General features: G+C 70.0%; 66 protein-coding genes and 1 pseudogene (1 of these 67 cut by a window edge). 18 read left to right on the forward strand and 49 right to left on the reverse strand.

The window, feature by feature from the left end:
• Positions 1-200: pseudogene (locus PD653B2_RS25035) on the forward strand (HNH endonuclease); the annotation flags it as partial.
• Between the two features lie 170 nt (positions 201-370).
• On the opposite strand, the gene rplQ reads toward PD653B2_RS25035, so the two are convergent.
• The 33 genes from rplQ to rpsJ all read right to left on the reverse strand — a co-directional run bounded on the left by rplQ (position 371) and on the right by rpsJ (position 19,454).
• Positions 371-943 (reverse strand): 50S ribosomal protein L17, encoded by a 573-nt coding sequence (gene rplQ / locus PD653B2_RS14500; RefSeq protein ID WP_085873105.1) that lies wholly within the window; start codon positions 941-943, stop codon positions 371-373.
• A 71-nt stretch (positions 944-1,014) separates the two neighbouring features.
• The gene (locus PD653B2_RS14505; RefSeq protein ID WP_085873106.1) at positions 1,015-2,031 is read right to left on the reverse strand and encodes a DNA-directed RNA polymerase subunit alpha; all 1,017 of its coding nucleotides are present in this window, start codon (positions 2,029-2,031) and stop codon (positions 1,015-1,017) included.
• Between the two features lie 120 nt (positions 2,032-2,151).
• Positions 2,152-2,760, reverse strand: a complete 609-nt coding sequence (gene rpsD / locus PD653B2_RS14510; RefSeq protein ID WP_085873107.1) for a 30S ribosomal protein S4 — start codon at positions 2,758-2,760, stop codon at positions 2,152-2,154.
• A gap of 29 nt (positions 2,761-2,789) precedes the next feature.
• Positions 2,790-3,197, reverse strand: a complete 408-nt coding sequence (gene rpsK / locus PD653B2_RS14515) for a 30S ribosomal protein S11 (RefSeq protein WP_085873108.1) — start codon at positions 3,195-3,197, stop codon at positions 2,790-2,792.
• Positions 3,198-3,295: 98 nt separating this feature from the next.
• The gene (gene rpsM / locus PD653B2_RS14520) at positions 3,296-3,670 is read right to left on the reverse strand and encodes a 30S ribosomal protein S13 (protein WP_085873109.1); all 375 of its coding nucleotides are present in this window, start codon (positions 3,668-3,670) and stop codon (positions 3,296-3,298) included.
• 168 nt (positions 3,671-3,838) lie between these two features.
• Positions 3,839-3,952, reverse strand: coding sequence for a 50S ribosomal protein L36 (gene rpmJ, locus PD653B2_RS14525; protein ID WP_011757308.1), 114 nt, complete (start codon positions 3,950-3,952; stop codon positions 3,839-3,841).
• A gap of 53 nt (positions 3,953-4,005) precedes the next feature.
• Entirely contained in the window at positions 4,006-4,227 is a 222-nt protein-coding gene (infA, locus tag PD653B2_RS14530; protein WP_011757309.1) for a translation initiation factor IF-1, read from the reverse strand.
• A gap of 288 nt (positions 4,228-4,515) precedes the next feature.
• Positions 4,516-5,562, reverse strand: a complete 1,047-nt coding sequence (locus PD653B2_RS14535; RefSeq protein ID WP_085873110.1) for an LLM class flavin-dependent oxidoreductase — start codon at positions 5,560-5,562, stop codon at positions 4,516-4,518.
• Between the two features lie 28 nt (positions 5,563-5,590).
• Entirely contained in the window at positions 5,591-6,610 is a 1,020-nt protein-coding gene (locus PD653B2_RS14540) for a TerC family protein (RefSeq protein WP_085873111.1), read from the reverse strand.
• Between the two features lie 164 nt (positions 6,611-6,774).
• The gene (gene map, locus PD653B2_RS14545) at positions 6,775-7,593 is read right to left on the reverse strand and encodes a type I methionyl aminopeptidase (protein WP_085873112.1); all 819 of its coding nucleotides are present in this window, start codon (positions 7,591-7,593) and stop codon (positions 6,775-6,777) included.
• A 48-nt stretch (positions 7,594-7,641) separates the two neighbouring features.
• The gene (locus tag PD653B2_RS14550; protein WP_085873113.1) at positions 7,642-8,217 is read right to left on the reverse strand and encodes an adenylate kinase; all 576 of its coding nucleotides are present in this window, start codon (positions 8,215-8,217) and stop codon (positions 7,642-7,644) included.
• Entirely contained in the window at positions 8,218-9,522 is a 1,305-nt protein-coding gene (gene secY / locus PD653B2_RS14555; RefSeq protein ID WP_085873114.1) for a preprotein translocase subunit SecY, read from the reverse strand.
• Between the two features lie 160 nt (positions 9,523-9,682).
• Positions 9,683-10,123, reverse strand: coding sequence for a 50S ribosomal protein L15 (gene rplO, locus PD653B2_RS14560; protein ID WP_085873115.1), 441 nt, complete (start codon positions 10,121-10,123; stop codon positions 9,683-9,685).
• Position 10,124: 1 nt separating this feature from the next.
• Positions 10,125-10,307, reverse strand: coding sequence for a 50S ribosomal protein L30 (gene rpmD, locus PD653B2_RS14565; protein ID WP_085873116.1), 183 nt, complete (start codon positions 10,305-10,307; stop codon positions 10,125-10,127).
• Positions 10,307-10,924 (reverse strand): 30S ribosomal protein S5, encoded by a 618-nt coding sequence (gene rpsE / locus PD653B2_RS14570; RefSeq protein ID WP_085873117.1) that lies wholly within the window; start codon positions 10,922-10,924, stop codon positions 10,307-10,309. Before rpsE ends, rpmD begins: the two co-directional genes overlap by 1 nt.
• A gap of 40 nt (positions 10,925-10,964) precedes the next feature.
• On the reverse strand, positions 10,965-11,348 hold the full coding sequence (gene rplR, locus PD653B2_RS14575) for a 50S ribosomal protein L18 (RefSeq protein ID WP_085873118.1): 384 nt from the start codon (positions 11,346-11,348) through the stop codon (positions 10,965-10,967).
• Position 11,349: 1 nt separating this feature from the next.
• Positions 11,350-11,889 carry a 50S ribosomal protein L6 gene (gene rplF / locus PD653B2_RS14580; RefSeq protein ID WP_085873119.1) on the reverse strand — a complete coding sequence of 180 codons (540 nt, stop codon included), beginning with the start codon at positions 11,887-11,889 and terminating at the stop codon, positions 11,350-11,352.
• A gap of 28 nt (positions 11,890-11,917) precedes the next feature.
• On the reverse strand, positions 11,918-12,325 hold the full coding sequence (rpsH, locus tag PD653B2_RS14585; RefSeq protein WP_085873120.1) for a 30S ribosomal protein S8: 408 nt from the start codon (positions 12,323-12,325) through the stop codon (positions 11,918-11,920).
• A gap of 80 nt (positions 12,326-12,405) precedes the next feature.
• Entirely contained in the window at positions 12,406-12,591 is a 186-nt protein-coding gene (locus tag PD653B2_RS14590; RefSeq protein ID WP_011757321.1) for a type Z 30S ribosomal protein S14, read from the reverse strand.
• 1 nt (position 12,592) lies between these two features.
• Positions 12,593-13,186 carry a 50S ribosomal protein L5 gene (gene rplE / locus PD653B2_RS14595; RefSeq protein ID WP_085873121.1) on the reverse strand — a complete coding sequence of 198 codons (594 nt, stop codon included), beginning with the start codon at positions 13,184-13,186 and terminating at the stop codon, positions 12,593-12,595.
• On the reverse strand, positions 13,186-13,548 hold the full coding sequence (rplX, locus tag PD653B2_RS14600; RefSeq protein ID WP_085873122.1) for a 50S ribosomal protein L24: 363 nt from the start codon (positions 13,546-13,548) through the stop codon (positions 13,186-13,188). The genes rplE and rplX overlap by 1 nt, the downstream gene beginning before the upstream one ends.
• A gap of 3 nt (positions 13,549-13,551) precedes the next feature.
• Positions 13,552-13,920, reverse strand: a complete 369-nt coding sequence (gene rplN, locus PD653B2_RS14605) for a 50S ribosomal protein L14 (RefSeq protein WP_017932847.1) — start codon at positions 13,918-13,920, stop codon at positions 13,552-13,554.
• Between the two features lie 105 nt (positions 13,921-14,025).
• A complete protein-coding gene (rpsQ, locus tag PD653B2_RS14610) occupies positions 14,026-14,295 on the reverse strand; it encodes a 30S ribosomal protein S17 (protein ID WP_085873123.1) in 270 nt (89 codons plus the stop codon).
• Positions 14,292-14,543 carry a 50S ribosomal protein L29 gene (rpmC, locus tag PD653B2_RS14615; RefSeq protein ID WP_085873124.1) on the reverse strand — a complete coding sequence of 84 codons (252 nt, stop codon included), beginning with the start codon at positions 14,541-14,543 and terminating at the stop codon, positions 14,292-14,294. Before rpmC ends, rpsQ begins: the two co-directional genes overlap by 4 nt.
• The gene (rplP, locus tag PD653B2_RS14620) at positions 14,543-14,962 is read right to left on the reverse strand and encodes a 50S ribosomal protein L16 (RefSeq protein ID WP_085873125.1); all 420 of its coding nucleotides are present in this window, start codon (positions 14,960-14,962) and stop codon (positions 14,543-14,545) included. Before rplP ends, rpmC begins: the two co-directional genes overlap by 1 nt.
• 3 nt (positions 14,963-14,965) lie before the next feature.
• On the reverse strand, positions 14,966-15,796 hold the full coding sequence (gene rpsC, locus PD653B2_RS14625; RefSeq protein ID WP_085873126.1) for a 30S ribosomal protein S3: 831 nt from the start codon (positions 15,794-15,796) through the stop codon (positions 14,966-14,968).
• Entirely contained in the window at positions 15,796-16,233 is a 438-nt protein-coding gene (gene rplV / locus PD653B2_RS14630) for a 50S ribosomal protein L22 (protein WP_085873127.1), read from the reverse strand. Before rplV ends, rpsC begins: the two co-directional genes overlap by 1 nt.
• Complete coding sequence (gene rpsS, locus PD653B2_RS14635) at positions 16,230-16,511, reverse strand: 30S ribosomal protein S19 (protein WP_028644799.1); 282 nt, start codon at positions 16,509-16,511, stop codon at positions 16,230-16,232. Before rpsS ends, rplV begins: the two co-directional genes overlap by 4 nt.
• A gap of 5 nt (positions 16,512-16,516) precedes the next feature.
• Positions 16,517-17,353, reverse strand: coding sequence for a 50S ribosomal protein L2 (gene rplB, locus PD653B2_RS14640; protein ID WP_085873128.1), 837 nt, complete (start codon positions 17,351-17,353; stop codon positions 16,517-16,519).
• Positions 17,354-17,394: 41 nt separating this feature from the next.
• Positions 17,395-17,700, reverse strand: coding sequence for a 50S ribosomal protein L23 (gene rplW, locus PD653B2_RS14645; RefSeq protein ID WP_085873129.1), 306 nt, complete (start codon positions 17,698-17,700; stop codon positions 17,395-17,397).
• Entirely contained in the window at positions 17,697-18,473 is a 777-nt protein-coding gene (rplD, locus tag PD653B2_RS14650) for a 50S ribosomal protein L4 (protein ID WP_085873130.1), read from the reverse strand. Before rplD ends, rplW begins: the two co-directional genes overlap by 4 nt.
• 2 nt (positions 18,474-18,475) lie before the next feature.
• Positions 18,476-19,135: a 50S ribosomal protein L3 gene (rplC, locus tag PD653B2_RS14655; protein WP_085873131.1), complete on the reverse strand. Its 660-nt coding sequence runs from the start codon at positions 19,133-19,135 to the stop codon at positions 18,476-18,478.
• Positions 19,136-19,145: 10 nt separating this feature from the next.
• A complete protein-coding gene (rpsJ, locus tag PD653B2_RS14660; protein ID WP_008360994.1) occupies positions 19,146-19,454 on the reverse strand; it encodes a 30S ribosomal protein S10 in 309 nt (102 codons plus the stop codon).
• A 579-nt stretch (positions 19,455-20,033) separates the two neighbouring features.
• Here rpsJ and PD653B2_RS14665 point away from each other — a divergent pair.
• From PD653B2_RS14665 to PD653B2_RS14685, 6 genes are read left to right on the forward strand one after another with little or no spacing between them, the layout of a single operon-like run.
• Complete coding sequence (locus PD653B2_RS14665) at positions 20,034-20,561, forward strand: carboxymuconolactone decarboxylase family protein (RefSeq protein ID WP_085873132.1); 528 nt, start codon at positions 20,034-20,036, stop codon at positions 20,559-20,561.
• Between the two features lie 48 nt (positions 20,562-20,609).
• Entirely contained in the window at positions 20,610-21,707 is a 1,098-nt protein-coding gene (locus PD653B2_RS25900) for a hypothetical protein (RefSeq protein WP_165763489.1), read from the forward strand.
• A complete protein-coding gene (locus PD653B2_RS25045; RefSeq protein ID WP_089503976.1) occupies positions 21,704-22,321 on the forward strand; it encodes a DUF4129 domain-containing protein in 618 nt (205 codons plus the stop codon). The genes PD653B2_RS25900 and PD653B2_RS25045 overlap by 4 nt, the downstream gene beginning before the upstream one ends.
• Positions 22,321-23,469, forward strand: a complete 1,149-nt coding sequence (locus PD653B2_RS14675; protein ID WP_085873133.1) for a DUF4350 domain-containing protein — start codon at positions 22,321-22,323, stop codon at positions 23,467-23,469. Before PD653B2_RS25045 ends, PD653B2_RS14675 begins: the two co-directional genes overlap by 1 nt.
• Entirely contained in the window at positions 23,466-24,434 is a 969-nt protein-coding gene (locus tag PD653B2_RS14680; protein ID WP_085873134.1) for an AAA family ATPase, read from the forward strand. The genes PD653B2_RS14675 and PD653B2_RS14680 overlap by 4 nt, the downstream gene beginning before the upstream one ends.
• 55 nt (positions 24,435-24,489) lie before the next feature.
• A complete protein-coding gene (locus PD653B2_RS14685) occupies positions 24,490-25,782 on the forward strand; it encodes a DUF58 domain-containing protein (protein ID WP_085873135.1) in 1,293 nt (430 codons plus the stop codon).
• A gap of 149 nt (positions 25,783-25,931) precedes the next feature.
• Here the strand turns inward: PD653B2_RS14685 and PD653B2_RS14690 are convergent, their stop codons facing one another.
• Entirely contained in the window at positions 25,932-26,927 is a 996-nt protein-coding gene (locus PD653B2_RS14690) for a stage II sporulation protein M (RefSeq protein WP_085873136.1), read from the reverse strand.
• Between the two features lie 41 nt (positions 26,928-26,968).
• Between PD653B2_RS14690 and PD653B2_RS14695 the strand changes: the two genes are divergently transcribed.
• The 5 genes from PD653B2_RS14695 to PD653B2_RS14715 all read left to right on the forward strand — a co-directional run bounded on the left by PD653B2_RS14695 (position 26,969) and on the right by PD653B2_RS14715 (position 32,281).
• The gene (locus PD653B2_RS14695; protein WP_085873137.1) at positions 26,969-27,775 is read left to right on the forward strand and encodes an RDD family protein; all 807 of its coding nucleotides are present in this window, start codon (positions 26,969-26,971) and stop codon (positions 27,773-27,775) included.
• Between the two features lie 11 nt (positions 27,776-27,786).
• Positions 27,787-28,497, forward strand: a complete 711-nt coding sequence (locus PD653B2_RS14700; RefSeq protein WP_085873138.1) for a tetratricopeptide repeat protein — start codon at positions 27,787-27,789, stop codon at positions 28,495-28,497.
• Positions 28,498-28,866: 369 nt separating this feature from the next.
• Positions 28,867-30,252 (forward strand): ABC transporter substrate-binding protein, encoded by a 1,386-nt coding sequence (locus tag PD653B2_RS14705; RefSeq protein WP_085873139.1) that lies wholly within the window; start codon positions 28,867-28,869, stop codon positions 30,250-30,252.
• A 128-nt stretch (positions 30,253-30,380) separates the two neighbouring features.
• Positions 30,381-31,343 carry a carbohydrate ABC transporter permease gene (locus PD653B2_RS14710; protein ID WP_085873140.1) on the forward strand — a complete coding sequence of 321 codons (963 nt, stop codon included), beginning with the start codon at positions 30,381-30,383 and terminating at the stop codon, positions 31,341-31,343.
• Entirely contained in the window at positions 31,340-32,281 is a 942-nt protein-coding gene (locus PD653B2_RS14715; RefSeq protein WP_085873141.1) for a carbohydrate ABC transporter permease, read from the forward strand. Before PD653B2_RS14710 ends, PD653B2_RS14715 begins: the two co-directional genes overlap by 4 nt.
• On the opposite strand, the gene PD653B2_RS14720 is transcribed toward PD653B2_RS14715, so the two are convergent.
• On the reverse strand, positions 32,278-33,663 hold the full coding sequence (locus PD653B2_RS14720; protein ID WP_085873142.1) for a GH1 family beta-glucosidase: 1,386 nt from the start codon (positions 33,661-33,663) through the stop codon (positions 32,278-32,280). The genes PD653B2_RS14715 and PD653B2_RS14720 overlap by 4 nt on opposite strands.
• Before the next feature lie 47 nt (positions 33,664-33,710).
• On the opposite strand from PD653B2_RS14720, the gene PD653B2_RS14725 reads away from it, so the two are divergent.
• Entirely contained in the window at positions 33,711-34,739 is a 1,029-nt protein-coding gene (locus PD653B2_RS14725) for a LacI family DNA-binding transcriptional regulator (RefSeq protein WP_085873143.1), read from the forward strand.
• Here PD653B2_RS14725 and trmB read toward each other — a convergent pair.
• Positions 34,711-35,445: a tRNA (guanosine(46)-N7)-methyltransferase TrmB gene (gene trmB, locus PD653B2_RS14730; protein ID WP_085873144.1), complete on the reverse strand. Its 735-nt coding sequence runs from the start codon at positions 35,443-35,445 to the stop codon at positions 34,711-34,713. The genes PD653B2_RS14725 and trmB overlap by 29 nt on opposite strands.
• A 137-nt stretch (positions 35,446-35,582) precedes the next feature.
• Between trmB and PD653B2_RS25905 the strand changes: the two genes are divergently transcribed.
• Positions 35,583-35,717 carry a hypothetical protein gene (locus PD653B2_RS25905; RefSeq protein WP_278247476.1) on the forward strand — a complete coding sequence of 45 codons (135 nt, stop codon included), beginning with the start codon at positions 35,583-35,585 and terminating at the stop codon, positions 35,715-35,717.
• The gene (locus PD653B2_RS14735; RefSeq protein ID WP_207559399.1) at positions 35,714-36,925 is read left to right on the forward strand and encodes a transaminase; all 1,212 of its coding nucleotides are present in this window, start codon (positions 35,714-35,716) and stop codon (positions 36,923-36,925) included. The genes PD653B2_RS25905 and PD653B2_RS14735 overlap by 4 nt, the downstream gene beginning before the upstream one ends.
• 72 nt (positions 36,926-36,997) lie before the next feature.
• Here PD653B2_RS14735 and tuf read toward each other — a convergent pair whose 3' ends face one another.
• From tuf to PD653B2_RS14770, 7 genes are all read right to left on the reverse strand, one after another.
• Complete coding sequence (tuf, locus tag PD653B2_RS14740; protein WP_085873145.1) at positions 36,998-38,191, reverse strand: elongation factor Tu; 1,194 nt, start codon at positions 38,189-38,191, stop codon at positions 36,998-37,000.
• A gap of 66 nt (positions 38,192-38,257) precedes the next feature.
• On the reverse strand, positions 38,258-40,369 hold the full coding sequence (gene fusA / locus PD653B2_RS14745; RefSeq protein ID WP_085873146.1) for an elongation factor G: 2,112 nt from the start codon (positions 40,367-40,369) through the stop codon (positions 38,258-38,260).
• A gap of 68 nt (positions 40,370-40,437) precedes the next feature.
• Positions 40,438-40,908 carry a 30S ribosomal protein S7 gene (gene rpsG, locus PD653B2_RS14750; protein ID WP_085873147.1) on the reverse strand — a complete coding sequence of 157 codons (471 nt, stop codon included), beginning with the start codon at positions 40,906-40,908 and terminating at the stop codon, positions 40,438-40,440.
• A 1-nt stretch (position 40,909) separates the two neighbouring features.
• Positions 40,910-41,284: a 30S ribosomal protein S12 gene (rpsL, locus tag PD653B2_RS14755; RefSeq protein ID WP_028636428.1), complete on the reverse strand. Its 375-nt coding sequence runs from the start codon at positions 41,282-41,284 to the stop codon at positions 40,910-40,912.
• Positions 41,285-41,421: 137 nt separating this feature from the next.
• Complete coding sequence (locus PD653B2_RS14760) at positions 41,422-42,795, reverse strand: MFS transporter (RefSeq protein ID WP_085873148.1); 1,374 nt, start codon at positions 42,793-42,795, stop codon at positions 41,422-41,424.
• Between the two features lie 10 nt (positions 42,796-42,805).
• Positions 42,806-43,258 carry a MarR family winged helix-turn-helix transcriptional regulator gene (locus tag PD653B2_RS14765; protein WP_242665291.1) on the reverse strand — a complete coding sequence of 151 codons (453 nt, stop codon included), beginning with the start codon at positions 43,256-43,258 and terminating at the stop codon, positions 42,806-42,808.
• Between the two features lie 272 nt (positions 43,259-43,530).
• Complete coding sequence (locus PD653B2_RS14770; RefSeq protein ID WP_207559400.1) at positions 43,531-44,949, reverse strand: NCS2 family permease; 1,419 nt, start codon at positions 44,947-44,949, stop codon at positions 43,531-43,533.
• A gap of 49 nt (positions 44,950-44,998) precedes the next feature.
• On the opposite strand from PD653B2_RS14770, the gene PD653B2_RS14775 reads away from it, so the two are divergent.
• A complete protein-coding gene (locus PD653B2_RS14775) occupies positions 44,999-45,289 on the forward strand; it encodes a DUF2530 domain-containing protein (RefSeq protein ID WP_242665292.1) in 291 nt (96 codons plus the stop codon).
• Positions 45,290-45,325: 36 nt separating this feature from the next.
• Here PD653B2_RS14775 and PD653B2_RS14780 read toward each other — a convergent pair whose 3' ends face one another.
• Positions 45,326-46,099, reverse strand: coding sequence for a DUF3027 domain-containing protein (locus tag PD653B2_RS14780; protein ID WP_207559402.1), 774 nt, complete (start codon positions 46,097-46,099; stop codon positions 45,326-45,328).
• An 87-nt stretch (positions 46,100-46,186) separates the two neighbouring features.
• Here PD653B2_RS14780 and PD653B2_RS14785 point away from each other — a divergent pair, with 87 nt between their 5' ends.
• On the forward strand, positions 46,187-47,584 hold the full coding sequence (locus PD653B2_RS14785; RefSeq protein ID WP_085873151.1) for an MFS transporter: 1,398 nt from the start codon (positions 46,187-46,189) through the stop codon (positions 47,582-47,584).
• A gap of 20 nt (positions 47,585-47,604) precedes the next feature.
• Here the strand turns inward: PD653B2_RS14785 and PD653B2_RS14790 are convergent, their stop codons facing one another.
• A complete protein-coding gene (locus PD653B2_RS14790) occupies positions 47,605-48,000 on the reverse strand; it encodes a cold-shock protein (protein WP_085873152.1) in 396 nt (131 codons plus the stop codon).
• Between the two features lie 56 nt (positions 48,001-48,056).
• Positions 48,057-49,484, reverse strand: coding sequence for an HAD family hydrolase (locus PD653B2_RS14795; protein ID WP_089503979.1), 1,428 nt, complete (start codon positions 49,482-49,484; stop codon positions 48,057-48,059).
• Between the two features lie 79 nt (positions 49,485-49,563).
• Here PD653B2_RS14795 and PD653B2_RS14800 point away from each other — a divergent pair, with 79 nt between their 5' ends.
• Positions 49,564-51,696 (forward strand): S8 family serine peptidase, encoded by a 2,133-nt coding sequence (locus PD653B2_RS14800; protein WP_085873153.1) that lies wholly within the window; start codon positions 49,564-49,566, stop codon positions 51,694-51,696.
• Here PD653B2_RS14800 and PD653B2_RS14805 read toward each other — a convergent pair.
• From PD653B2_RS14805 to PD653B2_RS14815, 3 genes are all read right to left on the reverse strand, one after another.
• On the reverse strand, positions 51,619-52,959 hold the full coding sequence (locus PD653B2_RS14805; RefSeq protein WP_085873154.1) for a hypothetical protein: 1,341 nt from the start codon (positions 52,957-52,959) through the stop codon (positions 51,619-51,621). The two genes, PD653B2_RS14800 and PD653B2_RS14805, sit on opposite strands and share 78 nt — an antisense overlap.
• A complete protein-coding gene (locus tag PD653B2_RS14810; RefSeq protein WP_242665293.1) occupies positions 52,956-53,459 on the reverse strand; it encodes a SigE family RNA polymerase sigma factor in 504 nt (167 codons plus the stop codon). The genes PD653B2_RS14805 and PD653B2_RS14810 overlap by 4 nt, the downstream gene beginning before the upstream one ends.
• 201 nt (positions 53,460-53,660) lie before the next feature.
• On the reverse strand, positions 53,661-54,535 hold the 3' portion of the coding sequence (locus tag PD653B2_RS14815; RefSeq protein WP_085873156.1) for an AMP-binding protein. Its footprint extends 745 nt past the window's final position; only the last 875 of its 1,620 coding nucleotides appear in the window; its start codon lies off the right edge, out of view — the gene reads right to left on this strand; it ends in the stop codon at positions 53,661-53,663.

Genomic DNA, 54,535 nt, shown 5'->3' on the forward strand with positions numbered 1-54,535 from the left:
GCGACGCCGACCACATCATCGGCTACGACCAGGGCGGTCCCACCTGCTCCTGCAACCTCGCCCCGCTCTGCCGCCACCACCACCGGCACAAGACCCACGGCGGCTGGACCTACCAACGCACCGCACCCCGGACCTTCCACTGGACCAGCCCCTTGGGGCACGTCTACCTCAACGACCTCACCCACCCACGACATCCCTGACCACCCGACCCCGCCGGCCACCGCCCGCGGGGCCACACCCACGCCCGCACCCGAACAACGGTCCGCAGCCCGGGTGGTCGCCGCCCGCCTGGCGCACCGTGCTCGCGCGGAAATGACAACGACCCGCCAGACAGGGGTCTGGCGGGTCGTTGGTGACGCTGGGGCCTGGATCAGGCCTTGTCCTCGTCCTCGGTGCTCTCCGCGGCGGGAGCCTCGTCAGCGACGGGCTCGGCCTCGGCGACCACGCTCTCCTCGGGCGACGCCTCGTCGACCTGCTCGAGCAGGGCCTCGTCGACCACGGTCTCGTCAGCCGGAGCCTCCTCGACCGGAGCCGGGGCGGCGGCCGGAGCAGCCGTCTTCTTGGCCTTCGGGGCCGAGGGCTTGTAGGCCTCGGTCACGAGCTCGATCACGGCCATGGGGGCGTTGTCGCCCTTGCGCGGCCCGATCTTCGTGATCCGGGTGTAGCCACCCGGACGCTCCGCGAAGGTCGGCGCGATGTCCGTGAACAGGGTGTGTACGACCGACTTGTCGCGGATGGTCTTGAGGACCTCGCGCCGGTTGTGCAGGTCGCCCTTCTTGGCCTTGGTGATCAGCTTCTCGGCGTGCGGCCGCAGGACGCGGGCCTTCGCCTCGGTGGTCGTGATCCGACCGTGCTCGAAGAGCGCGGTCGCCAGGTTGCTGATGATCAGCCGCTGGTGGGCCGGGCTACCGCCGAGGCGCTTGCCCTTCTTGGGAGTAGGCATTTCGTCTCTCTCATTTCTCCCGAGCCGTACCAGGTACTCGGGTAGACGACCTCACGGTCGGTTTTGGTGGATTAGTACTGCTCGTCCTCGACGAAGGCGTCGTCGTCGTCATCGCCGTACGCCGCGAGAGCGGCGTGCGGGTCGAAGCCGGGCGCGCTGTCCTTGAGGGACAGGCCCATCTCGACCAGCTTGGCCTTGACCTCGTCGATCGACTTCGCACCGAAGTTGCGGATGTCGAGCAGGTCCTGCTCCGAGCGGCTGATGAGCTCACCCACGGTGTGGATGCCCTCGCGCTTGAGGCAGTTGTAGGAGCGGACGGTCAGCTGCAGGTCCTCGACCGGGAGGGCGAGGTCGGCGGCCAGCTGCTCGTCGACGGGCGACGGGCCGATGTCGATGCCCTCGGCCTCGACGTTCAGCTCGCGCGCCAGGCCGAACAGCTCGACCAGGGTCTTGCCGGCCGAGGCGATCGCGTCGCGGGGACGGATCGACGGCTTGGTCTCGACGTCGATGACGAGCTTGTCGAAGTCCGTGCGCTGCTCGACACGGGTGGCCTCGACCTTGTAGGTGACCTTCATGACCGGGCTGTAGATCGAGTCGACCGGCATCCGGCCGATCTCGTTGTCCGCGCCCTTGTTCTGGACGGCGGACACGTAGCCGCGGCCACGCTCCACGACCAGCTCCATCTCCAGCTTGCCCTTGTCGGACAGCGTGGCGATCTTGAGGTCGGGGTTGTGGACCTCGACGCCGGCCGGCGGCGCGATGTCGGCGGCGGTGACGTCACCGGCACCCGACTTGCGCAGGTACATGGTGACGGGCTCGTCGTGCTCCGAGGAGACCACGAGGCCCTTGAGGTTGAGGATCATCTCCGTGACGTCTTCCTTGACGCCCTCGATGGTCGAGAACTCGTGGAGGACGGTGTCCACCTTGATGCTCGTGACCGAAGCACCGGGGATGGACGAGAGAAGGGTGCGACGCAGCGAGTTCCCGAGCGTGTAGCCGAAGCCAGGCTCGAGCGGCTCGATGACGAACCGCGAACGGAACTCGTCGACGGTCTCTTCCGACAGAGTGGGGCGCTGTGCGATGAGCACTTGTTTTTTCCTTTCCGAGCCCACCCGCTATTTGACGGGCTCGAACTGCAGAGTTGACGGAAGGTGTGGTCGGCGCCCCGGACCTCCGACGAGTCAGAGGGCAGGGACGCCGTCCGGGTGCTACTTCTTCGAGTAGTACTCGACGATGAGCTGCTCCTGGACCGGGAGGTCGATCTGGGCCCGGACCGGGAGCTGGTGGACGAGCACGCGCATCCGCGACGGGATCGCCTCGAGCCACGCCGGGACGTGGCGCTCGCCGTGGGTCTCGCGAGCCACGATGAACGGGGTCATCTCGAGCGACTTCTCGCGCACGTCGATCACGTCGTGGGCGGTGACCTGGAAGGACGGGATGTCGACCTTCTTGCCGTTCACCTTGAAGTGACCGTGCGAGACCAGCTGGCGGGCGTGGCGACGCGTGCGGGCGAAGCCGGCGCGGTAGACCACGTTGTCCAGGCGGCACTCGAGCAGCTGGAGCAGGTTGTCGCCCGTCTTGCCCGAACGGCGCGAGGCCTCGGTGTAGTAGTTGTGGAACTGCTTCTCGAGGACGCCGTAGGTGTAGCGAGCCTTCTGCTTCTCACGAAGCTGGAGGAGGTACTCGCTCTCCTTGATGCGTCCGCGGCCGTGCTGGCCGGGGGGGTACGGGCGACGCTCGAAAGCCTGGTCGCCACCAACGAGGTCGACACCGAGGCGGCGCGACTTCTTGGTCATGGGGCCGATGTAACGGGCCATCAGTCAGTCTCCTGTTCTCGCGTGTCGGGTCAGACGCGCCGGCGCTTGGGCGGGCGGCATCCGTTGTGGGGCGTGGGCGTGACGTCCTGGATGGTGCCGACCTCGAGGCCGATCGCACCCAGGGACCGGATCGCCGTCTCGCGGCCCGAACCCGGACCCTTGACGAAGACGTCGATCTTCTTCATGCCGTGCTCCATCGCCCGACGACCGGCAGCCTCGGCTGCCATCTGAGCGGCGAACGGGGTGGACTTGCGCGAGCCCTTGAAACCGACGGTGCCGGCCGAGGCCCACGAGATGACCGCCCCGGTGGGGTCGGTGATCGTGACGATCGTGTTGTTGAACGTGCTCTTGATGTGGGCTTCGCCCAGAGCGACGTTCTTCTTCTCCTTGCGGCGCACCTTCTTGGCGCCGGCCGCGGTGCGGCTCTTGGGAGGCATGCAGTTATCTCCTGAAGTAGCTGGTCTGGTTGGTGATCAGAAAGCGTTCGGTGGTCGAGTAGCAGTTCGCGAGGTACGAGCGAACGGCGTGTCGAGACCTACTTGGCCTTCTTCTTGCCGGCAACCGTGCGCTTCGGACCCTTGCGGGTGCGGGCGTTGGTCTTGGTGCGCTGACCGCGGACCGGGAGGCCCTGACGGTGGCGGCGTCCCTGGTAGCTGCCGATCTCGATCTTGCGGCGGATGTCTGCCTGGACCTCGCGACGGAGGTCACCCTCGATCTTGAAGTTGGCTTCGATCGCGTCGCGGAGCTTGACCAGCTCGTCGTCGCCCAGCTGGTGGACGCGCAGATCGGGGTTGACCCCGGTCTCCTGCAGGAGCTGCTGGGAACGGGTACGGCCGATGCCGTAGATGTAGGTGAGTGCGATCTCGATGCGCTTGTCGCGCGGGAGGTCCACACCAACGAGGCGTGCCATGTGGCGGTTCCTTACGGTTGTTCGCAGCGGTTTCGGTCGTGACGCGTCCCGGCCTCGTGTGTCCGGGCTCCGGCCGTCTGCTCCGGAGGTGTTTCGCTCGTCGTACGACGGGCTAAGCGATCACGTTGTGGTTGTTCAGTTGTTGCGGTGCGTGCTACCCGGGCTGGATCAGCCCTGGCGCTGCTTGTGACGCGGGTTCTCGCAGATCACCATGACGCGGCCGTGGCGACGAATCACCTTGCACTTGTCACAGATCGGCTTGACGCTGGGCTTGACCTTCACGAGGAGGTCCTTTCGGCTGTGTTCGGTTCACCTGAGCGAGCTCGCGGGCTCGCTCACTTGTATCGGTAGACGATCCGACCCCGGGTGAGGTCGTACGGCGAGAGCTCCACCACCACGCGGTCCTCGGGGAGGATCCGGATGTAGTGCTGGCGCATCTTGCCGCTGATGTGGGCGAGAACCTTGTGCCCATTGCTCAGCTCGACGCGGAACATGGCATTCGGCAGGGCTTCCACGACGGTGCCCTCGATCTCGATCACGCCTTCTTTCTTCGGCATGTCCTCCACAATCTGTTGCTTGCTTGTCTACCGTTTGCTGCACTGGCCACCGGATCGGTCCGGAGGTCAGCTGGCCCGGGAACCTCCGTCGCCCGAGGGCGGCGGTGGACCTCGTACGGCCGCTCCGGGTTCCTCATCCCAGGCGCACGACCGACCGCCCTGGCGAGCGATCCGAGTTGTGTCCTGGCAGCCGCGAGGCGCCACGAAGCAGACCCACGTTGGGCCGACACGCCAGTTTACGCGGAAACCGCCCCGAAACTCTAATCCGATCGCCCTCGGCGGACGGACTCAGCCCGCGAGCAGGCGCAGGGTCGCCTCCCGGGCGGGCGCGGACCCCGGCTCGGTGCCCACGAACGCCCCGGCGACCGGGTGCACCATCACCTCGTCGACGCCATAGGTCGCGGCGAGCTCGTCGATCCGGGCGCGGGCCCGGTCCGGGGTGCCGATCACCCAGCGCGACGCCATCGACTCCATCAGCTCGAGGTGCGCCGGCGACAGCTCGACCTTCTCGGCCTCCTCGACCAGGCGCTGCGGCTGCAGTTCGCCACCCGTGCGCAGCGCGACCATGGCCTGCAGCTGGGGCAGGGCGAGACGCTGCGCCTCCTCGTCGGTCTCGGCGACGGCCACGTTGACGGTCAGGAACGTGCGCGGCTCCGCGAGCTCGGGCGAGGGGCGGAAGGTCGAACGGTAGAGCTCGAGCGCCTCGGCCGTGCCACTGCCGGAGAAGTGGTGCGCGAAGACGTACGGCATGCCCTTCTCGGCGGCCAGCCGGGCCGAGTAGTCGGAGGAGCCGAGCAGCCAGATCGTCGGCACCGACCGGGCTCCCGGGGTCGCCTTGAGGGGGTAGGTGCGGCCCTGGAGGGCCAGCCCGACGCCGTCCGGCTCCATCATGGCGAGCACGTTGTCGACGTACTCCGGGAAGTGCGTGACGGCCTCGTCGCTCACTCCCCCGGCACCGTGCCTCAGCGCGTAGCTCGTGACCGGGTCGCTGCCCGGCGCGCGGCCGATGCCGAGGTCGATGCGCCCGGGGAAGGCCGCTTCGAGGAGCGCGAACTGCTCGGCGATCACCAGCGGAGCGTGGTTGGGCAGCATCACGCCGCCCGAGCCGACCCGGATCCGCGAGGTCGCGCCGGCGATCAGCCCGATCAGCACCGGCGGGTTGGTGGCCGCGACGGCCGGCATGTTGTGGTGCTCAGCGACCCAGTAGCGCTCGTAGCCCAGCTCGTCGGCGGCCCGGGCGAGGGAGAGGGACGCGGCGAGCGCGTCCCCCGTGCTCTGGTCGGTGCGCACGGGCACCAGGTCGAGGACGGAGAGGGTCGTACGGCGTTCGCTCACTCTCTCCGAACCACCGGCGGCCCCGGGGCTATTCCTCCGCAGCGCGCAGGGAGGAGGTCTTGTCCTCGATCTCCTCCTCGGTCATCCGCGCCGCCGCGTACAGGCTCAGCCCTGCCGTGACCGCGAGGGTCACGACGATGACGCCGAGGCTGACCAGCGCCGAGATGTCCGGGACGTGGAGCGGCTCGCCGCCGTTGATGAACGGCAGCTCGTTCTCGTGCAGCGCGTGCAGGACGAGCTTCACACCGATGAACGCGAGGATGAACGCCAGCCCGAGCGACAGGTAGACCAGCCGCTTGAGGAGGCCGCCGAGCAGGAAGTAGAGCTGGCGCAGGCCCATCAGGGCGAAGACGTTGGCGGTGAAGACGAGGTAGGGCTCCTGGGTGATGCCGAAGATCGCCGGGATCGAGTCGAGCGCGAACAGCAGGTCGGTGGTGCCGAGGGCGATGATCACGATCAGCATCGGCGACACCAGCCGGGCGCCGTTGACGCGGTACCAGAGCTTGAGCCCGCGGAACTCCTCGCCGACGTTGAGGTGCGACTGGGCGAACTTCACGACCCGGTTGTCCTCCGGGTGCTCGTCCTCGTGGCTGCGGTAGCTCTTGATCAGGGAGACCGCCGTGTAGACCAGGAAGGCGCCGAAGGCGTAGAAGACCCAGCTGAAGTTCTCGATGAGCTGGTAGCCGAGGGCGATGAAGATCGCGCGGAAGAGCAGGGCCAGCACGATGCCGACCATCAGCGCCTCCTGCTGGTACTCCCGGGGCACCTTCAGCGCGGCCATCAAGATGATGAAGACGAAGAGGTTGTCGATGGAGAGGGAGTACTCCGTCAGCCAGCCGGCGTAGAACTGCACGCCGTAGTCGTGGCCGTGGCCGAGCCAGATCCAGGCGCCGAACGCGACGGCCGCGCCGACGTAGACGCTGAGCGCGACCGCGCACTCCCGCATGGTGGGCTCGTGCGGGTCGCGCGCGATGACGACGACGTCGAAGGCCAGCACCGCCACTGTGATGGCGATGGTGATGGCCCATTCGAGGGTGGAGATCTCCACGGGTGCAGCTCCTGCAAGGTGAGGGGACGACGGAACGTCAAAGGTCTCTTCCGCCACCGGACAGGTGACCTGCAGGCCCGGAGCGCGAAACGAACTCGCGCTCGTGCTGACGAGCCGGCAGCGAAGGAATACTCCCCTCTGCGAGGCCTATCCTGTCACACGGGTCAACGGCCGCCGAACGGGGCACCGAGCGCGGACAGCGCGGCCTCCCCGCCGTCGAGGGCCGTCAGCACCCAGGCGCCCCGGGGCGTGAGGGTGAAGGTGTGTTCGACGTGCGCGGCCCAGCTGCCGTCGTCGGTCACGACCGTCCAGTCGTCCTCGAGCAGGGTCGTCTCCTTGGTACCGAGCGTGACCATCGGCTCGACGGCCAGGGCCAGGCCCTCCACCAGCTTGGGACCCTTGCCGGGCCGCCCGAAGTTGGGCACGTTCGGCGGCTGGTGCATCGCGGAGCCGATGCCGTGGCCGGTGTAGTCCTCGAGGATCCCGTAGCGGCCGGCGCCACGGACGTGCCGCTCGACGGCGTGGGAGATGTCGGTGACCCGGCCCCCGAGGTGGGCGGCCGCGATCCCGCGCCACATCGCCTCCTCGGTCACCCGCATCAGCTCGGTGACCTCGGGAGGGACGACGCCGACCGCGACGGTGATCGCGGCGTCGCCGTGCCAGCCCGCGACGATCGCGCCGCAGTCGATCGAGATGACGTCGCCGTCGGCCAGCACCCGCTCGCCCGGGATGCCGTGCACGACCTCGTCGTTCACCGACGTACAGATCGACCCCGGGAACCCGTGGTAGCCCAGGAACGACGGCGTGGCGCCCGACGAGCGGATGTTGTCCTCGGCGATCGCGTCGAGCTCACCGGTGGAGATGCCGGCGCGGACGCTGCCGCGGAGCAGCTCGAGAGTCTGGCCGACGACCAGACCGGCGCGGCGCATCCCGTCGATCTGGTCGGGCGACTTGATCTCGATGCCGCGGTCGAGCAGTCCCACAGGTCGCTTCCAATCTTCCGAGGTCTCGACCCGCCGGTGGCGGCTCGCTCAGGACTCCGGGAGGACGTCCAGGGCTTCGAAGACCCGGTTGGTGACCTCGGAGACCTCGCCCATGCCGTCGACCTCGACCACGATGCCGCGCTTCTGGTAGACGTCGATCAACGGCTCGGTCTGCTCGAGGTAGAGCTCCTGGCGGCGCCGGATCACGTCCTCGGTGTCGTCGGCGCGGCCCTCGACCTGGGCGCGCTGGAGCAGGCGGCTGACGATCTCGTCCTGGTCGACGGTGAGGCAGACGACCGCGTCGAGCTGGTGACCGGTGAACTTGATCATCCCGTCGAGCTCCTCGACCTGGGCGAGCGTGCGCGGGTACCCGTCGAGCAGGAAGCCGTTGGCGGCGTCCGGCTCGTCGATCCGGTTGCGCACCATCAGGTTGGTGACCTCGTCGGGGACGTAGTCGCCGGCGTCCATGAATCGCTTCGCCTGGATGCCGAGCTCGGTCCCCTCGGACACGTTGGCGCGGAAGATGTCACCGGTGGAGATCGCCGGGATCTTGAAGTGCTCGGCGATGAACTTGGCCTGGGTGCCCTTGCCGGCCCCGGGGGGACCCATGATTATCAAGCGCATTTAACGTAGGAATCCTTCGTAGTTGCGCTGCTGGAGCTGGCTCTCGATCTGCTTCACCGTGTCGAGGGCGACGCCGACCATGATCAGGATGCTGGTGCCACCGAACGGGAAGTTCTGGTTGGCACCGATCACGGCGAAGGCGATCAGCGGTATGAGTGCGACCAGACCGAGGTACAACGCACCGGGCAGCGTGATGCGGGACAGGACGTAGGACAGGTAGTCCTCGGTCGGCTTGCCCGCCCGGATCCCGGGGATGAAGCCGCCGTACTTCTTCATGTTGTCCGCGACCTCTTCGGGGTTGAAGGTGATCGAGACGTAGAAGTAGGTGAAGAAGACGATGAGCAGGAAGAACGTGATCATGTAGAGCGGGTGGTCGCCGCGCACCAGGTAGGAGCTGATCCACGACGTCCACCCGGAGTCGGTGTTCGGGTTGAACTGGACCAGCATCGCCGGCAGGTAGAGCAGCGACGAGGCGAAGATGACCGGGATGACACCGGCTTGGTTGACCTTGAGCGGGATGTAGGTCGAGCTGCCGCCGAACATCTTGCGGCCGACCATCCGCCGGGCGTACTGCACCGGAATCCGGCGCTGCGCCTGTTCGACGAAGATGACCGCGGCGATGATGACGAGGCCGACGATCAGCACGATCCCGAGGACCCACCAGCCCTTGGACTTCTGCACCGCCCACAGGGAGGACGGGAAGCTGGAGACGACCTGCGTGAAGATCAGCAGCGACATGCCGTTGCCGATGCCGCGCTCGGTGATCAGCTCGCCGAGCCACATGATCACGGCGGTGCCGGCGGTCATCGTGACGACCATGGTGAGGAACGTCGCCGTGCCGTCGTCGTGCAGCAGGCTCTGCTGGCAGCCCTGGAGCAGGTTGCCCGAGCGGGCCAGCGCCACGATGCCGGTCGCCTGGAGGACGGCGAGCCCCAGCGTGAGGTAGCGGGTGTACTGCGTGATCTTGGTCTGGCCGGACTGGCCCTCCTTCTTCAGCGCTTCGAGCCGCGGGATGACCACGACGAGCAGCTGGAGGATGATGCTGGCGGTGATGTACGGCATGATGCCGAGCGCGAAGATCGTCAGCTGGAGCAGCGCTCCGCCGGAGAACAGGTTGACCAGGTTGTAGAGGCCGGCGTTGTCGCCGTCCTGGGCGATCTTGATGCAGGCCTGGACGTTGGCCACGTCGACACCAGGGGTCGGGATCTGCGATCCGAGCCGGAAGATCGTGATGATCAACAGGACGAACAGCAACTTGCGCCGCAGGTCCGGGGTCCGGAAAGCGTTCGCGAACGCGCTCAGCACGAGATCCTCTTTCTCCAAGCGTGAAACGGCCCCCGCGACTCACTCGCAGAGACCCGTGGAAGCCTAACAGGCGGCATCCAGACCCCAGAATGCGCGTCGGGCGCGAACGGTCCTGTCGATGACGGGACCGCCGCGCCCTCTACGCTGCTGGTCAAACGGATCAGACGACCGTGGTAGTTCCGCCGGCGGCCGCGATCTTCTCGGCGGCCGACCCGGAGAACGCGTTGGCGCTCACCTGGACGGCGACCGTCAGGTCTCCCTGACCGAGGACCTTGACGGGGTTGTTGTCACGGACCGCACCCTTGGCGACCAGGTCGTCGATCGTGACGGGGCCGCCGTTCGGGAAGAGCTCGTTGATGCGGTCGAGGTTGACGACCTGGAACTCCACCTTGAACGGGTTCTTGAAGCCCTTGAGCTTCGGGAGCCGCATGTGGATCGGCATCTGGCCACCCTCGAAGGCGACCGGAACCTGGTAGCGGGCCTTGGTGCCCTTGGTACCGCGGCCCGAGGTCTTACCCTTCGAGCCCTCACCGCGACCCACACGGGTCTTCGCGGTCTTGGCACCCGGAGCCGGGCGCAGGTGATGCAGCTTGAGCGTCATGTCACTCGACCTCCTCGACCGTCACGAGGTGACGGACGGTGTTGACCATGCCGCGGATCTCCGGGCGGTCCTCCTTCACGACGACATCGCCGATCCGCTTGAGACCGAGCGTACGCAGGGTCTCTCGCTGGTTCGCCTTGATGCCGACCGTGCCCTTCTTCTGCTGGACCTTGAGCTGCGCCATCAGGAGGACACCTCCTGCGAGACCCCCGCGGGAACCTCGATGCGAGCCTTGAGGAGTGCCGCCGGAGCGACGTCCTCGACCGGCAGGCCGCGACGAGCGGCAACCTGCTCGGGCTGCTCGAGCATCTTCAGCGCCTCGACGGTCGCGTGCACGATGTTGATCTGGTTCGACGAACCGAGCGACTTGCTCAGGATGTCGTGGATGCCGGCGCACTCGAGCACCGCACGCACCGGACCACCGGCGATGACACCGGTACCGGGAGCGGCCGGGCGCAGCATGACCACGCCGGCGGCCTTCTCACCCTGGACCGGGTGCGGGATCGTGCCCTGGATGCGGGGGACGCGGAAGAAGTTCTTCTTCGCCTCCTCGACACCCTTGGCGATCGCTGCGGGAACTTCCTTGGCCTTGCCGTAGCCGACGCCGACCATCCCCTCACCGTCGCCGACGACCACGAGGGCGGTGAAGCTGAAGCGACGACCACCCTTCACGACCTTGGCGACACGGTTGATCGCAACGACGCGCTCGATGTAGGCGGTCTTGTCAGCACCCTGGCCGCGACGATCGTCGCGTCCACCACGGCGCTCGCCACCGCGCGCACTGCGCTGGGCTCCGCTCATGAGACTTTCCTCTTCTCTCTGTTTCTAGCTTGTCGTTCGATCAGAAGGTCAGACCGCCGGCGCGGGCGCCGTCGGCCAGGGCCGCGATGCGACCGTGGTACTTGTTGCCGGCACGGTCGAAGACCACGCCGTCGATACCAGCCGACTTGGCGCGCTCGGCGACGAGCTCGCCGACCTTCTTGGCCTTGGCCGTCTTGTCGCCCTCGAAGCCGCGCAGGTCGGCCTCCATCGTGGAGGCGTAGGCGAGCGTCTTGCCGACCAGGTCGTCGACGACCTGGACGGTGATGTGCTTCGAGGAACGGGTCACGACCAGGCGCGGGCGCTCGGGAGTGCCAGACACCTTCTTGCGACCACGGACCTGGCGACGCAGACGGGCCTTGACCCGGCCTGCGGTGTGCTTGTTGTTGCTCAGCGAGATCGCCATGTCACTTACCGGCCTTTCCGACCTTGCGGCGGATGTGCTCGCCGGCGTAGCGAACGCCCTTGCCCTTGTAGGGCTCGGGCTTGCGCAGCTTGCGGATCTTCGCGGCGGTCTCGCCGACGAGCTGCTTGTCGATGCCGAGCACGCCGAGGCGGGTCGGACCATCGGTGGTGAACGTGATGCCCTCGGGGGCGTCGAAGACGATCGAGTGGGAGTAACCGAGCTGGAACTCCAGCTGGGTCGGGCTCTTCGGCAGGACGCGGTAACCCACGCCCACGATCTCGAGCTTCTTCTCGTAGCCCTCGGTGACGCCCACGACCATGTTGTTGACCAGCGTGCGGGTCAGCCCATGGAGGGACTTGCTGATGCGCTCCTCGTCGGGACGCTTGACGTCGAGGACGCCATCGCCCTTCTCGACGGTGATCGGTGCGGCCACGGCGTGCGACAGGGTGCCCTTGGGGCCCTTGACGGTCACCAGCTGGCCGTCGATCGCCACGTCGACACCGGACGGGACCGCGACGGGAAGCTTGCCAATACGTGACATGTCGTTGTTCTCCTTCTCGGTCTCGTCGTTACCAGACGTAGGCGAGGACTTCCCCACCCACGCCCTTCTTGTTGGCCTGGCGGTCGGTCAGCAGGCCCTGGCTCGTCGAGATGATCGCGACGCCCAGCCCGCCGAGCACCTTCGGGAGACCCGTGTGCTTGGCGTAGACCCGGAGACCGGGCTTGCTGATCCGGCGGACGCCCGCGATGGAGCGCTCCCGGTTGCGGCCGTACTTGAGCGTGATGGTCAGCGTCTTTCCGACCTCCCCTTCAGTCGGCTCCTTCACGTCGAACGACGTGATGTAGCCCTCCTGCTTGAGGATCTCGGCGACGCCCTGCTTCAGCTTGCTGTACGGCATCGACACCGCGTCGTGGTACGCCTGGTTGGCGTTGCGCAGACGAGTGAGCATGTCTGCGATCGGGTCAGTCATCGTCATGATGTTTTCTTTCTCGCCGTGGTTTCGCGCCGGTCCCTGCCGATGAGGCAGGTCGGGCGACCTTCAGCGTGTAGAGGTGATTACCAGGAGGACTTGGTCACGCCGGGCAGCTCGCCGCGGTGGGCCATCTCTCGGAGGCAGATGCGGCACAGGCCGAACTTGCGGTAGACGGCCTTGGGCCGGCCACAGCGCTGGCAGCGGGTGTAGCCGCGCACCGCGAACTTCGGCTTGCGAGCGGCCTTGACCTTCAGGGCGGTCTTCGCCATGTCAGTTCTCCTTGAACGGGAAGCCGAGCTGCTTCAGCAGCGCACGGCCCTCGTCGTCGTTGGTGGCAGTGGTGACGATCGTGATGTCCATACCGCGCGAGCGGTCGATCCGGTCCTGGTCGATCTCGTGGAACATGACCTGCTCGGTGAGACCGAAGGTGTAGTTGCCACGACCGTCGAACTGGCCGGGGTTCAGACCGCGGAAGTCGCGGATCCGGGGCAGCGCCAGCGACAGCAGGCGGTCGAGGAACTCCCACATCCGGTCACCGCGCAGCGTGGTGTGCGCACCGATCGGCATGCCCTCGCGCAGCTTGAACTGCGCGATCGACTTGCGCGCCTTGGTGACGAGCGGCTTCTGGCCGGTGATCGCGGTGAGGTCCTTGACGGCACCATCGATCAGCTTCGAGTCGCGAGCCGCCTCGCCGACACCCATGTTGACCACGATCTTGGTCAGGCCGGGGACCTGCATGACGTTCTTGATGTCGAACTCGGTCTGCAGCGCGGGGAGGATCTCCTCGCGGTAGCGGGTCTTGAGACGCGGGGTGACCTTCGCGGACGCGGTGGTCGTCTCGGTCTCCGTCTGGGTCTCGGTCATCAGATGTCCTTGCCGGTCTTGCGGGAGATGCGGACGCTGCGCTCCGCCTTGTACGTCGAGCCGTCGGGGCGACGCTTGGTGACCTCGTCACGGCGGAAGCCGATCCGGGTCACGCCGTCGCCGTCGACCAGCATCACGTTGGAGACGTGGATGGGCGCCTCGGCGGTGATGATGCCGCCGGTGGTGCCGGCGCGACCGCCCTGGTTGACGACCTTGGTGTGCCGCTTGACGCGGTTCACGCCCTCGACGATCACCCGCTGCTCCTCACGGAGCACCTGGATGACCTTGCCCTCGGCACCCTTGTCCTTGCCTGCGATCACCTTGACGGTGTCGCCCTTCTTGATGTTCACGCTCTTGGCCATGGGTCAGAGCACCTCCGGCGCGAGCGAGATGATCTTCATGAACTTCTTCTCGCGCAGCTCGCGGCCCACGGGGCCGAAAATGCGGGTGCCTCGCGGCTCGCCGTCGTTCTTGAGGATCACGGCGGCGTTCTCGTCGAAGCGGATGTACGAACCGTCCGGGCGGCGGCGCTCCTTGACGGTGCGCACGATGACGGCCTTGACGACGTCACCCTTCTTCACGTTGCCACCGGGGATCGCGTCCTTCACGGTGGCGACGATGACGTCGCCGATACCGGCGTAGCGCCGACCCGAGCCACCGAGAACACGGATGCAAAGGATTTCCTTCGCACCGGTGTTGTCGGCGACCTTGAGTCGCGACTCCTGCTGGATCATCAGTTTCTCCTGGTTGTCGAGCTGGTTCTCAGCGCTTCACGAGCGCGGAGCCTGGCCGAACTGAATTGGAATTGTCCGGACCTGTCCGAGGACGGGGCCGAAGTGTTACTTGGCCTTCTCGAGGATCTCGACGACGCGCCAGCGCTTCGTGGCGGACAGCGGGCGGGTCTCCATCAGGAGCACCCGGTCACCGATGCCGCACTCGTTCTTCTCGTCGTGCGCCTTGTACTTGCTGGTCCGGCGAAGGACCTTGCCGTACATGGCGTGCTTGACGCGGTCCTCGACGGACACCACGACGGTCTTGTCCATCTTGTCGCTCACGACCAGACCCTCGCGGGTCTTGCGGGCGTTCCGCTCAGCGGTCTGCTCGGTCATGCGGCACCATCCTCGTTGCTGTCCTGACCCGGGGTCGTCCGGATGCCGAGCTCGCGCTCACGCACCACGGTGTAGATCCGGGCGATGTCCTTCTTGACCGTCCGCAGACGACCGTGGCTCTCCAGCTGGCCGGTGGCCGCCTGGAAGCGGAGGTTGAAGAGCTCCTCCTTGGCCTCACGAAGCCTGGCTTCGAGGTCGACGGCGTTCAGCTCGTCGAGCTCGTGGGCCGCAGTTCCCTGGCTGGCCATCAGAATTCACCTGCTTCACGGGAGATGAACCGGCACTTCATCGGGAGCTTGTGCATCGCGCGGCGCATGGCCTCGCGGGCAACGGTCTCGTCGACACCGGAGAGTTCGAACATGACACGGCCGGGCTTCACGTTGGCGATCCACCACTCCGGGGATCCCTTACCGGAACCCATGCGGGTCTCGGCGGGCTTCTTGGTGAGCGGGCGGTCCGGGTAGATGTTGATCCAGACCTTGCCGCCACGCTTGATGTGGCGGGTCATCGCGATACGAGCCGACTCGATCTGTCGGTTCGTGACGTAGTGACCCTCGATCGCCTGGATACCGAAGTCGCCGAAGGCGAGACGGGTGCCACCCTTGGCCGCACCCCTCCGGTTCGGGTGGTGCTGCTTGCGGTGCTTGACACGACGGGGCATCAACATGGCTCAGGCCTCCTTCGGAGCTTCGGTGGCGGGAGCAGCGGCCTCGGCAGGAGCGTCCGCAGCGGGCGCGCCGTCGCGGTCGGAGCGCGTCGGGCGGTCGGCGCGGGTGCCGCGGCTCGGACGCTCGCCACCACGGGCGGGACGGTTGCTGCCGCCGCGACCGGGGACGCCGGCGCGGGCTGCAGCCTGGGCCTGGCGCTCGGCACGGGTGCCGGCGACCTCGCCCTTGTAGATCCAGACCTTCACGCCGATGCGGCCGAAGGTCGTCTTGGCCTCGTAGAAGCCGTAGTCGATGTCGGCACGCAGCGTGTGCAGCGGGACGCGGCCCTCGCGGTAGAACTCGGTGCGCGACATCTCGGCGCCGTTGAGGCGGCCGGAGCACTGGATCCGGATGCCCTTGGCACCGGAACGCATCGAGGTCTGCATGGCCTTGCGCATCGCGCGACGGAACTGCACGCGACCGGTCAGCTGCTCGGCGACACCCTGGGCGACCAGCTGCGCGTCGATCTCGGGGTTCTTGACCTCGAGGATGTTCAGCTGGACCTGCTTGCCGGTGAGCTTCTCGAGCTCGCCACGGATGCGGTCGGCCTCGGCACCACGGCGACCGATGACGATGCCCGGGCGCGCGGTGTGGATGTCCACACGGACGCGGTCACGAGTGCGCTCGATCTCGACCTTGGAGATGCCGGCCCGCTCCATGCCCTTGGAGAGCAGCTTGCGGATCGCGACGTCCTCGCCGACGTACGCCTTGTACAGCTTGTCGGCGTACCAGCGGCTCTTGTGGTCCGTGGAGATGCCGAGGCGGAAGCCGTTCGGGTTGATCTTCTGGCCCATCAGGCACTCTTCCTCTTCTTGGCGGTGGCCGCGTCGGCCAGGACCGAAGCGGGCTGCACGACCAGGGTGATGTGGCTGGTGCGCTTGTTGATGCGCGTCGCACGACCCTGGGCGCGGGGGCGCCAGCGCTTCATCGTCGGACCCTCGTCCACGCGGGCGACGGAGACGACCAGGTCGCCGGTGTCGAGGCCCTCGGTGGTCTCGGCGTTCGCGATCGCGCTCTCCAGGACCTTGTAGATGGTCTCGGAGGCAGCCTGCGGCGCGAACTGCAGCAGCGACAGGGCCTCGTCGACGGGCATCCCGCGGACCATGTCGACGACACGGCGGGCCTTCATCGGCGTGATCCGCACGAAGCGGGCGGTCGCGAAGGAACCCGGCTGGTCGCCGAGCAGCGACTCGCGGCGGGCGCTGGTGCGCCTGCGCTCGGTGGTGCTCATCGGCGGCGTCCCTTCCGGTCGTCCTTGACGTGCCCGCGGTAGGTGCGGGTGGGAGCGAACTCCCCGAGCTTGTGGCCGACCATCGCGTCGGTCACGAACACGGGAACGTGCTTGCGACCGTCGTGGACGGCGATCGTGTGCCCGATCATGTCGGGGATGATCATGGAGCGACGCGACCACGTCTTGATCACGTTGTGGGAGCCCTTGGCGTTCTCGGCGTCGACCTTCTTCTGAAGGTGGTCGTCGATGAAGGGGCCCTTCTTCAGGCTACGAGGCATGTCTGTTACTTCCTACCCTTGCCGGACTTGCGGCGACGGATGATCTGGGAGTCGCTGGCCTTGCGCTTGCGCGTGCGGCCCTCGGGCTTGCCCCAGGGGGACACCGGGTGACGTCCACCCGAGGTCTTGCCCTCGCCACCACCGTGCGGGTGGTCGACCGGGTTCATGACGACACCACGGACAGTCGGGCGCTTGCCCTTCCAGCGCATGCGGCCGGCCTTGCCCCAGTTGATGTTGGACTGCTCGGCGTTGCCGACCTCGCCCACCGTGGCGCGGCAGCGCACGTCGACGAAGCGCATCTCGCCGGACGGCAGACGCAGCGTGGCGCGGCTGCCCTCACGGGCGACGAGCTGGGCGCTGTTGCCGGCGGAGCGGGCGATCTTCGCGCCGCCGCCGGGACGCAGCTCCACGCAGTGGATCGTCGTACCGACGGGGATGTTGCGCAGCGGGAGGTTGTTGCCCGGCTTGATGTCGGCGTTGGGGCCCGACTCCACACGGATGCCCTGCGTCAGGTCCTTCGGCGCGACGATGTAGCGCTTCTCGCCGTCGGCGTAGTGCAGCAGCGCGATGCGCGCGGTGCGGTTCGGGTCGTACTCGATGTGGGCGACCTTGGCCGGGACGCCGTCCTTGTCGTAGCGACGGAAGTCGATGATGCGGTAGGCGCGCTTGTGACCGCCACCCTGGTGCCGGGTGGTGATCCGGCCCTGGTTGTTGCGGCCGCCCTTCTTGGGCAGCGGGCGCGTCAGCGACTTCTCCGGGGTGGTCCGGGTGATCTCGACGAAGTCGGCTACGGACGAGCCGCGACGGCCCGGGGTAGTCGGCTTGTACTTACGGATAGCCATGAGTCTTATGTCCTCGTTGCTCTGTCTCTACGGGAGCCCGGTCAGGAGACCGGACCTCCGAAGATGTCGATGCGGTCGCCCTCGGCCAGACTGACGATCGCGCGCTTGGTGTCCTTGCGCTTGCCGAGACCGTTGCGGGTCCGGCGCGTCTTGCCCTGGCGGTTGATCGTGTTGACCGACGTCACCTTGACGTTGAACACCTTCTCGACCGCGATCTTGATCTCGGTCTTGTTCGCGTCCGGGTGCACCAGGAAGGTGTACTTGTTCGCGTCGAGGAGGCTGTAGCTCTTCTCGGACACGACCGGCGCGAGCAGGATGTCGCGGTGGTCCTTGTGCAGGGTGCTCACTTGGCAGCCTCCTCGGCGGTGTCGTCAGCAGCCTCGTCGACGGCGACGTCGGCGGCCGGGGCCTCGACCTCGGTCTCGGGCTTGTCGGTCGCCTTGGCAGCGCCGTTCACCAGCACGTCGTACGCGCCCTTGGTGAAGACGACGTCGTCGGAGGCGAGCACGTCGTAGGTGTTGAGCTGGTCGACAGCCACGATGTGCACCTCGGGCGCGTTGCGCAGCGAGAGCCAGGTGACGCTGTCGTTGCGCTCCAGCACCACCAGGACGCGGCGGCGGTCGGCGATCGTCGCCAGAGCGGCGATGGCCGCCTTGGTCGACGGCACGTCGGAGCTGATCAGCGAGTCGACCACGTGGATGCGGTCGTTGCGGGCCCGGTCGGAGAGGGCACCGCGCAGGGCGGCGGCCTTCATCTTCTTGGGGGTGCGCTGGTCGTAGTCACGCGGCTTGGGGCCGTGGACGACGCCACCACCGGCGAACTGCGGCGCGCGGGTCGAGCCCTGACGGGCCCGGCCGGTGCCCTTCTGCTTGTAGGGCTTGCGGCCACCGCCGCGGACCTCGCCGCGACGCTTGGTGGACGCGGTGCCCTGACGAGCAGCGGCCTGCTGCGCGACGACGACCTGGTGGATCAGCGGGATGTTGACCTCGACGTCGAAGATCGCGGCGGGGAAGTCGACCTTGGACTTCTTCACCGTGGTCTTCTTCGCGGCGGTCTTCTTCGCAGCGGTCTTCTTCGCAGCCGGCTTCTTCGCGGCGGTCTTCTCGGTGTCGGTAGCCATGGTCAGACCTCCTGCGTCTTCTTGGCGGCCGAGCGCAGGACGATGACGCCACCCTTGGGGCCGGGAACGGCACCCTTGAGCAGGATCAGGCCCTTCTCGACGTCGACGGCGTGCACGGTGACGTTCTGGATGGTGACCGTGTCACTACCCATCCGGCCGGCCATGCGGGTGCCCTTGAACACGCGGCCGGGGGTGGCGCACGCGCCGATCGATCCCGGCTTGCGGTGGTTGCGGTGGGCACCGTGCGACGCGGAGACACCGTGGAAGCCGTGCAGCTTCATGACACCGGCGAAGCCCTTGCCCTTGCTGGTGCCGGTCACGTCGATCTCCTCGCCAGCGGCGAAGGTGTCGACGGCCAGCTCCTGGCCCACGGTGTACTCGCTCGCGAGAGCGGTACGGATCTCGACCAGGTGGCGACGCGGGGTCGTCCCGGCCTTGCCGAAGTGGCCCGCACGCGGCTTGGTCACCTTGCGGCCGTCGATCTCGCCGAACCCGACCTGGATGGCGTTGTAGCCATCGGTCTCGGGCTTGCGGACCTGGGTGACCACATTGGTGCTGGCGGCGATCACGGTCACAGGGACGACGCGGTTGTTCTCGTCCCAGAGCTGGGTCATGCCGAGCTTGGTGCCCAGCAGGCCCTTCACATTGCGTTCGAAAGTCATCTCGTCAACCTCAGAGCTTGATCTCGATGTCGACGCCGGCAGGCAGGTCGAGACGCATCAGCGAGTCGACGGTCTTCGGCGTGGGGTCGATGATGTCGATGAGGCGCTTGTGGGTGCGCATCTCGAAGTGCTCGCGGGAGTCCTTGTACTTGTGGGGCGAGCGGATGACGCAGTACACGTTCTTCTCGGTCGGCAGCGGCACGGGGCCGGCGACCTTGGCACCCGTACGGGTGACCGTGTCCACGATCTTGCGTGCCGAGGTGTCGATCACCTCGTGGTCATAGGCCTTGAGCCTGATGCGGATCTTCTGTCCCGCCATAGGTCTCTCTCGTCCTTCTCGATCAGTACCGCGTGCGTGTTCCGAGACGTCCTCCGGCTTGAGTCGGTCCCGCCCGTGCTTCCCACCCCTGCTGCTCCGACCCCCGCGGTCGGGCGTGTCGCGCCTTGTGGACACAACACGAGACCGGGATCTCGCAACACTGCTGGGGTGGCGCCCGACGGTTCGTCGAGCAGATCGGGTCTCCTGGGTCGGTGCGGCCACACGCCGGACCACTGACCCCTCATGGAGACACGATTCAGTAGTCAAGATGTGCGCACCCCGGCAACCCTGCCGAAGCAACCGCACTATCTTGACAGAGATCCCCGCCCTCGCCAAATTCACCGGCCCCTGGCTCCGAACCTGCGAGGAGACAGGGCTCAGCCGGGGAGATTGAGGAGCGTCGGCTGGGGGCCGCGCGCCAGCGCGGGACCCAGCGACACGTCTCGAAATCCACCGGCCCCTGGCTCCGAGCCTGCGAGGAGACAGGGCTTCCGTTCTCGGGTTAGTGTCCCCCATGTCGGACGAGAACACGTTCTATTCGACGTCCACGCGGGGCTCGAGGAGCGGAAGGAAGACACCGTGATCATCGACCTGCCGGAGGACAAGGACCCGATCCTGTACGTCTGGGGAGAGATGGTGCCGGGCATCGGCATCGCCGCCTCGACGTTCGCCACCAGCGTCTACGAGCACACGACGCTGGGGCTGCGCGAGTTCGAGGCCGCGCGGCTGCGCATCGCCCAGGTCAACGGCTGCCTCTTCTGCCAGGACTGGCGCACCGAGCGCGACGGCGTCCAGGTCGAGGGCGACTTCGCGGAGTCGGTCACCGAGTGGCGCACCACGCCCGCCTTCGACGACCGGACCCGGCTCGCCGCGGAGTACGCCGAGCGCTACGCGCTCGACCACCACGGTCTCGACGCCGGGTTCTGGACACGGATGAAGGCGTCCTACACCGACCGCGAGATCGTCGAGCTGTCCATGTGCCTGGGGTCGTGGCTCGCGTTCGGGCGGCTCAACCGCGTGCTCGGCCTCGACGCCGAGTGCGTGCTGCCCAGCCACCTGCCCAACCACCTGCCCAGCCACGCGATCCGGGCTGACGGACAGGCGTGACGGGGCGGGCTGACAAGATGGCGTCGGCCGATCCCCTGGAGGCGACGCATGTCGGGCAACGAGTCGTACCCCCCACCGGGCAGTGAGCCCGGCGGCCCGCCGCCGCCCGGATGGGCGCCGGCCCCGGCCGTAGCACCGCAGACATGGGCGCCGCCGCCCGCGCCCGGCCCGTCCTGGGCACCCCAGCCCGGCATGCTCGGCGCCGCCCACAAGCCCGGCGCCCTACCGCTGCGACCGCTCGCGCTGGGCGACATCTACGACGCCGCGTTCAAGATCATCCGGTTCAACCCGAAGGCGACCGTCGGCTCCGCGGTCCTGGTGGCCGTCGTGGCGATGGCGATCCCGGTGGTGGTCACGGCCCTGCTCACGGTGCTGCTCGACCTCTCCCTCGACCAGTCCGGGGACGACCTCTCGACCGCCGAGCAGCTGGGCTACGCCGGCTCGGGCGCATCGCTCGTCCTCGGCTCGCTGCTCCAGTCGATCGGGCTGATCCTGGTGACCGGCATGATCGCCCACGTCGCCGCGGCCGCGGCGATCGGGCGCCGCCTCTCGCTCGGCGAGGCGTGGACGGCCACCCGGGGGTCCCGCTGGCGGCTGGTCGGTCTCACGCTGCTCCTCGCCCTGATGCTGATCGCGATCGTGCTGGTCTACGTCGTGGCCTGGGTGCTCGTCATCGCACTGCTGCCGACGTGGGCGGTCGTCGTGTTCGGCATCGTCTCGGTCCCGGCCGTGGCCGTGCTGCTCGTCTGGTTCTGGATCCGCGTCTACTACCTGCCGGTGCCGGCGCTGATGATCGAGCGGATCGGAGTCACGGCCGCGATCGGGCGCGGCTTCCGCCTGACCCGCAAGCAGTTCTGGCGCACCTTCGGGATCGCCCTGCTGACCTTCGTGGTCGGGGCCGTGGCCGGCGGGATGCTCTCCGCGCCGTTCTCGATCGCAGCCCAGATCGTGCCGCTCGCCCTGGAGAGCTCGCGCTACGCGGTCCTCATCGGCGTGGTGCTCGCCGCCGTCGGGACAGTGGTGCAGACGGCGTTCGTCGCGCCGTTCACGGCCGCCGTGACCACGCTGCAGTACCTCGACCAGCGGATGCGCAAGGAGGCGTACGACGTCGAGCTGATGGCCCAGGCGGGGATCACCGCGTCGTGAGGGCACTCCTCGCGCTGGTCGCGGATCCACCCCTCGACCCGTCGCCGGACGACGCGAGGTCGCTGCTGCGTCGCGAGCTGGTCCACCCGGAGTACCACGACCGCAACCTCCTCGAGCAGGTCCTCGACCGGGTCGACCGGTTCGTGAGCGACAGCATCGACGCCGCCTCGCACGCGCCCCCATTGTCGACGTTCGCCGCCATGGTCGTCTTCCTCCTCCTGGCGGTCGGGCTGGTCTGGCTGCTGTCGAAGGCCCGGCGCACCGCGCGCGCCGCGCGGGTGCGCGGCGCGGTGCTCACCGACGAGCGGGTCACGGCCGACGAGCTCCGGGCCCGCGCCGACCGGGCCCTGGCCGAGGGCCGCCACGGCGACGCCGTCGTCGACGGCTTCCGCGCGGTCGCGGTCCGCCAGATCGAGCGAGGAGCCCTCGACGACCTGCCCGGTGCCACGGCGCACGAGGTCGCGGCCGCGCTCGCCGCCGTGCACCCGGGCCGGCGCGAGCAGGTCGACCGCAGCGCCGCGCTCTTCGACGCGGTGCTGTACGGCGACCGCCCCGCCTCGCCCGCCCAGGCGGCGGAGGTCCTCGGGCTCGACGACGCGCTGGTGGGGCGCTGATGGCCGCCACGACCGCCCCGGGGGCGACGACGGGCGGCGGCTGGGTCCGCCGGCAGCGGTCGACGCTCGTGGTCGGCGCCGGGTTGGTGCTGGCGGTCGCGGTCGTGCTCCTGGTGGGTGGCGGCACCGCGCGGACGACGGCCGCACTCGACCCCGACAACCCCGACCCGGTCGGCGGCCGGGCGGTCGGCCGGGTGCTGGCCGACCAGGGGGTCGACGTCACGGTGGTCCGCAGCGCCGACGCGCTCGACGACGCCGGGGTCGACGCGGACACCACCGTGCTCGTGACGTCGACCGGGCTGCTCGGGGAGAGCACGATCGACCGGCTCCTCGCCGCCGCCGACGACGCCGACCTGGTGCTCGCCGAGCCGGGCCCGGGCACGACCGAGGCGTTCGGGATCGACGAGCTGCCCTTCCAGGTCACCGTCGACGACCCCCGCCCCGCCGCCTGCACGAACCCGACGTACGACGGGCTGTCGCTGCAGGTCGACCGGGCGCTCGAGTACCCCGTCGCGGGCGGGTGCTTCCGCGGCGAGCACGGGGCGCTGCTGGCCGAGCCGGCGCCGGGCGTCACGCTCCTCGGCGCCGGCGACGTGCTCAGCAACGACCAGGTGCTGCGCGCCGACAACGCCGCGGTCGCGCTGCGGCTGCTCGGCCAGCACGACCGGTTGGTCTGGTACGTCCCCTCGCTCGACGACCTGGTCGGCGACGACGGGGTCAGCCTCACGACGCTGCTCCCCCGCGGGCTGCGGCCCGGGCTGTGGATCGGCGCGCTCGCCGTGCTCGCGCTGCTGCTCTGGCGGGCGCGCCGGCTCGGGCCGCTCGCCACCGAGCCGCTGCCGGTCGTCGTGAAGGCGATCGAGACCACGCGCAGCCGGGGCCGGCTCTACCGCAGGTCCGGCGACCGCGGCCACGCGGCGGCCCACCTGCGCTCCGCCGCCCGGACCCGTGCCGCCGACCGGCTGGGGCTCGGCGCCCGGCCCGACCCCGACGCGCTGGTGCGCGACCTGGCTCGCCACACAGGCCGCTCGGTGGAGGAGATCGACCACCTGCTCGGCCCGCACGCCCCCACCCCCGCCACCGACCACGACCTGATCGCCCTGGCCGGCCACCTGGCCGAGCTCGACAGAGAGGTACGCCGCACATGACCGAGACTCCCCCGGGCGACCACGCCCGCGAGCGGCTGGCCGCCGTACGCACCGAGGTCGCGAAGGCCGTCGTCGGACAGGACGCCGCCGTCTCCGGCCTGCTCGTCGCGCTGCTCTGCGGCGGGCACGTGCTGATGGAGGGCGTGCCCGGTGTGGCCAAGACGCTGCTGGTGCGCACCCTCGCCGGCGCGCTGTCGGTGGACACCCGCCGGGTGCAGTTCACCCCCGACCTGATGCCCGGCGACATCACCGGCTCGATGGTGATCGACAGCCGGCAGGGCGAGCTCAGCTTCCGCGAGGGCCCGCTGTTCACCAACCTGCTGCTGGCCGACGAGATCAACCGGACCCCGCCCAAGACCCAGTCCGCCCTGCTCGAGGCGATGGAGGAGGGCCAGGTGTCGGTCGACGGCGTCTCGCGCCCGCTCCCCCGGCCGTTCCTCGTGGCGGCCACACAGAACCCCGTCGAGTACGAAGGCACCTACCCGCTCCCCGAGGCGCAGCTCGACCGCTTCCTGCTGAAGGTGGTGCTGCCGATCCCCGACCGCACCGCCGAGATGGAGATCCTGCGACGGCACGCCGCCGGCTTCGACCCCCGGGACGTCGCCGGGGCCGGCGTGACCCCGGTCGCGGGTGCGGCCGACATCGCGGCCGGGCGCGAGGCCGTCGGACGCGTCCAGGTCAGCCCGGACGTCGCCGGCTACATCGTCGACATCGCCCGAGCGACCCGGGAGTCCCCGTCACTGAGCCTCGGCGTCAGCCCGCGCGGCGCGACCGCGCTGCTGCGCTCGGCGCGCGCCTGGGCGTGGCTGACCGGCCGCGATTTCGTGACGCCGGACGACGTCAAGGCCCTCGCCCACGCCACGCTCGTGCACCGGCTCGGGCTGCGGCCCGAGGCCGAGCTCGAGGGCGTGGACGTCGCGCAGGTGCTCGCCTCCGCCCTGGGGTCGGTGCCGGTCCCCCGATGACTCACCCCAGACGAATGCTCGCTTCGCTCCGCTTCGACCGGGGACCCCGAAACCCATGACGATCTCCGGCCGCGTCCCTCTCCTGCTCCTGCTGGGGCTGGTGCCGGTCGTGCTGCGCCCGAGCATGGGCACCGTGTGGCTGTGGGTGCTCGCGGTCGGGCTCCTCGTCCTGCTCGACGTCCTGCTCGCCCCCGCTCCCGCCCGGCTGGCGCTCGAGCGACCGCCGGTCGGCACCGTGCGCCAGGGCCAGCCCACCGAGACCCGGCTGCTCGCCACCAACACGTCGACCCGTCGTCTCCGCGGGCTCCTCCGGGACGCGTGGCAGCCGAGCGCCGGCGCCACCGGCAACCGGCACCGGATCGCGCTCGGCCCGGGCGAGCGCGTCGTGCTGCGCACCCCTCTTCACCCCGTGCGCCGGGGCGACCTGAGGGCTGTGGGCGTCACCGTGCGGCTGCGCGGGCCGCTCGGCCTGGCCGCACGGCAGCGGACCCGGGTCATCGAGGGCGCGGTCCGCTCGCTCCCGCCGTTCGACTCACGCAAGCACCTGCCGAGCAGGCTGGCCCGGCTCCGCGACCTCGACGGCCGGGCCGCGGTGCGGATCCGGGGGGCCGGCACGGAGTTCGACTCGCTGCGCGAGTACGTGCGCGGCGACGACGTCCGGTCGATCGACTGGCGGGCCAGCGCGCGCAACCGCAACGTCGTCGTCCGCACCTGGCAGCCGGAGCGCGACCGCCGGGTGGTGCTCGTGCTGGACACCTCGCGCACGTCGGCCGGCCGGGTCGGCGACGTGCCCCGCCTCGACTCCGCCATGGACGCCGCCCTGCTGCTGGCCGCGCTCGCCGCCCGGGCCGGTGACCGGATCGACTTCGTCGCCGGCGACCGCCGGGTCCGCAGCCGGCTGCGGTCCGCCGGGGCACGCGACGTCGCCGCCAACCTGCAGGACGCGATGGCCGACCTGGAGCCGGTGATCGCCGAGGCCGACTGGTCGTCGCTCGCCGGCGCGGTGACCGGGTTCGGCCGCCAGCGCGCGCTGGTCGTGCTGCTCACACCGCTGGAGCCGTCCGCGGTCGAGGAGGGCCTGCTGCCCGTGCTGCCGGTGCTCACCACGCACCACCGGGTGGTGCTCGCGTCGGTGCGCGACCCCGCCCTCGAGGAGCTCGCCGCCCGTCACGACACGCTCGACGAGGTGTACGACGCCGCCGCGGCCGAGCAGGTCATCGCCCGGCGCCGGCACACCGCCGGCCTGCTGCGCACGCTCGGCGTCGACGTGCTCGACACCGACGCGGAGCGGCTGCCGCCCGCGCTGGCCGACCACTACCTGGGGCTCAAGGCGCGCGGGCTTCTCTAGGAACCGGAGGTCGAGGGAGCGCGAAGTCCTGTCCGGAGACCCCGGAAACCGCCGCGCGCACGTCGGCTGCGGGGGTTTCGAGACGGTTGCTGCGCAACCTCCTCAACCACCGGCCTCCACGGTTGCTGCGCAACCTCCTCGACCACCGGTCACGCCTGCGTCGCGACCCGGTCCTCGAGCAGCGCCGCGTCGATGTCGCCGGTCTGACCGCGGTGGTACGCCGCGCGGCCGAGCACGAAGACGTAGGCGAGGAAGACCGCCTCGGCGAGGATCCCGATGCCGACCCGCGCCCAGGTCGGCAGGCCGGACGGCGTCACGAACGCCTCGATCATGCCGCTGCAGAAGAGCACCGCGACCAGGCCGAGCGCGACCGTGCCGGCGGTGCGCCCCTCACGGGCGAGGGACTGGGCCCGGGTGAGCTCACCCGGCTCGACCCAGGACCAGAAGAGCTTGAGCCCGACCCCGCCGGCCACGAAGACCGCCGTCAGCTCGAGGATGCCGTGCGGGAGCAGGAGTCCCCAGAAGTGGGCGCCGTGGTCGTGGCGGATCATGATCGAGCCGATGATCGCGAGGTTCGCGATGTTCTGGAACAGCAGGTAGACCACCGGGAAGCCGAGCACCCCGAGCGCCAGGCACAGCGCGGTCACCCATGCGTTGTTGACCCAGACCTGGGCGGCGAAGTGGCTCGCGGCGTACGCGCTGTAGTAGTCCTCGAAGTCGTGGTTGACGAGCTGGTCGACCTCGGCGGGCGACAGCAGGCTCTGCTCGACGTTCGGGTGGTCGAGGAGCCACAGGATCATCACCGCGGTGACGGCGACGTTGGCCACCAGGGTGCCGATCCACCACCACCGCAGCCGGTACAGCGCAGCCGGGAAGCGCTCGACGAAGAACAGCCGGACGCCGTTCCAGGTGCCGGTCCGCGTGCCGGCCGCGCGGTTGCGGGCCCGCGACAGCAGCGACGACAGGTGCGCGATGAGTGAGGCGTCCGGCGCCGAGGTGCGCACGACCGACAGATGGGTGGCGACCTGCTGGTAACGCTCGACAAGCTCGTCGGACTCAGCCCCGGAGAGCCGGCGCTGGCGGGTCAGCTGCTCGAGGCGCTGCCACTCCGTCGCGTGCGCGGCGACGTACGCGTCCAGGTCCACGCGATCAGCCTAGGCTCCCGGGCGCTCCTAGACTGACCGCGATGGCAGCCCCGGAGTTCGCGACGCTCACCACCGACGACCTCGTCACCGGCGAGGCGGTCGCGCTCGACCTGCCGCCCGCCAGCCTCGGCTCCCGGATCGCGTCCGGCGCGATCGACGTGACCATCACGTTCCTGCTGCTGATCGGGCTGGTCATCGCGTTCGTCATCGCGGCCGCGCAGACCGACCTGGCGCTGGTCCAGGTGGCGATGCTGGCGGCGATCATCGGCTCGCTGCTGGTCTTCCCGACCGCGATCGAGACGCTGACCCGGGGCCGGTCGATCGGCAAGATGATGTTCGGCCTGCGCACGGTCCGCGACGACGCCGGCCCCATCTCCTTCCAGCACGCCTTCGTGCGCGCCCTGGTCGGCATCGTCGAGATCTACGTGTTCTTCGGCAGCCCCGCCTTCTTCTCGGCGCTGCTGAGCTCGCGCGGCAAGCGGCTCGGTGACTACGCCGCCGGCACGTACGTCGTGCGCGAGCGGGTCCGACTCAAGCTCGCACCCCCGGCCGCGATGCCCCCCGAGCTGGCGCGCTGGGCGGCCGGCGCCGACATCGCGTCGCTGCCGACCGGCCTGGCGCTCGCCGTACGCCAGTTCCTCGGCCGACTGCCCCAGATCGACCCGGCCTCCCGCGCCACCATCGGCGCGCGCCTCGCCACCCAGGTCAGCGAGCACGTCGCGCCCCCGCCGCCGCCGGGCACGCCACCCGAGGCCTACCTCGCGGCTGTCATCGCGTCCCGCCGCGAGCGGGACACCGCCCGACTGAACCGCGAGGCCGAGCTCCGCCGACGCCTGACGAAAGGCTGAGACCATGGGGCATGACCGACGCGACCTCCCTGTGGGACTTCGACGACCCGGCCGGCTCCGAGCGGCGGTTCCGCGACGCGGCCGACATCGCCGAGGGCGCCGACCGGCTGGTGCTGCTGACCCAGGTGGCCCGGGCGCTCGGCCTCCAGGAGAGGTACGACGAGGGGCATGCGCTGCTCGATGACCTCACCCTCAACGACGACGAGGTGGCCGCCCGGGTCTCGCTCGAGCGTGGCCGGCTGCTCCGCTCGGCCGGCGACCCGGAGGCGGCCCGGCCGCACTTCGACGCCGCGGAGCGGTCCGCGGCCGAGGCCGGGCTCGACGTCCTCCGCATCGACGCGATCCACATGCAGGCGCTGGTCGCCGACCCCGCCGACCGGCTGGCGGTCAACGAGCGGGCACTGGAGATCGTCGCCCAGTCCGGTGACCCCGCCGCCCGCAACTGGGACGCCTCGCTGCTGAACAACATCGCCCTGGTGCACGCCGACGCCGGCGACTTCACGACCGCGCTCGCGGTCTTCGAGCAGGCGCTCGCCGCCCGCGAGCGCCAGGGTGACCCCGTGGGCATCCGGGTCGCCCGGTGGATGGTCGCGTGGGCGCTGCGCAACCTCGGCCACCACGCCGACGCGCTCACCATGCAGCGCGAGATCAAGGCCGAGCTCGACGCCGAGGGCCGCACCGACCCGTTCGTCGACGAGGAGCTCGAGCTCCTGACCCGATGACCCGCCCGCCACCGGGCGGTACCGGAGCCCGACCGGTCTAGACCGAAGGGGACGGTCCGAGATCGCACCGATGGCCGCGCGGGCTGCGGAGCCGGGGTCTTCGCCACCCGTACCGACCGGCATCGCCGGGACCTGGGCGGCCAGGTCGACGTCCTCCGGGGTCCTGGAGATCGTCCGGCCCGACCCCACCGGGCGAACCGAACGTCCCGAAGTGGGAGCGTTCCCATTGAAATGTGACGTGTGTTACAGAAACGTTATTGGCCATCCTTGACGTGCCGCCGCGTAAACGTTTGCATCGTCCAGGACGGAGCGGGTTTCGGGCACGCGGACCCTGGATGGACCTGCTGACAACCCAGAGAGGAAGCACGCATGCGATCACGCAACACGCGCCGGGGGGTGGCCTTCGCTGCCGCCCTCGCGAGCACGGGGCTCATCCTCGCCGGATGCGCGAGCAGCGACAGCGGCGGAGGCGAAGCCGTCAGTGGGACCTGGCCCGGCGAAGGCAAGGCCGAGTGCGAGGGGCTCAGCCAGCTCGCCGACTTCGGCGACCTGAGCGGCAAGTCCATCTCGGTCTACACCTCGATCGTTGCGCCCGAGGACAAGCCGCACATCGACTCGTGGAAGCTCTTCACGACGTGCACGGGCGCCACCCCGAAGTACGAAGGCTCCAAGGAGTTCGAGGCGCAGCTGCAGGTGCGCGTCCAGGCCGGCAACCCGCCCGACATCGCCTACGTGCCCCAGCCCGGTCTCCTGCAGACCCTGGTCGGCAGCGGCAAGGTCGTGGAGGCGCCCTCCCAGGTGTCGGACAACGCCGACAAGTGGTTCGGTGAGGACTGGAAGTCCTACGGCAGCGTCGACGGCACGTTCTACGCCGCCCCGCTGGGCGCCAACGTGAAGTCGTTCGTCTGGTACTCCCCCAAGATGTTCGCCGACAAGGGCTGGGACATCCCGAAGACGTGGGACGACATGCTCGCCTTGTCCGACAAGATCGCCGCCAGCGGCATGAAGCCGTGGTGCGCGGGCATCGAGTCCGGCGAGGCGACCGGCTGGCCGGCCACCGACTGGCTCGAGGACGTGCTGCTGCGCTCCGCGGGCCCGGACGTCTACGACCAGTGGGTCTCGCACGAGATCCCGTTCAACGACCCGGCGGTCGCCACGGCGCTCGACGACGTCGGCGGCATCCTGAAGAACGACAAGTACGTCAACGGCGGCATCGGCGACGTCTCCTCGATCGCCACGACGGCGTTCCAGGACGGCGGCCTGCCGATCCTCAAGGGCGACTGCGCGATGCACCGGCAGGCGTCGTTCTACGCGGCGAACTGGCCGGAGGGCACGGACGTCTCCGAGAACGGCGACGTCTTCGCGTTCTACCTCCCGCCGATGGGTGAGGAGTTCGGCAACCCGGTCCTCGGCGGTGGCGAGTTCGTGGCCGCCTTCTCCGACCGTCCCGAGGTGCAGGCCTTCCAGACCTACCTGTCCACCGACGTGTGGGCCAACGAGAAGGCCAAGGCCTCCCCGGCCGGCGGCTGGGTCAGCGCCAACAAGGGTCTCGACATCGCCAACCTGGCCAGCCCGATCGACCAGCTGTCCGGCGAGATCCTGCAGGACCCCGACGCGGTCTTCCGCTTCGACGGCTCGGACATGATGCCGGGCGAGGTCGGTGCGGGCTCCTTCTGGAAGGAGATGACCAACTGGATCACCGGCGAGAGCACCCAGGACGCGCTCGACAACATCGAGTCGTCCTGGCCGTCGTGACCGACGCGTGACCACGGCCGGGTCGCGGACGCCACGGCGTCCGCGGCCCGGCCCCCGTCGTACCACCATCCGGATCCACCTGGCCGACGAGCCGCCGCTCCTCGGCCCGAGCTGTCGGGAGAACCTGTATGTCGACAGGTGAGAAGTTCATCCAGATGTTCATCGCGATCGCGGTCTTCTTCGCCGTGATCGCGGTGATCCTCCTCGCAACCCAACGCATGCGCAGCCGCACCGGCGAGCTGGCCCAGGCCGCAGCCTTTGTGCTCCCCGCCGTCATCCTGATCGGGGTCGGCCTGCTCTACCCGGCTGTGACGAGCATGTATCAGTCGCTCTTCGACAAGACCGGCGAGGGCTTCGTCGGCCTGGACAACTACCAGACCATCTTCACCGACTCCGAGCAGCTGCTCGTGCTCCGTAACACCGCCGCCTGGGTGATCCTGGTTCCGATCGTCTCGACGGCGATCGGCCTGATCTACGCCGTCCTGATCGACAGGTCCCGGTTCGAGAAGTTCGCCAAGGCGCTGATCTTCTTGCCGATGGCGATCTCGCTGGTCGGTGCCTCCATCATCTGGAAGTTCGTCTACGACTACCGCGACCCCACCCAGGACCAGATCGGCGTCGCGAACGCCGTCCTCAAGGGACTCGGCCTCGACACCTACAAGTTCCTGCTCAACGACCCGTGGAACACGCTCTTCCTCATCATCATCCTGATCTGGGTCCAGGTCGGTTTCGCGATGACGATCCTGTCGGCCTCGATCAAGGCGATCCCCGACGACATGATCGAGGCGTCACGTCTCGACGGCGCCACCGGCCTGCAGCAGTTCCGGTTCATCACCGTGCCGAGCATCCGGCCCTCGCTGATCGTCGTGGTCACCACGATCAGCATCACGACGCTCAAGGCGTTCGACATCGTGCGCACCACGACCGGTGGCAACTTCGACACCAGCGTGCTGGCCTACCAGTTCTACACGGAGTACTTCCGCTCCTACAACCAGGGCCTGGCGACCGCGATCGCGGTGCTGATCTTCATCCTGGTGATGCCGATCGTGATCTACAACGTCCGTCAGATGCGCAAGCTGGAGGCCCGATGACCACCGTCAAGCCCGACCTCGGCGCCGCCGAGGCGGACGCTCCGGGACCCGAGCCGGTCTCGACGAGCGCGCACCAGGCGCTGAGCTCCCCGTGGGCCTCGATGGCCGCCGTCGTGATCGCCGTCCTGTGGACGATCCCGACGCTGGGTCTGCTGATCACGTCGTTCCGGCCCGAGTCCGACATCACCTCCAGCGGCTGGTGGAACATCTTCACCAACCCGTCGTTCACCATGTCGAACTACGACCAGGTGCTGCACGGCAGCGACACCAAGCTCACGACGTACTTCGTGAACTCGATCGTGATCACCCTCCCGGCGGTGGTCATCCCGATCTGCATCGCGACGCTGGCGGCCTATGCGTTCGTCTGGATGAAGTTCCCGGGACGTGACCTGCTGTTCGTCGCGATCTTCGCGCTGCAGATCGTGCCGATCCAGGTCACCCTGATCCCGCTGCTCAAGCTCTACGTGCATCCGCCCCTCAACCTGATGCCGCTGGCTGGTCCGGACGCCCCGGGCGGGGGCTTCTACACGCTCTGGCTGTCGCACACGATCTTCGCGCTGCCCCTGGCGATCTACCTGCTGCACAACTTCATGAGCCAGATCCCCGGCGAGCTGATCGAGTCGGCGCGGGTGGACGGCGCCGGGCACGTGCAGATCTTCACCCGGATCATGCTGCCGCTGATGGCCCCGGCGATCGCGGCGTTCGGCATCCTGCAGTTCCTCTGGGTGTGGAACGACCTGCTCGTCGCCATCACCTTCGGCAGCCCGACCACGTTCCCGCTGACCGCTCGGCTCGCCGAGCTGTCCGGCACCCGCGGCAACGACTGGTTCCTGCTGTCCGCAGGCGCCTTCGTGGCCCTGGTGGTCCCGCTCATCGTCTTCTTGTCGCTGCAGCGCTACTTCGTGCGCGGGCTGCTCGCCGGAAGCGTGAAGGGCTAGGGCTGGAGCGTGGAGACAGCCACCCCGGACTCGGACGCGATGTGTCCGGCCAGCCACCCGTAGGACGCCTTCGGCGTGCGGGTCTGGTCGGACGGATCGACGTGGACGATGCCGAAGGTCTTGGTGTAGCCCTCCGCCCACTCGAAGTTGTCGAGGAGCGTCCACACGACGTAGGCCCGGACGTCCGCGCCGGCGGTGCGAGCGGCCTGGGTGGCGGCGATGTGGTCACGCAGGTAGCCGATCCGGTCCTGGTCGTCGACGACGCCGTCGACCAGGTCCTGGTCGGGGTAGGCCGCGCCGTTCTCGGTGACGACGAGGGGCAGGCCGGTGCGCCGATGGGTGTCGACCAGCAGCTCCTCGAGCCCCGAGGCGTCGACCTCCCAGCCGATGTCGGTGCGGGGCTCGCGGACCACGAACGACACCGGGGTCACGCCCGGGTAGGCCGCCACCTCGGGGTGGGTCTCGAGGTCCGGGTCGGCGAGCGTGGGCCGGAACGGCGTGTAGTAGTTGACGCCGAGCCAGTCGGCGGAGCCCTGCACCAGCGCCAGGTCACCGTCGCGGACCAGCTCGGGGTCGGCCAGCTCGGGCGCGACGCGCAGCAGCCCGTCGTCGTACGCCCCGTCGACGAGCGGGTCGAGCCAGATCCGGTTGCGCACGGCGTCGAGCTCGTCGGCGGCACCCACGGCCTCCGGGTTCTCCGGCCAGAACGGCGCCAGGTTGTGCACGATGCCGACGTCGGTCGCACCGGCTGCATGGAGGCGGGCGGCGGCCAGCCCGTGGGCGAGGTTGAGGTGGTGGGCGGCCCGATGCCCCGCGCCGCCCTCCGTGCGGCCGGGGGCGTGGATGCCCGCGGAGTAACCGAGGTAGGCGGCGCACCACGGCTCGTTGTGGGTGGCCCACACCCGCAGCCGGTCGCCGAGGCGGTCGTGGACGACCATGGCGTAGTCGGCGAAGGCCTCGGCGGTGCTGCGCTCGAGCCAGCCGCCGCGGTCCTCGAGAGCCTGCGGGAGGTCCCAGTGGTAGAGCGTTCCCATCGGCCGTACGCCGCGCGCCAGCGCCGCGTCGACCAGGCGGTCGTAGTAGTCCAGCCCCCGGGTCTCGACCCGGCCGGTGCCCGCGGGCAGGATCCGCGGCCAGGCGACCGAGAAGCGGTACCAGCCCGCCCCGACGTTGCGGACCAGGTCGAGATCCTCCTCGTAGCGGTGGTAGGAGTCGCAGGCCACGGACCCGTCGAGGCCGTCGCGGATGGCCCCGGGCCGGCGGGAGAAGGTGTCCCAGACGGACTCGCCCCGACCGTCCTCGGTGGTCGCGCCCTCGATCTGGTAGGCCGCGGTCGCGACGCCGTACGCCAAGGTGGACCCGTCGGGAAGGTGCGTGCTCATGCGGCCCACCGTAGTACGTCGGAGACCGGAGTGGGAGCGCTCCCGCTGTGACCGGGATCAAGGACGTCGCGCGCGAGGTGGAGATGTCGACCGCCACGGTCTCCCGGGCGCTGCGCAACCTCCCCGGCGTCTCCGAGGAGACCCGCGCCCGCGTGCGGGAGACCGCCCGTCGGCTCGGCTACGTCCCCTCCCCCAGCGCCGCCGGACTGGCGACCGGGCAGACCCGGACGGTCGCGGTCGTGGTCCCCTTCGTCACCCAGTGGTTCTTCGCCGCGGTCGTGCAGGGAGCCGAGGAGGTGCTCCGCGAGCGCGGCTACGACCTGCTCCTCTACAACCTCGCCGGCGACGCCTCGGCGCGACACCGGGTCTTCGAGACCAACCTGCTGACCAAGCGGGTCGACGCCGTCCTCGTGCTCAGCCTGAAGCCGAGCCCCGACGAGCTCAGCCGGCTGGTGCGCCTCGACCGACCGGTGACGATCGTCGGCGCCGACCTCCCGGGCTGGGCCACGGTGCGCATCGACGACGAGCTCGCCGCCCGGACCGCGATGCGCCACCTGCTGGACCTCGGCCACCGCCGGATCGGGTACGTCGGCGGCACCACCGAGGGGGTGCTCGACTTCACCGCTCCGACCGCGCGGCTCGCCGGCTACCGCGGCTCCCTCACCGCCGCGGGGGTCGACCGCGAGCCCGCCCTCGAGGTCGACGGGGGCTTCACGATGACCGGCGGCATGCGGGCGGCCCGCGAGCTCCTCGACCGGCCGGACCGGCCGACGGCGGTCTTCGCGGCCTCCGACGAGATGGCGATCGGCATGCTCCGGGTCGCGCGCGAGCTGGGTCTGCGGGTGCCCGAGGACCTGTCCGTGATCGGCATCGACGACCACGAGATGGCCGACTTCTTCGACCTGACGACGGTCGCCCAGCCCGTCCACGAGCAGGGCCGGGTCGCCGCCCAGCAGGTGCTCGCCGCGATGCGCAACGACGACTGGGAGCCGCAGCAGGTGGTGCTGCCGACCGAGCTCGTCGTGCGCCGCACCACCGCCGCGCCCGCTAGCGGCGGCGGTACGCCAGGTCGGTGATCGCGCGGCCGACGGCCAGGCCCTTGCGCTCGAACTTCGTCACGGGCCGCTCGGCCCAGCGCTCGACGACGCCGCCGACGAGGCGCGGCTCGGCGTCCAGCACCTCGAGCATCCGGTCGGCGTAGCCGGCCCAGTCGGTGGCCAGCCGCCACTCGGACCCCGGGGCCAGCCGGCTCGCGGCCAGCGCAGCGAAGCCCGGCGTGATCAGTCGGCGCTTGTGGTGCTTCTTCTTGTGCCACGGGTCGGGGAAGAACGTCCACAGCGCCGCCAGGGAGTCCGGCGCGACCAGGTGCTCGATCGACCAGACGGCGTCGACGCTCAGCAGGCGCACGTTGTCCAGCGCTGCCGCACCGACCCGGCCCAGGGTCTCGGCCACCCCGGGGCGCCAGACCTCGAAGGCGACGACGTCGTGGTCCGGACGTGCCGCCGCGAGGGCGACCGTCGACTCGCCGATCCCGGAGCCGATCTCCACGATCAGCGGCGCCGCGCGCCCGAAGCAGCCCGCGAGGGAGAAGCCCGGGTCGTCGACCGCCTCGTCCGGCACCCACCAGCGGTCGGCGTACGCGTCCCAGGCCTGCTGCTGGCGCGGGGTGAACCGGCTGCCGCGACGCGCATAGGTCAGCACCTCGCGCATCCGGTGGCCGTCCTCGGTGACCTTGTGGTGCGGCCTCGCCGGGCGCACCCCGTCGTCGCGATGATCGGTCATGCCCCCATCCTCTCTGGCGGTCCCGCCCCCGGGGCTCCCGCCCCTGGCGGGATCTGTCGGGCCGGCGGCGGCGAACCTCGCGTCGAGGTACGGCCGGCCACCCACACGGAGCTCGCCTCGCCGGTTAGATTGACCGCGTGATCGACCGCACCCGTCTGGCCGGCCTCCGCGTCATCGAGGAGGAGCGCTTCGTCGCCCTCCACCCCCGCTCCGGCGCTCTGGCGGAGCAGGCCCGCGGGCCGCTGCTCGCCGGCGTACCGATGCGTGGATGACCCGGTGGCCCGGTCGCTTCCCGCTCTTCTTCGAGACGGCCGCGGGCGCGCGGCTGACCGACGTCGACGGGGTGGAGTACGTCGACCTCTGCCTCGGCGACACCGGTGCGATGACCGGGCACGCCCTGCCCCAGGTGGCCGACGCGATCGCGGCGCGGGCGCGGACCGGGATCACCACCATGTTGCCGTCCGCGGACGCGGTCTGGGTCGGCGAGGAGCTCGCCCGCCGCTTCGGCCTGCCGTCGTGGCAGCTGGCGATGTCGGCGACCGACGCGAACCGGTTCGTGCTCCGGTTCGCCCGCTACCTCACCGGCCGGCCGCGGGTCGCGGTGATGGACTGGTGCTACCACGGCACCGTCGACGAGACGCTCGCCGTCCTCGACGGTGACGAGGTGGTCGCGCGGCCGGGGGCGCTCGGCCCCCAGGTCGACGTCGCCGAGACGACCGCCGTGGTGCCGTTCAACGACATCGACGCACTCGACCGGCGGCTGGCCCGGGGTGACGTCGCCTGCCTGCTGATGGAGCCGGCGCTGACCAACATCGGCATCGTGCTGCCCGACGACGGCTACCTCGCCGCGGTCCGTGAGGTGACCCGCCGCCACGACGTCCTGCTCGTCATCGACGAGACCCACACCCTGTGCGCCGGACCCGGCGGCTGCACCGCGGCCTGGGGCCTCGACCCCGACCTCGTCGTGGTCGGCAAGCCGATCGGCGGCGGGGTCCCCTGCGCGGCGTACGGCATGAGCACGGCGGTGGCCGAGCGGCTGACCGGGCCGATGGTCGGCCACGAGATCGACGTCGCGGGCGTGGGCGGCACGCTCACCGCCAACGCGCTCGCGACCGCGGCGATCCGTGCCACCTTGTCCACCTGCCTGCGCGACGAGGACTTCGCGGTCGCCGTACCGCTCGCCGAGCGCTTCACCGAGGGCGTCGCCGGGGTGATCGCCGCCCACGGCCTGCCCTGGCACGTGCAGCGGCTGGGCTGTCGCGCCGAGTACTGGTTCTGCCCGCCCCCGCGTGACGGGGCTGCAGCGGCCGCCGCCGTGGACGACGAGCTCGAGGGGTTCTTGCACCTGTGGTGCCTCAACCGGGGGGTGCTGCTCACGCCCTTCCACAACATGGCGCTCTTCAGCCCGCACCACACGCCCGCCGACGTCGACCGGCACACCGAGGTCTTCGGCGACGCGGTCGCCGCGCTGCTCGCCTGACCGGCGAGTGCCTGACACAGCAAAGGACCCCCGAGCCTGACGGCTCGGGGGTCCTTCGTGTGGATCAGACGATCACTTGGTGATCTTCGTGACCCGCCCGGCGCCGACGGTGCGGCCACCCTCGCGGATCGCGAAACGCAGGCCCTCGTCCATGGCGATGGGCTGGATCAGCTCAACGGCCATCTCCGTGTTGTCGCCGGGCATGACCATCTCGGTGCCCTCGGGGAGGGTCACGACGCCGGTCACGTCCGTCGTACGGAAGTAGAACTGCGGGCGGTAGTTGTTGAAGAACGGCGTGTGACGGCCGCCCTCCTCCTTCGAGAGGATGTAGACCGAGGCCTCGAAGTTGGTGTGCGGGGTCGTGGTGCCCGGCTTGATGACGACCATGCCGCGCTCGATGTCCTCGCGCTTGGTGCCACGGAGGAGCAGACCGACGTTCTCGCCCGCCTGGCCCTCGTCGAGCAGCTTGCGGAACATCTCGACGCCGGTGACCGTCGACTTCTGCGCCTTCTCGCGGATGCCGATGATCTCGACCTCCTCGTTCACCTTGACGATGCCGCGCTCGATGCGACCGGTGATGACGGTGCCGCGACCGGTGATCGTGAAGACGTCCTCGACGGGCATGAGGAACGGCTTCTCGGTCTCACGGGCCGGGGTCGGGATGTAGTCGTCCACGGCCTTCATCAGCTCGAGGATCGACTCGCCCCACTTGGCGTCGCCCTGCAGCGCCGGGAAGGCAGCCACGCGGACGACCGGGATGTCGTCGCCGTCGAACTCGTACTCGGAGAGGAGCTCGCGCACCTCCATCTCGACGAGCTCGATGAGCTCCTCGTCGTCGACCATGTCGCACTTGTTGAGCGCCACGACCAGGGACGGCACGCCGACCTGGCGGGCGAGCAGCACGTGCTCACGCGTCTGCGGCATCGGGCCGTCGGTGGCGGCGACCACGAGGATCGCGCCGTCCATCTGGGCCGCGCCGGTGATCATGTTCTTGATGTAGTCGGCGTGACCGGGGCAGTCGACGTGCGCGTAGTGGCGCGACTCCGTCTGGTACTCGACGTGCGCGATCGAGATCGTGATGCCGCGCTGACGCTCCTCGGGAGCCTTGTCGATCTGGTCGAATGCCGAAGCCTCGTTGAGGTCCGGGTACGCGTCATGCAGCACCTTGGTGATCGCCGCGGTCAAGGTCGTCTTGCCGTGGTCGATGTGACCGATCGTGCCGATGTTGACGTGCGGCTTGGTCCGCTCGAACTTCGCCTTAGCCACTGGGGCTCCTCCTGTGTGGGTTGTTACTTGACTCGTACAAGTGTTGCTACCGAGGGTCCGGACGAACTACTCGCCGCGGACCTTCTTGATGATCTCGTCGGCGATGTTCGTGGGAACCTCGGCGTACGAGTCGAACTCCATCGAGTACGAAGCCTGACCGGAGGTCTTGGACCTCAGGTCGCCAACGTACCCGAACATCTCTGAGAGCGGCACAAGGGCGTTGATGACCATGTCACCGTGACGCTCCTCCTGTGCCTGGATCTGACCGCGACGGCTGTTGATGTCGCCGATGACGGTGCCGAGGAACGACTCGGGGGTCGTCACCTCGACCGCGAACATCGGCTCCAGCAGCACGGGCTTGGCCATGCGGGCGGCCTCCTTGAAGGCCTGGTTGCCGGCGATCTTGAACGCGAGCTCGGACGAGTCGACGTCGTGGTAGGCGCCGTCCTCGAGGCTGAACTTCACGTCGACCATCGGGTAGCCGGCGAGCACGCCGAACTCCATGGCGTCCTGGCCACCCTGGTCCACCGACGGGATGTACTCGCGCGGGACGCGACCACCGGAGACGTTGTTCTCGAACAGGTAGCCGGCACCGGTCCCGGTCTCGGGGTCGATGTTGGGGCCGAGCGAGATGACGACCTTCGCGAACTGACCAGAACCACCGGTCTGCTTCTTGTGCGTGTAGCTGTGGTTCTTGACCTCCTTGCGGACGGTCTCGCGGTAGGCGACCTGCGGCTTGCCGACGGTGGCCTCGACGCGGAACTCGCGCTTCATCCGGTCGACCAGGATCTCCAGGTGGAGCTCGCCCATGCCGGCGATGATCGTCTGGCCGGTCTCCTCGTCGGACTTGACCGTGAAGGTCGGGTCCTCGTCGGAGAGGCGCTGGATCGCGGTGCCCAGCTTCTCCTGGTCGCTCTTCGTCTTGGGCTCGATCGCGACCTCGATCACCGGGGCCGGGAACGTCATCGACTCGAGGATGACCGGGTGCTGCGGGTCGGACAGGGTGTGGCCCGTCTTGGTGTCCTTGAGGCCCATGACGGCCACGATCTGGCCGGCGCCGACCGACGCGATCTCCTCACGCTTGTTGGCGTGCATCTGGTAGACCTTGCCGATCCGCTCCTTGCGGCCGTTGACCGAGTTGACCACGGTCGAGCCGGCCTCGAGCTTGCCCGAGTAGACGCGGACGTAGATCAGCTTGCCGAGGTGCGGGTCCGTGGCGATCTTGTACGCCAGGCCCGAGAACGGCTCGTCGTCGGACGGGAGGCGCTTGATCTCCTCGTTCTCGTCCTTGACCGAGTGACCGATGATCGCGTCGATGTCGAGGGGCGAGGGGAGGTACTTCACGACGGCGTCGAGCAGGGGCTGGACGCCCTTGTTCTTGAACGCGGTGCCGCAGAGGACCGGGTTGAGCTTGTCGGCGAGGGTCGCGCGACGGATCGCGGCCTCGATCTCCTCGACGGTGAAGTCGCCCTCGTCGAGGAACTTCTCCATGATCTGGTCGTCGGCGTCCGCGAGGGTCTCGAGCAGCTTCTCGCGGTACTCCGCGGCCTGCTCGGCCATTTCGGCCGGGATCTCCTCGACCACGTAGTCCTCACCGATCGTGGTCTCGCCACGCCAGACGAGGGCACGCATGCCGACCAGGTCGACGACGCCGATGAAGTCGCCCTCGGCACCGATCGGCAGCTGCAGCACGAGCGGGGTGGAGTTGAGGCGCTCGACCATCATGTCGACGCAGCGGAAGAAGTCCGCGCCGGTGCGGTCCAGCTTGTTGACGAAGCACATCCGGGGGACGGAGTACTTGTTCGCCTGGCGCCACACGGTCATGGTCTGGGGCTCGACACCGGCGACACCGTCGAACACGGCGACGGCGCCGTCGAGGACGCGCAGCGAGCGCTCGACCTCGGCGGTGAAGTCCACATGCCCGGGGGTGTCGATGATGTTGATCTGGTGGTTCTTCCACCAGCAGGTCGTCGCGGCGGACGTGATCGTGATGCCGCGCTCCTGCTCCTGCTCCATCCAGTCCATCGTGGCCGCGCCCTCGTGGACCTCACCGATCTTGTAGGTGATGCCGGTGTAGAAGAGGATGCGCTCGGTGGTGGTGGTCTTGCCGGCGTCGATGTGCGCCATGATGCCGATGTTGCGGACCTTGTTGAGGTCCGTGGTGATGTCGACAGCCACTGTTGTCAGCGTTCCTTAGAAAGTCGGGTGCGGGTGTGGGCGGGAGCGCGGTCGCGCTCCCGCGCCGATCACCAGCGGTAGTGGGCGAAGGCCTTGTTGGACTCGGCCATCTTGTGCGTGTCCTCGCGCTTCTTCACCGCGGCACCGAGGCCGTTGGAGGCGTCGAGGATCTCGTTCATGAGGCGCTCGTGCATGGTCTTCTCGCGACGGTCGGCCGCGTAGCCGACCAGCCAGCGCAGCGCGAGCGTGGTGCCACGCGTGCCCTTGACCTCGATCGGGACCTGGTACGTCGCACCGCCGACACGGCGGGACTTGACCTCGATGGCCGGCTTGACGTTGTCGAGCGCACGCTTCAGCGTGACGACCGGGTCGGTGCCGGTCTTCTCGCGGCAGCCCTCGAGCGCGGTGTAGACGATGCGCTGCGCAACCTGCTTCTTGCCGTCCTGGAGCACCTTCGACACGAGCTGGGAGACCAGCTGCGACCCGTAGACCGGGTCGATGTCGATAGGCCGCTTCGGAGCGGGACCCTTGCGCGGCATATCAGCTCTTCTCCTTCTTGGCGCCGTAGCGGCTGCGAGCCTGCTTACGGTTCTTGACGCCCTGGGTGTCGAGGGTGCCGCGGATGATCTTGTAGCGGACACCGGGAAGGTCCTTCACCCGGCCGCCGCGGACGAGCACGATGGAGTGCTCCTGGAGGTTGTGACCGACGCCCGGGATGTAAGCGGTGACCTCGACGCCACTCGACAGGCGCACGCGGGCGACCTTGCGGAGAGCGGAGTTCGGCTTCTTCGGGGTGGTGGTGTAGACGCGGGTGCAGACACCGCGTCGCTGGGGCGAACCCTTCAGGGCAGGCGTCTTGTTCTTCGACACCTTGTCCTGGCGGCCCTTGCGGACCAACTGGTTAATCGTGGGCACCGGGTGGTTCCCCTTCGTGTGGCTCTCAGTGCGCGGCGCTCTGCCACGCACGATGGATCTGCTCTGTGTCCGGGTGGTGCAAGGTCAACCCTCGTCGCTTGCCCCCGAGGTCGGGCGTGTCGCCCTGGCTACGGTTCTCACCGTGATTTGCTGGTGCTCCCGGTGAGGGTGACGTGCGTGTCGGAGTCGGAGATCTGGTCCCCCGGCTGGGTCCGCGCACGCGCAACGGCCTGGTTGTCCCAGACACGAGGAAAAAGATTACCTGGGCGGTCTACCTCGGTCAAAACGCTGCGAACGCCGCCCCGGAGCCGCGCGTACACGGCCAGGGCCAAGAGTACGCCGCCGATGGTGAGCGCTCCCCCGATCACGAGGGTCCAGCGGGCGCCGAGGTGCTGGCCGATCCAGCCGATGATGGGCGACCCGATCGGCGTACCGCCCATCACGATCGTCATGTAGAGGGCCATCACCCGGCCCCGGATGGCCGGCGCCGACTCGAGCTGCATGGTGGCGTTGGCGGAGTTGAGCAGGGTCAGCGTGCAGAACCCGATGACCGGGCAGAAGATCGCGAAGGCGACGTACGACGGGAGCAGCCCCGCCACGATCTCGGCGACGCCGAAGCCGAGCGCGGCCAGCACCAGCAGCCGCAGCCGGACGTGGACCCGCCGGGCGGCCATCAGCGCGCCGGTCAGCGAGCCGACCGCCATCGCGGAGCCGAGCACGCCGTACTCGGTGGCGCCCTGGTGGAAGACCTCGGTGGCCATCAGCGCGGAGGTGATCTGGAAGTTCATGCCGAAGGTGCCCGCGAAGAACACCATGATCAGGATCAGGATCATCTTCGGCTGGCTGCGGACGTAGCGGACGCCCTCGATGAGCGCCCCGGGGGTGCGCCCTCGCAGGGCGGGGGTGTCGAGCAGCGCGAGATCCATCCGCTGGAGCTGCCAGATGACCGCGGCGTACGACACGGCGTTGACCAGGATCACCCAGCCGGTGGCGGTGGTGCCGCCGCCGAGGGCGCCGATCATCAGGCCGGCGACCGCCGGGCCGAGGATCCGGGCCGCGTTGAAGGCCGCGGAGTTGAGGCCGACCGCGTTGGTCAGGTCGTCCTGGCCGACCATCTCGGAGACGAAGGCCTGCCGGGCGGGGCCGTCGAAGGCCGCGCCGATGCCGAAGAGGAACGCGATCACGTAGACGTGCCAGGTCTGGGCGACGCCGGTGACGGCCAAGATGCCGAGGGCGAGCGAGGCCAGCGCCATCGTGGCCTGGGTGACCTGGAGGAGTCGCCGCTTCGGGAAGCGGTCGGCGATGACCCCGGCGTACGGCGAGAGCAGCAGGATCGGGAGGAACTGGAGCCCGGTGGTGATGCCGAGCTCGGTGCCGCTGTTGCCCGGGAGGTGGAGCACCAGCCAGTCCTGCGCGACCCGTTGCATCCAGGTGCCGGTGTTCGACACCACGCTGCCGGCGAGGTACAGCCGGTAGTTGGGGTTGCGGAGGGCGCGGAACGTGGGGCTCAAGGTGTGGTGATCAGTCCTTCTGGGCGAGGTCCTGGAGGATGGGCGCCGCCTTGCGGAGCACAGCGCGCTCCTCGGCGGTCAGGTCACGGAGCTTCTGGTTCAGCCAGGCGTCGCGTCGGTCGCGGTCGGCGAGGACGCGCTCGCGACCCCGGTCGGACAGCTCGACGACGACCTGGCGGCCGTCGGTCTCGTGCGGACGCCGTACGACGTCGCCGCTGCTCTCGAGGCAGTTGACCGTGCGGGTCATCGACGGCGGCCGCACGCGCTCCGACGCGGCGAGCTCGCCGATGGTCAGCGCGCCCCCGTTGCGGAACAGGCAGCCGAGCACGCCCATCTGGTTGATGCTCAGCTCGTTGTCGGGGTGCCGCTCGTTGGCGAGCCGGCGCCGCAGGCGCATGACACTCAGCCGGAGCTCGGCAGCGAGCCCGGCGTCCGTCCTGACGACCTTCTCCACGGTGGGCATGTCGTTAGCATAACTCATTACCTGTGCTAAGCATTCCTGGCTTGACGCTGTCTCAGGTGCCAGAACAAAGCACGCGACGGAGCCGAGTCGGCGCCAGTTTCCGGAGGAGCGCCAGCGGGGGAGGAAACTGGCGCCGACTCGGCGAGCCAGGTGGGGTCCGCCGGCGACCTGCGGGCAGTGACCGACGCGGGTTTGCCTGTACCTCCACCCGCTCCGAGGAAACTGGCGCCGACTCGGCGAGCCAGGTGGGGAAACTGGCGCCGACTCGGCGCTCAGGTGAGCCAGTGGGTGATGGGGTTGATGAAGAAGTACACGACGAACAGTGCGGCCACGATCCACATGAGGGGGTGGACGTCGGCGACCTTGCGGCGGACGATCTTGATGAACACGTAGCTGATGAAGCCGGCGCCGATGCCGACGGAGATCGAGTACGTGAACGGCATCAGCACGATCGTGAGGAACGCCGGGATGGCGATCTCGAGGTCGTCCCAGTCGATGCCCTTGACCTGCTGCATCATCAGGAAGCCGACCAGCACGAGGGCAGGGACGGCAGCCTCCGACGGGATGATCGCGACCAGCGGTGCGAGGAAGATCGCGAGCAGGAAGAGCACGCCGGTGACGACCGAGGCGAGGCCGGTGCGGGCGCCCTCGCCGACGCCGGAGGCCGACTCGATGTACGAGGTGTTCGACGAGACCCCCCCAGCACCGCCTGCCGCGGCGGCGATCGAGTCGACGACCAGGATCCGCCGCGTGTTCGGCGGCGTGCCGTCCTCCGACAGCAGACCGGCCTCCGCGCCGATCGCGGTCATCGTGCCCATGGTGTCGAAGAAGTCGGCCAGCATCAGCGTGAACACGAACAGCAGCACGGTGACGACCCCGGCGTTCTCGAAGGAGCCGAGCAGGCTGAACTCGCCGACGGTGCCGAAGTCCGGGGTGTCGAAGATCTTGTCGGGCCAGGCCGGCGTGGTGAGGCTCCACGCCTTCGGGTCGCCGATCGCCTCGACGATGATGGCGAGGACCGTGGTCGCGACGATCGAGATCAGGATGGCGCCCTTGACGCGGCGCACCCACAGTCCGATCACGAGCAGCAGGCCGAACGCGAAGACCAGCACCGGCCAGCCGGAGAGCTGACCGGTCTCGCCGAGCTGGACGGGCACGGTGGTCTGCGCGGCGTCCGGGATGCGGTGCACGAAGCCGGAGTCGACGAAGCCGATCAGCGCGATGAAGAGGCCGATGCCGACCGAGATCGCGACCTTGAGCGCGGCCGGGACGGCGTGGAAGACGGCTTGGCGGAAGCCGGTCAGCACGAGCCCGAGGATGATCAGGCCCTCGATGACGATCAGGCCCATGGCGTCCGCCCAGGTCATCTGGCTGGCGATCGAGAACGCGACGAACGCGTTCAACCCGAGTCCGGTGGCCAGCGCCAGCGGGTAGTTGGCGACGACCCCCATCAGGATCGTCATCACGCCGGCCACCAGAGCCGTGCCGGCCGCGATGACGGCGAGGTTGGACCCGTCGCCGGAACCGCCCCCGAGGTAGGCGCCGTTCTCGTCAGGCGCGAAGCCGAGGATCAACGGGTTCAGCACGATGATGTACGCCATCGTGAAGAAGGTGACGAGGCCTCCCCGAACCTCGGTGCCGACGGTCGAGCCACGCTCGCTGATCTTGAAATAACGGTCCAGGGTGGTCACGGCGGCCTAGCATTCCATGCCGCTCACCCGGTCGACTACCGTGAGGTCCGTGGAGCTCCGCGACGACCATCCGACGCAGCACGAGATCGGCAAACGCACCTTCGTCGTCGCCGACCTCGAGCCCATGGACGTCGACGGCGTCCGCACCGTCGAGGTGGGCACGGCGATCTGGCTGCTCGGCTTCATCGCACTGCTGCCGTTCTACGGCCGTCTCGAGGACTCCGGCAACGAGTGGTGGCTCTGGACCTGCCTGTCCGGCTTCGGGCTCGGGCTGTTCGGGCTCGAGTACTGCCGTCGGCGGCGCAAGGCGCGGCGAGAGCTCAGGGACGAGTCGGCGTAGGCGCGACTGCTCGACCTCGCGCGCCGGTCCTGGCGCCTAGAACGTCTCGATCTCGCTGGGCGTGAGGGTGTCGAACACCGGGTCGGGCACCGGCACCGGCTCGTGCTTCTTCGCGAGGCGGACCTCGGAGTGCGCACCGCAGCCGTGGTCGAACGAGACGATGCGGCCGTCGTCGTTGGCGTCGCCGTTGGCGCAGACGCCGAACATCTCGGAGAGCGGGCCCGCGATCCGGAGCAGGAAGCCGCACGTCGTGCAGTGGTCGGGAGCGGCGACCGCGATCGGGGCCTCCGGGCCGGAGTCGCCGTCGTACCACCGCTGGGCGGCGAGGTCGCGGCCCTCGAGCGAGAGCGTGCGCACCCGGCCCAGGCCGAGGTCCTTGGCGACCTGGCGGACCTGCGCCTTGTCGTCGGCGTCGAGCGGGTCGTCGCCGACGAGGTACGTCGGGACCAGGCGCGGGTCTTCGTCGTCGACGGGGAGGAGGTCGCCCGGCGACAGGTCGCCCGGCTTGATCCGCTCGCGGTAGGGCACCCACTCGGGCGCGACGATGGCCTCGTCGCCGGGGATCAGCACGATCTCGTCGACGGTGACGTACTTCTGGCGCGGCGCGCGGGTCACGGTGACGGACCAGCGCCACCCGACGTAGCCGGGGCGCTCGCAGGCGAACAGGTGGGTCACCAGCCGCTCGCCCTCGATGATGTGGCCGAGGTGCTCGCCGACGTCGGCGGCGTCGACCTCCTCGATGAGGGCGGCACGGGCGGCGTCCACCGCCGCCACGGTGGCGGAGTCGGGCTTGGGACGCACGGTCGTCATCACGTCGAAATCATGACCCATGGATGGTGGACCTGTCAGGTCGGGTCGTTCCGTGCCCGGTCGGCGGTGACCGGGCAGGATGGGCACATGACCCCGCCGCCCGACTCGTCGACCGACGAGCAGCGCTGGCGCGACCCCCATCCGGAGCCGACGCCGGCCGCCGGCAAGGGCGCCAAGATGGCGCGCGGCCTGGGCGCCACCGCCCGAGCAACCGGCCGGGCCGGTCGGGCCACGGTGCGGACGGCGCGGCGGGCAGCGGAGGCGCAGGGCGCAGGCAAGTCCGGGCTGTCCCGGCTGATCCAGATGCACGCGTTCAACACCGCCGGCGACGCGGCGGTCGCCATCTCGCTGGCCGGCACCTTGTTCTTCCAGGTGCCCTCGGGCGAGGCGCGCGGGCAGGTCGCCCTCTTCCTGGGCCTCACGATGCTCCCCTTCGCGATCGTCGCGCCGCTGATCGGCCCGTTCCTCGACCGGTTCGCCCACGGCCGGCGCTGGGCCATCGGCGGCACCATGGCGATCCGCGCGTTCCTCTGCTGGGTGCTGGCGGGCGCGGTCGTCACCGAGTCGGTCTGGCTCTTCCCGGCCGCGCTCGGGGTGCTCGTCTCCTCGAAGGCGTACGGCGTGACGCGCGCCGCCGCCGTACCCCGCCTGCTCCCGGAGGACTTCACCCTCGTCCGGGCGAACGGGCGCGTGTCGATGTCCGGCATCGTCGGTGTCTGCATCTCCTCGCCGATCGCGGCGGGGGCGGCGCTGATCGGGCCCGAGTGGTGCCTGCGCTACGCGTTCCTGCTGTTCGTGGTCGCCACGGTCGCCGCGATCCGGCTGCCGGCGCGGGTCGACTCCAGCCAGGGCGAGGAGGAGCTGGTCCTGCGCGGCTCGACCGAGCCCGTGGCCAGGGGCCGCCGGCGCACCCGGATCCCCCCGGCGGTCGCCTTCGCGCTGCGCGCCAACTGCGGCCCGCGCTGGCTCTACGGCTTCCTGCTCATGTTCATGGCGTTCCTGCTGCGGGAGAACCCGATCGGCGACTGGAAGCCGGAGGTGCTGCTCGCGATCGTCGTCGGCGCTGCCGGAGCCGGCAACGTCCTCGGCGTCGTCACCGCCTCGATGGTGAAGCGGATCAACCCCTCGGTCACGGTGGCAGCCGTCCTGATCGCCGACGTCGTCGTCGCCCTGCTCGCGGCGATCTTCTACGGCGTGCTCGTGCTCGCGCTGCTCGGCCTGATGGCCGGGCTCGGCCAGGCGCTCGCGAAGTTCTCCCTCGACGCGACCATCCAGCGCGACATCCCCCACCGGGTGCAGGCGAGCGCCTTCGCGCGCAGCGACACCACGCTCCAGCTGGCGTGGGTGATCGGCGGCTTCGTCGGCATCGCGATGCCGCTCGACCCGCCCCGGCTGGGGCTGGGCGTGGCCGCCGCGGTGCTGGCTGCGTGGTCGGTCTTCGTGCTGCTCAACAACCCGAAGAGGGCACGCACACCAGCGTCGTAGGCGAGATCACCGGGTCTCGGCTACAGCTCCAGCTCGTCGGCCAAGGCACGCAGCAGCTTGGCGACCGGCTTGGCCGCCTTGGCGTCGGGGTGCCGGCCGTGGCGGTAGGCCTCGCCGATCCCGTCGAGCACGCGGATCAGGTCCTCGACGATCGGGGCCATGTCCTCGGGCTTGCGGCGCCGGGCGGCCGACTGGCTGCGGGCGACCGAGGCCGGCGCGTCGATGATGCGCACCTGGAGGGCCTGGTCGCCGCGGCGACCCTGCGCGATGCCGAACTCGACCTTCGTCCCGGCCTTCACGGTGGTGGTGCCTTCGGGCAGCGCCTCGGCGCGCACGTAGACGTCGGGGCCGCTCTCCTGCGACAGGAAGCCGAAGCCCTTCTCGGCGTCGTACCACTTCACCTTGCCAGTGGGCACGGGTCTGACCTCTTCCAGCTTGCTCCCGTGGCGACGTGCCCCGGCGACTGTCCAGTCTAGAGGGCCTCGTTCATCGAACCCGAACGGAATCCTCGGGCGTCCACCACCGCCGCGTCGAAGCCGGCCCGGCGCACGGCGTCGAGCAGCGCCGACTCGAGGTCGGGAGCCAGCGGCAGCAGGGCGGCGTCGATCTCGACGGAGGCGCGGTCCCCGAGGTCGCGGACCCGCAGGTTGAGCAGCCCGGCCCCGGCGAGGAGGTCGCGGGTCGCGGCCTCGGCGCGCTCGACGCGGCCCAGGCGGTACGGCGTGACCTCGATGCCGTAGGCCACCCGCGAGGACAGGCAGGCAGCCGCGGGCTTGTCCCAGGTCGGCAGGTCCCAGCGCCGCGACGCGGCCCGGATCTGGGCCTTGGTGAGCCCGGCGTCCCGAAGTGGCGTGATCGCCCCCCGCTCCGAGGCGGCCCGGATGCCGGGGCGGAAACCGGCGACGGCGTCGTCGGCGTTGGTGCCGGTCGCGACGTGCGCCAGGCCGCGCGCAGCCGCGATCGGCGCGAGCACGTCGATCAGCTCGGCCTTGCAGAAGTAGCAGCGGTCGGCGCCGTTGGCGCGGTAGCCCTCGCGCTCCATCTCGTTCGTCTCAGGGGTCAGCACCTCGACACCGAGGGACGCGGCGAAGTCGCGGGCCGGGTCGCGCTCGGCCTGCGGCAGGGAGTGGGAGTAGCCGGTCGCGGCGGCCACGCGGTCGGCGCCGAGGGCGCGCACCGCGGCCGCGAGCAGGAAGGCGCTGTCCGCTCCCCCGCTGTAGGCGACCAGCACCGAGCCGCGCTCGCGGAGGTCGGCGGCGAGCGCGTCGAGACGCAGCTCGAGCAGGTGGTCGTCGAGCCAGGCGGGGAACGCCTGCAGGTCGTCGAGCACGACGTGGGTGCCCGCCGCCAGCAGCTCCTCGCGGGTGGAGCCGCCGGTGAGCACCGAGACGCTCAGGGCACCGGCGGCGAGGGCACCCTCGACGTCGTGCACGTGGTCGCCCACATAGATCGAGGCGCCTTCCCGGCGGAGCACGTCGGCCTTGCCGACGCCCCAGACCCAGCCCTCGAGGTGGTCGACGTCGAGGGCGAGGTGGTCGAGGTGGAGCCGGGCGTTGGCGGGGTACTTGCCCGTCACGACCAGCACCCGGCCGGCGTACCCCCGCACCGCGGCGAGCGCCTCGGCGGCCCCGGGCAGCGTCGGCGCCGCGACGATGGCGTGGTCGGGGTAGAGCGCCCGGAACCGGTCGCCCGCGGGCCCGATCGCGTCGGCGTCGAGGTAGGGCTCGAGCAGGAGGTCGAGCGGCGGCCCGAGGTTCGCGGTCATCTCCTCGACCGGGAAGTCGACGCCCAGCTCGGCACCCAGCGCGCGGAGCACGTCGCGGAAGCCCGGGGCGGTGTCGATCAGCGTCATGTCGAGGTCGAACCCGACCACGAGCGGGGCTGATGACGGCTGCTGCATGGAGGCAAGCCTAGGGATCAGGTGTCGGATCCTGAAACGCCTGTCACACTGGGAGGCTCATGTGACGTCAGGGGGACACGTGGCAGCACGAGGAGCCGTACGCCGGGCCGCGGCAGCGGTCGCTGTCGCGTGCGCGCTGTCCGCCGCCGCGCTCGTCGCGTCCGGTCCCGCGCTGGCCGGTGAGCCCGGTCCCGACCACCTCTACCTGGTCACGCTCGTGAGCCCCGGCACCGCGGCCTCGCGCCCCGGGGTCCCCGACCTCGTCGCCGGGTCCGCGCTGCGCGCCGAGCAGGAGTCCGTGCTCGCCGGCGTCGGGTCCCCGGTGCCCGTCTACCGCTGGACCACCGCACTGAACGGCGTCGCGGTCCACCTCACCCGTGACGAGGCCGCGGAGCTGACCGCCGATCCGCGGGTGGCCCTGGTGGAGAAGAACGCCGTCCGCCCGCTCGCCGGCCGGTCCGGCCCGACGCGGTCGCTCGGCGCCGAGTCGCAGACCCGCGGCGGCGCCGGCGTGGTCATCGGCGTCGTCGACTCCGGCATCTGGCCGGACAGCCCGGTCTTCTCGGCGGTGCCCGGCATGGGCCGCGCCCCGAAGGACTTCCAGGGTCAGTGCGAGACCGGCGAGGGCTGGCCGGCGAGCACGTGCAACCGCAAGCTCGTCGGCGCCCGGTGGTTCGTCGACGGCTTCGGTGTCGACCGGCTCCGTTCGTCGTCGTCGCTCTCCCCGGCCGACGACGACGGCCACGGCAGCCAGATGGCGTCGATCGCGGCCGGCAACGCGGGCGTCACCGCCCGGGTGCACGGCCAGCGGGTCGGGACGTACGCCGGAGTCGCGCCCCAGGCGCGGCTCGCCGTCTACAAGGCCTGCTGGACCGCGCCCGACCCCGACGACGACGGCTGTGCGACCGCCGACCTGGTGACCGCGATCGACGAGGCGACCGCCGACGGCGTCGACGTCCTCGACCTCGCGGTGGGCGGGTCACCGGGTTTCGACACCGTGGAGCGCGCCCTGCTCGGAGCTGCCGAGAGCGATGTCGTCGTGGTCGGCGCGGCCGGCAACGCCGCGCGCGCCACGGCCGCGCACGCCAGCCCCTGGGTGACCACCGTGGGCGCCACGACCGGCGCGATGCGCCGCGGCGAGGTGGTCCTCGGAGGTGCGGCGCAGCTCGTCGGCGCGATGTCGGCCGACCAGTCCGTCGGACCGGCCCCGATGGTGCTCGGCGCCGACGTGGCGACCACGGACGCCACCCGCGCCGAGGCCCGCGTCTGCACCCCGGGCAGCCTGGACGCGGCGCGCGTCGGCGGCCGGATCGTGCTGTGCGACCGCGGCGAGATCGGCCGGGTCGACAAGTCCGCCGCCGTGGCACGAGCAGACGGCGTCGGGATGGTGCTGGTCAACGTCGCCCCGGGCAACCTCGCCGCCGACTTCCACAGCGTGCCGACCGTGCACGTCGACCGGACCGCCGGCCGGACACTGAAGCGGTGGCTGGCCGGGCACCCCGACGGCCGGGCGATGCTCGAGCCGCTCGGCCGCGAACGCCGCGCCCCGCGGGTCGCACCCTGGTCGAGCAGCGGCAACCCGGACGGCGTCGTCGTCAAGCCCGACGTGGTCGCCCTCGGCAGCGGAGTGCTGGGTGCGGTGCCGCCGGCCGAGCGCGGTCTGCAGTGGGACCTCGTCTCGGGGACCTCCGCGGCGACCGCGCTGACGGGTGGTGCCGCAGCCCGCCTCGTGTCCCGCCACCCCGACTGGTCCGCCGCCGCGGTCCGTTCCGCCCTGGCGACGACCGCACACCGGCTGAGCGGCGAGCCGGTCCTGGACGCCGGTGCCGGACGGGTCGCACCGGAAGCCGCCCTCCGTCCGGGACTCGTGTACGACGTGGCACCCGGCGCCTACCGGGCCTGGCTCACCGGCGCCCTCTCGGGTGACCTGAACACGCCCTCGATCCTGCTGTCGGGCAGCGCCGACACCGCCGAGCGCACCATCACCAACGTGACCGGCCGCCGGCTCTACTTCTCCTCGCGCGCCTCCGGCTTCGAGCAGTACGACGTCCGGGTCACCCCGGCCGCCGTGCGGCTGGGTCCGGGCGAGAGCGCGACGTTCACGGTGACCGTGGACCGCTCGGGTGGCGTGCGCTCACTCGACGACGGGTGGGTCACCTGGCGCGGCGCCACCGGCACCGTCACCCGGATCCCGGTCGTCCTCTCGCGCTGACCGGCGACGCCGGAACCCTGCGAGCACCACAGCCACCAGCACGAGGCCACCCAGGACGCCGAGGGCGACCTCGCGCCAGTGCCACGACAGCCAGCCGTCCCCGAACAGGCGCTCACCGACGCTGCGGTGTTGCTCCCCGGCCAGTGCGTCGGCGGCCGCGAGCACGCAGCCGGCGCCGAAGGCAGGGTCGAACCGGATCAGCTGCCGACCGGTGGTCGTGTCGAGGCTGGAGTAGCCCCCGAAGTCGGTCTGGAAGAACGCCACCCGGTCACCGACCCAGGAGGTCGAGCAGCTGTCCGGCGCCCCGACGTTCTCGACCCTGACCCGCGACCCGTCGGTCGTCGAGACCGTCGTGACCGCACCCGCCGACGTGGGGTCCGTGACGACGGCGAGCAGGTCGCCGTCGGGGGAGACCGTCCCCGACCACTGGCTCCAGAAGTAGTGGCGTCGCGATGGCAGGTCGAGGGGGACCGAGCGCTCGACGGACCCGGCCAGGTCCGTCGAGCGCAGTGACGCCCGGTCGTCGCCGGTCATCAGCCAGGCGAGCGAGTCGTCGTCGAGCCAGCCGACCGGGTAGCCACGACGACGCAGCTCCTCGATCGAGCCGTCGATGCCGAGGAGCAGTGCCGTGACGGTCGACCCGTCTGCCCACGCGGACGCCCGAACCAGGAGGCGGGACCCGTCGGGCGACCAGACGGCGGGCGTCTGGGAGCCGAGGTAGTAGGTCTCGTCCCGAGCGACCATGCGGCCGTCGCCGATCTCGGGGAAGAGCGTCTCCTCGCCATTGACGAGGTCCCGGATCACGAAGGTGGTCCGGCCGGCGAGGTACCCGATCATCCGGCCGTCGGCGGAGAGCGCCGGCGGGTAGTCGTCGATCGCGCCGGGCTGGGGCACCCGCCAGTTGCGGCCGTCGGGCGCCACGGCCCGCCACTCGGCGTCGTTGGCCGACCACATGACCGCGGCCAGCGGACCCGGCCGAGCCGGGAGGTCGCGACCGGCCCACGGCCACGGCTTCTCGACGTGCGACGGGTATCCCTGGACACCGGACCCCAGGTCACCGGCCGGCGGCACGTCGCCCGTGCGGGGCAGCACGGACACCAGCCCGGCCACGAGGGCCACGACCGCCACGACCGCGGCGGCCGCCCCGACGCGGCGCCGGGTCCGACGCCGGGCTGCGGCCCGCCACGCGCCGGCAGCGTCCGGCACGACGTACGACGGCACCTCGGCGACGAGGTCCTCGAGCGGGTCACGGAGATCGGTCATCGGCTGGGCTCCTCGACGAGGGAGGCGAGCAGGTCGGGGGCGAGGATGCGCAGCCGCTCCAGGGCCTGCCGGGTCTGGGACTTGACGGTGTTGGGCGAGCAGCCGAGGACGGCCGCCGCCTGGACCTCGGTGAGGTCCTCGTAGAAGCGCAGCGACACCACGGCGCGCTGCTTGGGGGTGAGCCGCGCCAGCGCCTCGCGCAGGACGATGCGGCGTTCGACGTCCGGGCCGTGCTGGCCGAGCTCCGGGTGCCGGTCGCCCATGACCTCGCGCGGACGCACCCGCCGCCGGCGCCAGGCGTCGATGGCGAGGTTGTGCATCACCCGCCGGGCGTAGGCGTCCGGCTCACCGGAGCGGCTGACCCGGCGCCAGCGGTCGGCGACCCGGACCAGGGTGTCCTGGAGCAGGTCCTCGGCGAGGTGGACGTCGCCCGTCAGGAGGTAGGCCGAACGAGCCAACGCGCCCGACCGCGCGTGCACCCACGCCTCGAAGTCCTCCACACCCCTATCCACGCAGGCGTACCCGGGTTCGGGTGGGGGTGGTTTCGAGACGGTTGCTGCGCAACCTCCTCAACCACCGACCGACCTTGCTGCGCAACCTCCTCAACCACCGACCGACGTTGCTGCGCAACCTCCTCAACCACCGACCGACGTTGCTGCGCAACCTCCTCAACCACCGACCGACGTTGCTGCGCAACCTCCTCAACCACCGAGGCCCAACGTCTTGGCGGTCTTCTCGCGCATCTCGACCTTGCGGATCTTGCCGGTCACGGTCATCGGGAACTCGTCGACGACCAGCACGTAGCGCGGGATCTTGTAGTGCGCGAGCCTGCCGTCGGCGTAGGCGCGCACGGCGTCGGCATCGAGGGGCTCGGCACCGGACCGCATCCGCACCCACGCGCAGAGCTCCTCGCCGTACCGCTCGTCGGGGACCCCGATCACCTGCACGTCCTCGATGTCGGGGTGCTGGTAGAGGAACTCCTCGATCTCGCGCGGGTAGATGTTCTCGCCGCCCCGGATCACCATGTCCTTGATCCGGCCCACGATGTTGCAGTAGCCGTCCTCCCGCATCTCGGCCAGGTCGCCGGTGTGCATCCAGCCGTCGGCGTCGATGGCCTCGGCGGTCTTCTCGTCGTCGTGCCAGTAGCCGAGCATCACCGAGTAGCCGCGGGTGCAGAGCTCCCCCGGCTCGCCACGGTCGACGGTCTCGCCGGAGACCGGGTCGATGATCTTGATCTCGACGTGCGGGTGGACCCGGCCGATCGTCGCCGTACGCCGCTCGAGGTCGTCGTCGGAGCGCGTCTGGCAGGAGACCGGGCTGGTCTCGGTCATGCCGTAGGCGATCGACACCTCGGCCATGCGCATGTCGTTGACGCAGCGCTTCATCACCTCGACCGGGCAGATCGAGCCGGCCATGATGCCGGTGCGCAGGCTGGTCAGGTCGTGCTCGGCGAAGCTCGGGTGGTTCTGCATCGCGATGAACATCGTGGGCACGCCGTACACCCCGGTGCAGCGCTCGGCCGTGATCGTGCGCAGCGTCGTCTCGGGGTCGAAGCCCGGCCCCGGGATGACCATCG

Origin of the sequence: Nocardioides sp. PD653-B2 (assembly GCF_002117935.1) — a bacterium.
Taxonomy (GTDB): Bacteria; Actinomycetota; Actinomycetes; order Propionibacteriales; family Nocardioidaceae; genus Nocardioides.

Coding starts and splice junctions, on each gene's coding strand:
- rplQ (WP_085873105.1), bottom strand. CDS start 943: ATGCCTACTCCCAAGAAGGGCAAGCGCCTCGGCGGTAGCCCGGCCCAC.
- rpsD (WP_085873107.1), bottom strand. CDS start 2,760: ATGGCCCGTTACATCGGCCCCATGACCAAGAAGTCGCGCCGCCTCGGT.
- rpsK (WP_085873108.1), bottom strand. CDS start 3,197: ATGCCTCCCAAGAGCCGCACCGCGGCCGGCGCCAAGAAGGTGCGCCGC.
- rpsM (WP_085873109.1), bottom strand. CDS start 3,670: ATGGCACGCCTCGTTGGTGTGGACCTCCCGCGCGACAAGCGCATCGAG.
- infA (WP_011757309.1), bottom strand. CDS start 4,227: ATGCCGAAGAAAGAAGGCGTGATCGAGATCGAGGGCACCGTCGTGGAA.
- PD653B2_RS14550 (WP_085873113.1), bottom strand. CDS start 8,217: ATGCGCTTGATAATCATGGGTCCCCCCGGGGCCGGCAAGGGCACCCAG.
- rplO (WP_085873115.1), bottom strand. CDS start 10,123: ATGACGCTCAAGCTGCATCACCTGCGCCCGGCTCCGGGTGCCAAGACC.
- rpmD (WP_085873116.1), bottom strand. CDS start 10,307: ATGGCGCAGCTCAAGGTCCAGCAGAAGAAGGGCACGGTCGGCATCAAG.
- rpsE (WP_085873117.1), bottom strand. CDS start 10,924: ATGAGCGGAGCCCAGCGCAGTGCGCGCGGTGGCGAGCGCCGTGGTGGA.
- rplR (WP_085873118.1), bottom strand. CDS start 11,348: ATGGCGATCTCGCTGAGCAACAACAAGCACACCGCAGGCCGGGTCAAG.
- rplF (WP_085873119.1), bottom strand. CDS start 11,889: ATGTCACGTATTGGCAAGCTTCCCGTCGCGGTCCCGTCCGGTGTCGAC.
- rpsH (WP_085873120.1), bottom strand. CDS start 12,325: ATGACGATGACTGACCCGATCGCAGACATGCTCACTCGTCTGCGCAAC.
- PD653B2_RS14590 (WP_011757321.1), bottom strand. CDS start 12,591: ATGGCGAAGACCGCCCTGAAGGTCAAGGCCGCTCGCAAGCCGAAGTTC.
- rplE (WP_085873121.1), bottom strand. CDS start 13,186: ATGACCGAGACCCAGACGGAGACCGAGACGACCACCGCGTCCGCGAAG.
- rplX (WP_085873122.1), bottom strand. CDS start 13,548: ATGGCCAAGAGCGTGAACATCAAGAAGGGCGACACCGTCAAGGTGATC.
- rplN (WP_017932847.1), bottom strand. CDS start 13,920: ATGATCCAGCAGGAGTCGCGACTCAAGGTCGCCGACAACACCGGTGCG.
- rpsQ (WP_085873123.1), bottom strand. CDS start 14,295: ATGACCGAGCAGACCGCTGAGCGGAACGCCCGCAAGACCCGCGAGGGT.
- rpmC (WP_085873124.1), bottom strand. CDS start 14,543: ATGGCCAGCCAGGGAACTGCGGCCCACGAGCTCGACGAGCTGAACGCC.
- rplP (WP_085873125.1), bottom strand. CDS start 14,962: ATGTTGATGCCCCGTCGTGTCAAGCACCGCAAGCAGCACCACCCGAAC.
- rpsC (WP_085873126.1), bottom strand. CDS start 15,796: ATGGGCCAGAAGATCAACCCGAACGGCTTCCGCCTCGGCATCTCCACG.
- rplV (WP_085873127.1), bottom strand. CDS start 16,233: ATGAGCACCACCGAGCGCAGGCGCACCAGCGCCCGCCGCGAGTCGCTG.
- rpsS (WP_028644799.1), bottom strand. CDS start 16,511: ATGCCTCGTAGCCTGAAGAAGGGCCCCTTCATCGACGACCACCTTCAG.
- rplB (WP_085873128.1), bottom strand. CDS start 17,353: ATGGCTATCCGTAAGTACAAGCCGACTACCCCGGGCCGTCGCGGCTCG.
- rplD (WP_085873130.1), bottom strand. CDS start 18,473: ATGGCTACCGACACCGAGAAGACCGCCGCGAAGAAGCCGGCTGCGAAG.
- rplC (WP_085873131.1), bottom strand. CDS start 19,135: ATGACTTTCGAACGCAATGTGAAGGGCCTGCTGGGCACCAAGCTCGGC.
- rpsJ (WP_008360994.1), bottom strand. CDS start 19,454: ATGGCGGGACAGAAGATCCGCATCAGGCTCAAGGCCTATGACCACGAG.
- PD653B2_RS25900 (WP_165763489.1), top strand. CDS start 20,610: ATGTCGGGCAACGAGTCGTACCCCCCACCGGGCAGTGAGCCCGGCGGC.
- PD653B2_RS14675 (WP_085873133.1), top strand. CDS start 22,321: ATGGCCGCCACGACCGCCCCGGGGGCGACGACGGGCGGCGGCTGGGTC.
- PD653B2_RS14680 (WP_085873134.1), top strand. CDS start 23,466: ATGACCGAGACTCCCCCGGGCGACCACGCCCGCGAGCGGCTGGCCGCC.
- PD653B2_RS14685 (WP_085873135.1), top strand. CDS start 24,490: ATGACGATCTCCGGCCGCGTCCCTCTCCTGCTCCTGCTGGGGCTGGTG.
- PD653B2_RS14695 (WP_085873137.1), top strand. CDS start 26,969: ATGGCAGCCCCGGAGTTCGCGACGCTCACCACCGACGACCTCGTCACC.
- PD653B2_RS14700 (WP_085873138.1), top strand. CDS start 27,787: ATGACCGACGCGACCTCCCTGTGGGACTTCGACGACCCGGCCGGCTCC.
- PD653B2_RS14705 (WP_085873139.1), top strand. CDS start 28,867: ATGCGATCACGCAACACGCGCCGGGGGGTGGCCTTCGCTGCCGCCCTC.
- PD653B2_RS14710 (WP_085873140.1), top strand. CDS start 30,381: ATGTCGACAGGTGAGAAGTTCATCCAGATGTTCATCGCGATCGCGGTC.
- PD653B2_RS14715 (WP_085873141.1), top strand. CDS start 31,340: ATGACCACCGTCAAGCCCGACCTCGGCGCCGCCGAGGCGGACGCTCCG.
- PD653B2_RS14720 (WP_085873142.1), bottom strand. CDS start 33,663: ATGAGCACGCACCTTCCCGACGGGTCCACCTTGGCGTACGGCGTCGCG.
- trmB (WP_085873144.1), bottom strand. CDS start 35,445: ATGACCGATCATCGCGACGACGGGGTGCGCCCGGCGAGGCCGCACCAC.
- PD653B2_RS14735 (WP_207559399.1), top strand. CDS start 35,714: ATGACCCGGTGGCCCGGTCGCTTCCCGCTCTTCTTCGAGACGGCCGCG.
- rpsG (WP_085873147.1), bottom strand. CDS start 40,908: ATGCCGCGCAAGGGTCCCGCTCCGAAGCGGCCTATCGACATCGACCCG.
- PD653B2_RS14765 (WP_242665291.1), bottom strand. CDS start 43,258: ATGCCCACCGTGGAGAAGGTCGTCAGGACGGACGCCGGGCTCGCTGCC.
- PD653B2_RS14780 (WP_207559402.1), bottom strand. CDS start 46,099: ATGACGACCGTGCGTCCCAAGCCCGACTCCGCCACCGTGGCGGCGGTG.
- PD653B2_RS14785 (WP_085873151.1), top strand. CDS start 46,187: ATGACCCCGCCGCCCGACTCGTCGACCGACGAGCAGCGCTGGCGCGAC.
- PD653B2_RS14795 (WP_089503979.1), bottom strand. CDS start 49,484: ATGCAGCAGCCGTCATCAGCCCCGCTCGTGGTCGGGTTCGACCTCGAC.
- PD653B2_RS14805 (WP_085873154.1), bottom strand. CDS start 52,959: ATGACCGATCTCCGTGACCCGCTCGAGGACCTCGTCGCCGAGGTGCCG.